The sequence below is a fragment of the Carnobacterium sp. genome (genome assembly GCF_040274945.1).
GTDB lineage: Bacteria > Bacillota > Bacilli > Lactobacillales > Carnobacteriaceae > Carnobacterium_B.
Genome location: NZ_JBEMAR010000013.1, coordinates 1 through 41,679, shown reverse-complemented (window position 1 = coordinate 41,679; position 41,679 = coordinate 1). Strand labels below are relative to the sequence as shown.

The 41,679-nt window shown below is 34.5% G+C and carries 39 protein-coding genes, 1 pseudogene and 1 other annotated feature; of the genes and pseudogenes, 14 read left to right on the top strand and 26 right to left on the bottom strand.

All coding sequences use genetic code 11. The features are described from left to right. Positions 1 to 309: 309 nt before the first annotated feature. Positions 310 to 834: a GNAT family N-acetyltransferase gene (locus ABS916_RS12465; protein WP_350452209.1), complete on the bottom strand. Its 525-nt coding sequence runs from the start codon at positions 832 to 834 to the stop codon at positions 310 to 312. Between the two features lie 324 nt (positions 835 to 1,158). On the opposite strand from ABS916_RS12465, the gene ABS916_RS12460 reads away from it, so the two are divergent. Next, the gene (locus ABS916_RS12460) at positions 1,159 to 2,151 is read left to right on the top strand and encodes a hypothetical protein (protein ID WP_350452208.1); all 993 of its coding nucleotides are present in this window, start codon (positions 1,159 to 1,161) and stop codon (positions 2,149 to 2,151) included. 66 nt (positions 2,152 to 2,217) lie between these two features. Here the strand turns inward: ABS916_RS12460 and ABS916_RS12455 are convergent, their stop codons facing one another. From ABS916_RS12455 to ABS916_RS12445, 3 genes are all read right to left on the bottom strand, one after another. Then, on the bottom strand, positions 2,218 to 2,733 hold the full coding sequence (locus ABS916_RS12455) for an HD domain-containing protein (RefSeq protein WP_350452207.1): 516 nt from the start codon (positions 2,731 to 2,733) through the stop codon (positions 2,218 to 2,220). 144 nt (positions 2,734 to 2,877) lie between these two features. Further along, complete coding sequence (locus tag ABS916_RS12450) at positions 2,878 to 3,645, bottom strand: TrmH family RNA methyltransferase (protein ID WP_350452206.1); 768 nt, start codon at positions 3,643 to 3,645, stop codon at positions 2,878 to 2,880. 130 nt (positions 3,646 to 3,775) lie between these two features. Continuing rightward, positions 3,776 to 5,119: a murein hydrolase activator EnvC family protein gene (locus ABS916_RS12445; RefSeq protein WP_350452205.1), complete on the bottom strand. Its 1,344-nt coding sequence runs from the start codon at positions 5,117 to 5,119 to the stop codon at positions 3,776 to 3,778. Positions 5,120 to 5,622: 503 nt separating this feature from the next. Here ABS916_RS12445 and ABS916_RS12440 point away from each other — a divergent pair. Then, a pseudogene (locus tag ABS916_RS12440) lies at positions 5,623 to 5,790 on the top strand (DUF6544 family protein). Positions 5,791 to 6,067: 277 nt separating this feature from the next. Here ABS916_RS12440 and ABS916_RS12435 read toward each other — a convergent pair. Next, positions 6,068 to 7,018, bottom strand: a complete 951-nt coding sequence (locus tag ABS916_RS12435; protein WP_350452204.1) for an NADP-dependent oxidoreductase — start codon at positions 7,016 to 7,018, stop codon at positions 6,068 to 6,070. A 218-nt stretch (positions 7,019 to 7,236) separates the two neighbouring features. Between ABS916_RS12435 and ABS916_RS12430 the strand changes: the two genes are divergently transcribed. Continuing rightward, entirely contained in the window at positions 7,237 to 8,421 is a 1,185-nt protein-coding gene (locus tag ABS916_RS12430; RefSeq protein ID WP_350452203.1) for an MFS transporter, read from the top strand. A gap of 70 nt (positions 8,422 to 8,491) precedes the next feature. Here ABS916_RS12430 and ABS916_RS12425 read toward each other — a convergent pair whose 3' ends face one another. After that, entirely contained in the window at positions 8,492 to 9,355 is an 864-nt protein-coding gene (locus tag ABS916_RS12425) for a pyridoxamine kinase (protein ID WP_350452202.1), read from the bottom strand. A gap of 158 nt (positions 9,356 to 9,513) precedes the next feature. On the opposite strand from ABS916_RS12425, the gene ABS916_RS12420 reads away from it, so the two are divergent. Beyond that, entirely contained in the window at positions 9,514 to 9,996 is a 483-nt protein-coding gene (locus tag ABS916_RS12420; protein ID WP_350452201.1) for an ECF transporter S component, read from the top strand. A gap of 127 nt (positions 9,997 to 10,123) precedes the next feature. Here ABS916_RS12420 and ABS916_RS12415 read toward each other — a convergent pair whose 3' ends face one another. After that, positions 10,124 to 10,978, bottom strand: a complete 855-nt coding sequence (locus tag ABS916_RS12415; protein ID WP_350452200.1) for a DUF368 domain-containing protein — start codon at positions 10,976 to 10,978, stop codon at positions 10,124 to 10,126. A gap of 491 nt (positions 10,979 to 11,469) precedes the next feature. On the opposite strand from ABS916_RS12415, the gene ABS916_RS12410 reads away from it, so the two are divergent. The 4 genes from ABS916_RS12410 to ABS916_RS12395 all read left to right on the top strand — a co-directional run bounded on the left by ABS916_RS12410 (position 11,470) and on the right by ABS916_RS12395 (position 15,200). After that, the gene (locus tag ABS916_RS12410) at positions 11,470 to 12,285 is read left to right on the top strand and encodes an aldo/keto reductase (protein WP_350452199.1); all 816 of its coding nucleotides are present in this window, start codon (positions 11,470 to 11,472) and stop codon (positions 12,283 to 12,285) included. Between the two features lie 157 nt (positions 12,286 to 12,442). Continuing rightward, positions 12,443 to 12,847 (top strand): hypothetical protein, encoded by a 405-nt coding sequence (locus ABS916_RS12405; protein ID WP_350452198.1) that lies wholly within the window; start codon positions 12,443 to 12,445, stop codon positions 12,845 to 12,847. A gap of 261 nt (positions 12,848 to 13,108) precedes the next feature. Next, positions 13,109 to 14,338, top strand: a complete 1,230-nt coding sequence (locus ABS916_RS12400) for an MFS transporter (RefSeq protein WP_350452197.1) — start codon at positions 13,109 to 13,111, stop codon at positions 14,336 to 14,338. 349 nt (positions 14,339 to 14,687) lie between these two features. Beyond that, positions 14,688 to 15,200: a lipopolysaccharide assembly protein LapA domain-containing protein gene (locus ABS916_RS12395; RefSeq protein WP_350452196.1), complete on the top strand. Its 513-nt coding sequence runs from the start codon at positions 14,688 to 14,690 to the stop codon at positions 15,198 to 15,200. Between the two features lie 88 nt (positions 15,201 to 15,288). On the opposite strand, the gene ABS916_RS12390 is transcribed toward ABS916_RS12395, so the two are convergent. From ABS916_RS12390 to ABS916_RS12385, 3 genes are read right to left on the bottom strand one after another with little or no spacing between them, the layout of a single operon-like run. After that, a complete protein-coding gene (locus ABS916_RS12390; protein ID WP_350452195.1) occupies positions 15,289 to 16,188 on the bottom strand; it encodes a YsnF/AvaK domain-containing protein in 900 nt (299 codons plus the stop codon). A gap of 42 nt (positions 16,189 to 16,230) precedes the next feature. Next, complete coding sequence (locus tag ABS916_RS12890) at positions 16,231 to 16,425, bottom strand: LURP-one-related/scramblase family protein (RefSeq protein WP_502880611.1); 195 nt, start codon at positions 16,423 to 16,425, stop codon at positions 16,231 to 16,233. Between the two features lie 8 nt (positions 16,426 to 16,433). Continuing rightward, positions 16,434 to 16,709, bottom strand: a complete 276-nt coding sequence (locus ABS916_RS12385; RefSeq protein WP_350452194.1) for an LURP-one-related family protein — start codon at positions 16,707 to 16,709, stop codon at positions 16,434 to 16,436. A 210-nt stretch (positions 16,710 to 16,919) separates the two neighbouring features. On the opposite strand from ABS916_RS12385, the gene rpoN reads away from it, so the two are divergent. Further along, a complete protein-coding gene (rpoN, locus tag ABS916_RS12380) occupies positions 16,920 to 18,272 on the top strand; it encodes an RNA polymerase factor sigma-54 (protein WP_350452193.1) in 1,353 nt (450 codons plus the stop codon). 121 nt (positions 18,273 to 18,393) lie between these two features. Here the strand turns inward: rpoN and ABS916_RS12375 are convergent, their stop codons facing one another. From ABS916_RS12375 to ABS916_RS12355, 5 genes are all read right to left on the bottom strand, one after another. Next, positions 18,394 to 20,193: a DUF4153 domain-containing protein gene (locus ABS916_RS12375; RefSeq protein WP_350452192.1), complete on the bottom strand. Its 1,800-nt coding sequence runs from the start codon at positions 20,191 to 20,193 to the stop codon at positions 18,394 to 18,396. A 152-nt stretch (positions 20,194 to 20,345) separates the two neighbouring features. Continuing rightward, positions 20,346 to 21,146, bottom strand: a complete 801-nt coding sequence (locus tag ABS916_RS12370) for a formate/nitrite transporter family protein (RefSeq protein ID WP_350452191.1) — start codon at positions 21,144 to 21,146, stop codon at positions 20,346 to 20,348. A 224-nt stretch (positions 21,147 to 21,370) separates the two neighbouring features. Further along, complete coding sequence (locus ABS916_RS12365) at positions 21,371 to 22,015, bottom strand: class I SAM-dependent methyltransferase (RefSeq protein WP_350452190.1); 645 nt, start codon at positions 22,013 to 22,015, stop codon at positions 21,371 to 21,373. Positions 22,016 to 22,020: 5 nt separating this feature from the next. Further along, the gene (locus tag ABS916_RS12360; protein WP_350452189.1) at positions 22,021 to 23,178 is read right to left on the bottom strand and encodes a cystathionine gamma-synthase; all 1,158 of its coding nucleotides are present in this window, start codon (positions 23,176 to 23,178) and stop codon (positions 22,021 to 22,023) included. Between the two features lie 13 nt (positions 23,179 to 23,191). Continuing rightward, positions 23,192 to 24,106, bottom strand: coding sequence for a PLP-dependent cysteine synthase family protein (locus tag ABS916_RS12355; RefSeq protein ID WP_350452188.1), 915 nt, complete (start codon positions 24,104 to 24,106; stop codon positions 23,192 to 23,194). Between the two features lie 549 nt (positions 24,107 to 24,655). On the opposite strand from ABS916_RS12355, the gene ABS916_RS12350 reads away from it, so the two are divergent. Then, entirely contained in the window at positions 24,656 to 25,087 is a 432-nt protein-coding gene (locus ABS916_RS12350) for a GNAT family N-acetyltransferase (RefSeq protein ID WP_350452187.1), read from the top strand. Positions 25,088 to 25,134: 47 nt separating this feature from the next. Here ABS916_RS12350 and ABS916_RS12345 read toward each other — a convergent pair whose 3' ends face one another. The 5 genes from ABS916_RS12345 to ABS916_RS12325 form a co-directional block, all read right to left on the bottom strand. Continuing rightward, positions 25,135 to 25,701: a DsbA family protein gene (locus ABS916_RS12345; protein ID WP_350452186.1), complete on the bottom strand. Its 567-nt coding sequence runs from the start codon at positions 25,699 to 25,701 to the stop codon at positions 25,135 to 25,137. Between the two features lie 133 nt (positions 25,702 to 25,834). Further along, a complete protein-coding gene (locus tag ABS916_RS12340; protein ID WP_502880610.1) occupies positions 25,835 to 27,097 on the bottom strand; it encodes a chloride channel protein in 1,263 nt (420 codons plus the stop codon). A 122-nt stretch (positions 27,098 to 27,219) separates the two neighbouring features. Further along, on the bottom strand, positions 27,220 to 27,933 hold the full coding sequence (locus ABS916_RS12335) for a DUF975 family protein (protein WP_350452185.1): 714 nt from the start codon (positions 27,931 to 27,933) through the stop codon (positions 27,220 to 27,222). A 109-nt stretch (positions 27,934 to 28,042) separates the two neighbouring features. After that, positions 28,043 to 29,056, bottom strand: coding sequence for a glycosyltransferase family 2 protein (locus ABS916_RS12330; RefSeq protein ID WP_350452184.1), 1,014 nt, complete (start codon positions 29,054 to 29,056; stop codon positions 28,043 to 28,045). A gap of 88 nt (positions 29,057 to 29,144) precedes the next feature. Next, positions 29,145 to 29,930 (bottom strand): SDR family oxidoreductase, encoded by a 786-nt coding sequence (locus tag ABS916_RS12325; protein WP_350452183.1) that lies wholly within the window; start codon positions 29,928 to 29,930, stop codon positions 29,145 to 29,147. A 239-nt stretch (positions 29,931 to 30,169) separates the two neighbouring features. Here ABS916_RS12325 and ABS916_RS12320 point away from each other — a divergent pair, with 239 nt between their 5' ends. Both ABS916_RS12320 and ABS916_RS12315 read left to right on the top strand, forming a co-directional pair. Continuing rightward, complete coding sequence (locus tag ABS916_RS12320; protein ID WP_350452182.1) at positions 30,170 to 31,396, top strand: carboxylate--amine ligase; 1,227 nt, start codon at positions 30,170 to 30,172, stop codon at positions 31,394 to 31,396. A gap of 23 nt (positions 31,397 to 31,419) precedes the next feature. After that, positions 31,420 to 32,124, top strand: coding sequence for an amino acid racemase (locus ABS916_RS12315; protein ID WP_350452181.1), 705 nt, complete (start codon positions 31,420 to 31,422; stop codon positions 32,122 to 32,124). A 42-nt stretch (positions 32,125 to 32,166) separates the two neighbouring features. Here ABS916_RS12315 and pepV read toward each other — a convergent pair whose 3' ends face one another. Then, a complete protein-coding gene (gene pepV, locus ABS916_RS12310) occupies positions 32,167 to 33,567 on the bottom strand; it encodes a dipeptidase PepV (RefSeq protein WP_350452180.1) in 1,401 nt (466 codons plus the stop codon). Between the two features lie 187 nt (positions 33,568 to 33,754). On the opposite strand from pepV, the gene ABS916_RS12305 reads away from it, so the two are divergent. Together ABS916_RS12305 and ABS916_RS12300 are read left to right on the top strand one after the other, a co-directional pair. Then, entirely contained in the window at positions 33,755 to 34,591 is an 837-nt protein-coding gene (locus ABS916_RS12305) for an NAD(P)H-hydrate dehydratase (RefSeq protein WP_350452179.1), read from the top strand. A 169-nt stretch (positions 34,592 to 34,760) separates the two neighbouring features. Further along, positions 34,761 to 35,369 carry a general stress protein gene (locus tag ABS916_RS12300; protein WP_350452178.1) on the top strand — a complete coding sequence of 203 codons (609 nt, stop codon included), beginning with the start codon at positions 34,761 to 34,763 and terminating at the stop codon, positions 35,367 to 35,369. A gap of 51 nt (positions 35,370 to 35,420) precedes the next feature. Here the strand turns inward: ABS916_RS12300 and ABS916_RS12295 are convergent, their stop codons facing one another. From ABS916_RS12295 to ABS916_RS12275, 5 genes are all read right to left on the bottom strand, one after another. Beyond that, positions 35,421 to 36,140: a pseudouridine synthase gene (locus tag ABS916_RS12295; RefSeq protein ID WP_350452177.1), complete on the bottom strand. Its 720-nt coding sequence runs from the start codon at positions 36,138 to 36,140 to the stop codon at positions 35,421 to 35,423. A gap of 72 nt (positions 36,141 to 36,212) precedes the next feature. Further along, on the bottom strand, positions 36,213 to 37,889 hold the full coding sequence (locus tag ABS916_RS12290) for a putative polysaccharide biosynthesis protein (protein WP_350452176.1): 1,677 nt from the start codon (positions 37,887 to 37,889) through the stop codon (positions 36,213 to 36,215). Between the two features lie 211 nt (positions 37,890 to 38,100). Next, positions 38,101 to 40,518 carry a leucine--tRNA ligase gene (gene leuS, locus ABS916_RS12285; protein ID WP_350452175.1) on the bottom strand — a complete coding sequence of 806 codons (2,418 nt, stop codon included), beginning with the start codon at positions 40,516 to 40,518 and terminating at the stop codon, positions 38,101 to 38,103. Between the two features lie 68 nt (positions 40,519 to 40,586). After that, positions 40,587 to 40,826, bottom strand: a binding site (T-box leader). Positions 40,827 to 40,913: 87 nt separating this feature from the next. Next, entirely contained in the window at positions 40,914 to 41,243 is a 330-nt protein-coding gene (locus tag ABS916_RS12280; RefSeq protein ID WP_350452174.1) for a heavy metal-binding domain-containing protein, read from the bottom strand. Between the two features lie 107 nt (positions 41,244 to 41,350). Beyond that, on the bottom strand, positions 41,351 to 41,679 hold a 329-nt coding region (locus ABS916_RS12275), incomplete at its 5' end, for a LysM peptidoglycan-binding domain-containing protein (RefSeq protein ID WP_350452173.1).

Below are 41,679 nucleotides of genomic sequence, written 5' to 3'. Positions count from 1 at the left end.
GTTGGTTTGTTTCAACCTGTCTCAGCGACATGTATTAATATAACAGGGATTCAGAATGCCGTCAATGTTTTTTTTACAAAAAAAACACATTTCTATTAACCACAAACATTAATTCGTTGTTAATAAACTCTCAACTCTTTTTTTAAAGTAAACACGAACTAATTAAGTCTTTTCTCATAGAATCATCCGCCAGAAAGAAAGAATATTTATTCAATTAAATAAAAATCTATCCATTATTTAAAGTTCAATTAAAAAAAGTAGAACCGAACCCTTTTCAAGGCTATCTAGTTCTACTTTTTATCAATTTTTTTAATTGATTCTCAATCCATAATACAAATGATCGTGTAACGCTCCGTTAAATTCAGCTATCTTTGGCATTCTTCCCCATTGTTGAAAACCAAATTTCCCAAGAATGTATTCACTTGCTCCGTTGCCTTCTACAATCATTGCAATAACATTTTGATAACCGATCTCTTTAGCTTGTTGTAGCGCATAATCAACTAACTTTGATCCAATTCCACGTTTACGGTAATCACCATTTACATAATAACTAATTTCAGTGACCTGATCTACCGCTCTTCTTCCTACTCGGTATCCACTTAAATGACTGTATCCGGCAACCTTTCCATCAACTTCATAAACGAACAGCGGATATTTTTCTGTTTGATGAGACTCAAACCATGATTTTCTTTCTTCTACTGTAAATGGATCAAGATCACAGGTGATGCCTCCTGTGAGTATTGCCTTATTATAGATATCTACCATTTCTGGCAAGTCTGCTAAACTGGCTTCTCTAATAAGTGCTTTTTGTTTGGTAAACGTTACCTCTATCATTTAAGCTTCCTCCAATCCTATCTAAAAATTCATTTTTTTCAGCATTCATTGAAACGTTTGCATTCCCTATCTCATTAACTTTATAAGACTTAATTTTTCTGTTTCAATTTATACGACAAGCATTATTATATACTGTGATTTATACTTCGACAATCTTTTTTTTGAAAATTTTATGTGTTGTTTTTGTGTCTTTTTAAAAAGTCTTCCTTTTACTTTAATACATGCGTTTCTTTGCGTATAAAAAGGTATCTTTGCTTTACAATTTTATTTACATTCACTAAACTTAAAGTATGTAAATAACGGGATTTTGGAGGTGAAAACAAGATGCAACGAATCTTATTTTGGATTTTCACTAGCTCATTATTATTTTTAGGCTATTTTTCATATGACATCGTCACAATGCAAGGGGTTATTAACGATACTGTTGAAAAAACTAGCAGTGACGTCCTCATTGAAGAGGGCGACGCTTATCTTAATGAAGTAAAAGAACTTATTGGCGATCCTTTAGACTTCACATCTGGAGCTCCTACAAAAGCTGGTAATAATATGGAACAAAGTCAAAGTGCATTAATTCAAAAATCAACTATTGTTACTTACCAAGTTATTAATGATGTTCTTTCCAATGGAATCATTAATACCGTTAATACTGATCAAAGCGAATATGCGAGAAATACGATTGCTCATAATCAACTATGGGATACCTTTAAAACTATTATACCGGCAGATTTACGCACAAACATTTATTCTTTCTCCGTTTTCTCAGATGGAGCTAGTAATCTTTTAGGTTACGTTGAACCGTTAGACTACAATGGAGATACTTGGCAACTTGGAGTTGACTTTGTCGATAGCACAGATGAAAAAAATTTTTATTACACTTTAATTCATGAATATGGCCATCTTCTAACTTTAAATAATAAGCAAATGGTCAGCAATTACGATTGGAAAACCTCTAGTCAAATAGAAACTACTTACTCTTCTTTCTATGGAGAAAGCACTCCTGAGTCGTATATAAATTTATATTACCAAGAATTTTGGATTGATTATTACAAAGAGTGGCAACATCTCAATGTCCAAGCTGATCCAGAAGCTCAACAATCATTTTACCTTGAACATGCTGATGATTTTTTGACAAGTTATGCTGTTACCCATCCTGAAGAAGATATTGCTGAATCATGGACCTTTTTTATTCTCTCTCCTAGACAAAGCAATGACACCGTTGCTCAAAAGAAACAAAACTTTTTTTATCAATTTCCAGAATTAGTTGAAATACGAACTGAAATTCTAAAGAATCTTCTAACTGAAGCAAAAAAAGACTAAGCCTCAATTAAGGTTTAGTCTTTTTATTATTAAGTTAAAAACGTCTATTACAACTTATCTCTATTTTTATTGTGCTGCAGCTGGTCTCAAACGAGCCCACGCATTCTTTACAGAGGTTCTCATTTTTCCAGTCAATGGAACAGCTACTTCTTTTACTGCACAATATTTATCAACAAACGTTACAATGTAACTTTCTTTATACTTTGGAAGAGCTACAGTAGCTAGCCACATGTGTTTAATAATAATATCGCACTCTAATTCACTTAGTTCTGTTAATTTTTTTGCGTTTTCGCAAGCCATACGAGGATGGACATATGCGTGAGTACCCTCATCAAATTTCGTTGTTCTCCAATCATAATAAAACAAATCATGAAGCAAACCTGCACGAGCTGTAGCTCTAGCATCCAAATTATGTTTTTTAGCAATACAGTAACTGATATAAGATACGCTAATTGAATGATCTAGTCTTGTAGTAAAATGATGTTGAGTATAGTCATTTAGTTTCTTTACTTCTTCACATTCCAATAAATCCTCGATAAGTGCAACGTATTCTAAATCTTGCTTCCATTTTGGTTCGGTCATTAAACAACTTCCTTTTCGTAATAATATATAATGTGTTCTAACTGGTTCCCATCATACAATGTATGCTTAGGCTTTTAAAGCAGAACACTTCAAATTTAAAGAAATATTAGGAAAGTTCATTTTTTTGACATAGTTTTGTAACACTTAACTTTTATTCTTGGTTAACGAAAACATGACTATTCCAGCAGCTACTGCAACATTTAGAGACTCCGCTTGTCCTACAATCGGAATATAAAGATTCTTTGTTGTACGTTTTAATAATTCATCCGACATTCCATTGCCTTCATTTCCCATAACCAGTCCATATACAGCTTGAGGGTCAATTTTTCGATAAGAAACGGCATCTTCATTTAATTCAGTACCAAAAACTGGAAACTCATGTTCAAAAAACAAATCAAACCATTCATTTAAATCTCCTTGGTAAACCGGCAAATGAAAATGACTCCCTTGCATAGAACGCAACACTTTACTATTGTAAAGATCGACAGATCCTTTTCCTAATACGACTCCCCCAAAACCGGCAGCATCTGCTGTGCGAACCATTGTTCCGACATTTCCTGGGTCTTGAACATTGTCTAAGAATAAAAAGGGCTTCGCAAGAATTGGTTTATCTAATTGCTCTATTTTTTTTACAACTGCAAAAATACCTTGAGAAGTTTCAGTCTCACTTAAAAGTTTTGCGATTTCCGCAGAAATTTCAACTTGTTTTGCTTCATCAAATTCAGGAATATCTCCTACAGCTACTTCTTCACTTATCATTATTTCTAAAATTATCGCATGATTTTTTAAAGCTTCTTCTATTAAATGGAAACCTTCAATTAAATAAGCACCAGCTTTTTGACGCCCTCTTCTTGATTGAAGTTTTTTCCAATTTTTTACGCGTTCATTTTTTGTGGATAAAATTAGTTCCATTCGTAATCCTCCGCCCATTTCATCTATTGCTTATTCATTCTACTAAAAAAGTCCTCTCTTTGAAAGAGAGGACTTAGGCTATTTGTTTTAAATTCTTAATTTACATGCCACTATTTTGAAAACTTTCTTCTTATAGATAGCCTGCTGGATCAACACGAGAACCATTAACATAAACTTCAAAGTGTAAATGAACCCCTGTAGAAGAACCAGTCGTACCCATTGTTCCAATTTGTTGTCCTTGTGATACTTGTTGTCCGGCTGTTACTAATAAACTTCCGGATACCATGTGAGCGTATAATGTTTGTACGCCATTTCCATGATCAATTTTCACATAATAACCCCATTCACTATGGTAACCAGCAAAAACAACTGTTCCGCTTTGTGCTGCTACGATTGGACCGCCGCCACCAAAGTCAATACCACCATGTAATTTATTTACACCAGTAATCGGGTGAATACGGTAGCCATAAGAAGAAGTAGTATATCCTCCACTTGGATTAATAAACCCTGAACTGCTTGAAGATGATGGAGTGCTTGCTTGTTTCTCATTGCTTGATGGAGCTTGATTGCTTGATTGACTTGAAGAACTTGTTGTTTGTTTAGTTTCCGCTGCTTTAGCTTCTGCTTGTGCTGCTTTAGCTTCTGCCTCAGCTTCTGCTTTTTTAGCAGCCGCTTGTGCTTTTTCTTCTTCAGCTATAATGCGTTGACGTTCTTCTTGTAATTCGCTAGACAAGACACTTGTTTGAGTCGCAATAACAGCTTGTTCTTTAACAAAGTCATTCTTTTCAGATTCTGTCATATCGTATTTAGTTGCTACTTGAACAATTTTGTCATCTAATTCTGCCTTTTGAGCAACTAAGTTATTTTTATTTACTTCAATTTCTGCTTTTAATGATTCAATTGCAACTTTTTCATCTTGTGCTGCTTTTTCATTCTTTTCTACTTCTTTTTTATCATTCTCTTGTTGAGTAACAATATCTTTGTTTGCAGAAACCAATTGGTTTACTACACCCACACGCCCGATTAAATCTGACAAACTATCTGCAGATAATACTAAATCGACCATATTAGAAGTACTACCATCTGTTTGCACATTTCTAGCTTGATGTTCTAATTTTTCTTCACGTCTAGCAATTAGATCTTTTAATTTTTCAATCTCTACTTTTAATTTTTCAATTTTAGCTTTTGAGTCAGCTAATTTTTGCTCTTGTACTTTCAGTTCTAGTACAACAGTATCGATATTCGTTTGTAATTTTTCAACTTCTGATTCAAGATTTGCTTTTTCAGATTCTAAGTTATTTAAGGTTTCTTCTTGAGATTGGATTTTTGAGTTTATGTCTGCTGATTTATTTTCTAATTCTGCTTTTTGATTTTCAAGTTCTGAAACACTCGCTGCTTCTGTAGCAGTCGGCATTACAATTGGAGTTGCAAATAACAATGCTGCAATCATCCCGGTCATCAATTTCTTATTCAAAGCATACCCTCCGTGGTTTTTTATACCCTTTTATTTTCTCACGCCAGTTAGTATATCATAGTAATCACAAGAATATGATATTAATTCTTTAACAAAGTCATCGGTATTATTACATTATCATTTCTGCAACCGATTACATATTGTTTTTCATTTAAGAAACACTAGTTTTGTATATTTAGCCATATTTTGTTCATATTTAACAGAATATTTAAATAGTTTGCATTAGTAACTATAACTGTACGTTTAAAACAAAAAGCTAACATGAGATTAGACAAAATAAGCAAGGGATGTCATTTCAAGAAGAACAATAATTCACTACAGAAAAACCAATCTTTATCTGGAATGCAACCATTAAATCAGCATTTTTAATTCATATTGTAAAAAGGTGATAAGTATTGGAATGGAATAAGGAGTATGCTCTTTAAGTTTCTTTCATGATTTACTGTTGCCATTTCTGTAGTGAAAGAAATCAATAGGGTACCTTGTTAAGATATTTTGCTGAGATGGTATGTTTTCCTACTGCATCTTTAAACAAATATATAACCTGGAATGAGAATGATGGTAGCAATGCATAAGCAACAATGACCTACAAATGTGTAACTGTCTCAGGACTATTTTCATTTAATGATATAGGTGAGGTTATTGAATTTGAGACTGAAAGGTATGGATGATTTGATAAAAAGTAAAGACTAGAAGTGTGGTCAGTTTCTTTGCGTGATTATAAAGCCTTTGAAGGAATCATGATACCTTCAAAGGCTTAGGTTACCGAAATTGGCTATAATGTACCACTACTTTATTAGTACACCATCAAAATTATTGTGCTAAAAGATTCTGTACAATCACTTCTTAAAACAGACATGAATATGAAATCATTGAAAGCTAATCATACCTATAAAAAAAGAAGCGACAGAAAAACTGTCGCTTCTTTTTTTATAATTAATCTGTCTATTAAGATTCTTCGTTTCCTACTTTAATCACGATTTTCCCAACTGCATGGTGTGTCTCGCTTAATGCATGGGCATCATAAACCCCTTTTTCAGTTAAAGGGTAAGTTGCTCCGATAATGGACTTCACTTTTCCTTGTTCCATTAATTGGGCCAACTGGCTAAGCTGTTTTCCATCTGGTTCTAACCAAATATTATTGAACGTGATATCAGCTTTCTCAATCAACTCTTTATCTGCGTCTCCAACAATGGATACGATTCGTCCGGTATGCGGTTTAATCACTTTAAAACTATTTTCTAAAACTTCTCCGCCCATCGTATCAAAGATAACGTCTACATCACTTAATAGTTCAGTAAAATCTTCATTTTTATAATCAATGAATTGATCTACTCCTAAACCCAGTAGCAAGTCACGATTTTTTTCACTTGCCGTTGAGATAACGTAAGCACCTTTACTTTTAGCTAATTGAATAGCGTACGTTCCTACTCCACCAGAACCTGCATGTATCAAGACTTTTTCGCCTTCAACAAGTTTGCCGTAATCAAATAATGCTTGCCAAGCAGTTAATCCAGCTAATGGTGCTGCTGCTGCTTCTTCATAAGATATATTTTCAGGAATATACGCTAGTAGGTTATCATCAACTGCAGTATATTCAGCATACGTTCCAAAACGTGTTGTATCGGGACGTGCAAATACTCGATCGCCAATTTTCCAATCGGTTACTTCGCTACCGACCTCTACAATTTCACCTGCTACATCCCAACCTAAAATAATCGGGAATTCCCAAGGCATCTTTTGTTGCAAATAGCCTTCACGTAATTTCCAGTCAATCGGGTTGATGGAAGTTGCTCTTTCTTTTACGATGACTTGATGCTCTTTAGGCTGTGGCATCGGTACTTCTGCTTCTTTCAACTTTTCTTTTCCACCGTATTCTTCGATAATAACTGCTCTCATTATTCTTTCCTCCAAACACTAATATCTTTACATGATTTTCATTAACATACTTCTTACTAATAATAAGTATATCAAAAAAAACAAAGAAATCCTAACAATTTGTTCAGGTTGTAAATTCCATCTAATTTCTTCATTTTTTTAAGTGAATGCATGCTATGATATTTACAGGGATAAAGAAATTCAATTTTGGTTTAATGGGAAAGGAGGAGTAACAACTTATGACAACAATTCGTACGCTAACCATAAAATATGCACTGCTACAAAGCTTATACTGGATGGTATTTTGCTCCATCTATGGATTTGCTTCAGTCTTTTTGCTCTCCCGAAGCTTCGAAAATCAAAACATTGGGCTTATTCTTGCCATCTCCAATATCTTATCCGTTATTTTACAACCTACTTTAGGTGCTGTAGTCGATAAGTTTGAAAAATTAACATTGAAATGGAGCTTAGTTATCCTTACGGTTTTATCTATTGGCCTTCTTGTTTCTTTGCTTCTTTCTACTGGCGCTCCTGCAATTGAAGCATTACTATTCATAGCTGTAGTTTCATTAGTTTTATCCATGCAGCCGTTCATTAATTCTTTTACATTTGAACACATTAATAGTGGGATAGAAATCAATTTTGGTTTAACAAGAGGAGCAGGTTCCTTAGCATTCGCTCTAACTTCGTACACGTTAGGTCAATTGTTAACACGCTTTAGCACAATTATTTTGCCTATTGGCTGTATTTTTTTATTATCAGCTTTTTTGATTCTTATTTTCACCTTTCCCGAAACTACTATTTCTGAAGTACCATCTGCTCCAAATTTAAAGTTGAATAACCCTTTAACCAAAGAAAAAGAAACTTTTTTAAAAAGGTACCCTCGCTTTGCCTACTTTCTAATAGGAGCAGCCTGTTTGTTTCTTTTTCACACTATCGTAAATACTTATTTAGTCCAAATCATTCATTCACTTGGAGGAAACGACAGTGACTTTGGTTTGTCATTAATGATTACAGCTTTGTGTGAACTACCTGCTATGTTAGGATTCAGCTATTTATTGACTAAACGAAAAAGTGGTATTTGGTTGAAAATAGCTGCCGTTTTCTTTGTATTAAGAAGTATTCTTTTCTTCTTATCGGGATCGGTATTTATGATTAATGTCACTCAATTATTCCAAGGATTAGCATTTGCTCTTTACATTCCAGCCTCAACTTATTATGTCAATCAACTAATGGAGAAAACAGATTATGTCAAAGGACAAGCGTTTAACGTAGGTGCTGTTACCCTAGGCAGTGTGGCTGGAAGTTTTATAGGTGGATGGTTGCTAGACAATGCTGGTGTTCCAGAAATGTTAAGTGCTGGAATAGTGGCGGCATTTATTGGTTGTTTATTACTCTTTTATTCAGTAAAAACCGATATTTAAAAAATAGAAAAAAAACAACGAAAAGCTGTAAACATACCGTTTGCAACTTTTCGTTGTTTTTCTCTTACTTTCAATCATGGATAATTTCTTTTTTTAGTTCTTTCATTAAATACATCAAATCTTTTTCAAAAGCAATTCCATACAATGGATCAATTTGTTCTTCAATAGTCCGTTTGACCACTCTTGAAATGTAATTTACCGCTACTTCATTAGCTCTTTTTAAGCTGTGTTTTTGAAATAAAAATCCTGCTACTACGCTTGTATACAAATCTCCTACCCCATCGAAATGCCCCGGATAAACTTTTGAAAAAGTATAATGGATTTTTGAACTTCCTTTGGAAATAAACGCAGCACCTACTTGTCTTTCATTTCCAGTTACACCAGATAAGACGATACTTCGGTTATTTTTGTCCGTTAATTTCTTTATAATGGGTTCTATTTTTTCTTTAGTATGTGGCTTTTCTGGATAGTTTGTTTCCGTTAGTAAGCAAGCTTCAGTTACATTTGGTATCAAGACATCTGCAAATTGACAAAGTTTACGCATCGCTTCAACATGCTCAGTGGTAAAACCTGGGTATAAAGTTCCGTGATCACCCATCACAGGGTCTACTACAATTAGAGCTTCTTCTGTTGAAAATTGTTTGATAATGCTTTCCATCAATTTAATTTGTTCTATAGAGCCTAAATATCCGATGACTATCCCATCAAATTTTATTCCTAACGAACGCCAATGGTTTAATATAGCCGGTATCTCAGCACTTAAATCTAAAAAAGTATACTCTTCAAAACCTTTACCGGTATGTGTAGACAACAATGCTGTAGGCAAGATACTCACCCAATTTTCCAAACAACTTAAAATTGGGACAGCCACATTCATTGAAATACGGCAACTTGCTGAAATATCTTGGATAACTAAAATTCTGGGCTGCTTCATCTTTTTCTCCTTTTCTGCTCGTTTCTTCTCTTTATCTAGTCTAGCATAATTCTTATTATAGAATCTGTACTTTTTAGTTTTTTTAATTAAAAAATTCATGACATTGTTGCTAAAAAAAGATAAGATGACTTTATACATATAAGTAGAGGATGGAGATTATGCGAAAAATTACTACAAAAGAAATTGTAACAGTTGCTCTATTCATGTCTATGACTATAGTAATGACGCTTCTTATTCGAATACCGACATTTCGTGGATACATTAACTTAGGAGATATGGTTTTATTATTTGCTGCATTATTTTTAGGAAAGAAAGCTGGTTTTCTTGTCGGTGGATTAGGAAGCGCGCTTGCAGATATCATTGCAGGTTACGCTTTTTATGCTCCCATTACTTTTATAGTAAAAGGACTTCAAGGATATATTTGTGCTTGGATTTTTCAAAAAACAGGCTATCATAAACCTCTTTTAGCTACTATCCCTGCTGGTATATTTATGGCACTTGGCTATTTTGTTGCTGAAAGCTTTATGTATGGTTTGGCTGGAGCAGCTATTTCTATTCCTGGAAATTTACTTCAAGGAATAGTTGGGGCATTGGGCGCGGTCCTATTGCAAAAAAGTGTAGGTTCTAAAATAAAAAAATAATTAGTTCTAAAAAAAGTGTTGCTGAGTATACTCAGCAACACTTTTTTTTACATGAACAAAAATTAAAAATAACAACTTTGCATTAGAAACGGTCAACTCTTTTTATTTTAAATCAAAAAGTTTAACATCAATTTAATTCAGCCGGTTTATAATTGTCTTCCAATTTTTCCATCAGCAATCCTACAGCTAAACCAATAAAGAATAATACAGCTGCCACTGCTATTCCTCCAGCAGATATGCCAATGTATTGTTCGGGCAACGGAGCTATAATGACTGTTGAAGCTATTACAACACCTAAAATAAAGTGGAAAATAGCAGCATAAGCGATTTCCATTAATTTACTTACCAATTTAGACAGTAACAAAACACATAAAATTGCACCAATTGCGACAGGAATTAAGATAGAAAAGTTCAAATCTTTTATACCTTCTGTCATGGGCTCGTACAAATGCATATACATCAAAAAATTAGATGGACTTAATCCAGGAACTATAAACCCTAAAGCAAAAATCCCGCCGGCCATTACCCATGACAATGTGGATTGTTCAACTACTACATTCATATTAAATTTTGCATAAATTAAACCTACAAAAGCAAGAATCGCAACAACTACAGTAATCACAAGGTGATAAGGCTTGCGCCCATTTTTTCCAGCTTCTTTATATAAAGCAGGCAATGTTCCCAAAATACAACCGATAAAGCACCATAATACCTGAACCTCATTATTTTTCAAAAAATAATCAATCGGATATGCCAGCACAAATATACCAAACAAACCACCAATCCCTACTGGAATAAAGTAACGTACATTTTTAAGGAAATCTTTGCGAATATTTGATAGAAATGCAATCATATTTTCATAAATCCCAAATACAGCCGCTAAAGCTCCTCCACTTACACCCGGTAAGATAGCACCTGAACCAATAAACATTCCTTTCACAAAACGGAAAAACCAATCAATAATACCTTCGTTTTTTTTCATAATAACTAACTCTACCTCCACTCACTTTACAAAAAAGTGATTATTATTCTAATTATGTTGCTTTTAATATTATGACACATTTTTTTTTACTTTTTGTTTAATTTTTAGTTATGTTTCACTAAAATAAACATATAGATGAATCTAACACCATAACAGCTAATAGAAAAACCATACTTTCCTATAATACTTAACTACATACCAATTAACAAGTCCAACAATATCAACTTTTACTGTCCTTTTATTTTTATATAGCATTCTTAATGTATACTTTATAATGTTATTCATGAAGATATCCATATGATAACAAATCCTGACTTAGCAGAAGTGTTCCGGACATTGGGGTATACGTTGCTTAAGGTACCTGCTTCAAGTTCAAAATTATTCTGAACACAATTAAAAAACGGAAAACGGATACACTAATATTTTACTTAGCCTTTAAAAAAGCATACAATAAGAAAGTAACATCTTTAAAAATGAGGAGGAAATGATTTATGATGAAAGAAAATTCTTTTGTGTTTCACAATGGTGTTGAGATTCCAAATATCGGTTTTGGTACTTGGCAGATCCCAAATGAGGAAGCATACGATGCCGTAACAATGGCTCTTAAAAATGGCTATACTCATATTGACACAGCATTAGCTTACCAAAATGAAGAAAATGTTGGAAAAGCAATCAAAGATTTTGATTTACCACGTGAAGAAATCTTTATTACTAGTAAATTACCCGCTCAAATTAAAGGTTACGATGAAACCTTAGAGGCTTTTAATACAACCATTACCAATTTAGGTGTGGATTACTTAGACCTTTATCTTATTCATGCTCCATGGCCTTGGAATGAAAAAGGCGCGGACTATACTGAAGGAAATATCCAATCATGGAAAGCGATGGAAAAATTGTACAATGATGGAAAGATTCGTACTATCGGAGTTTCTAATTTTTCTGAATCAGATATTCAAGCTCTTATTGATGCTTGCGATATCGTGCCAATGGCTAATCAAATTCCGTTCTACGTTGGACATGATCAAGAAGATTTACTTGCCTTTTGTAAAAAACACAACATTGTTGTAGAAGCCTATTCACCATTAGCAACTGGTCAAACATTGAACAGCCCAGAAATCAAAGAAATGGCAGAAAAATATAACGTTACTCCTGCCCAGTTATGTATTCGTTACTGTTTAGAGCGTGAAACATTGCCGCTTCCAAAATCAACACATGAAGAACGAATCATTGAAAACAGTCAATTAGACTTCACTATTTCACCAGAAGATGTAGAAAAATTAAACGCTGTTGAAGATGTGCGCAACTAACTCTTTACCTTATTTTAAAATAGAAAAGCCGTTACCTAGTACATACTAAGTAGCGGCTTTTCTATTTAGGTTTTATTTTTTATATGGTTAGGTCGTGTTTTAAAACAAATGATTATCTTGATTTTTGATCTACGTGGCATAATAAAAGAAATAAAAAGTGGTCATCATGAATATCGAACGGTATGAACTATCTGATGAGCAATGGAATCAAATGGAAATTGGTTTTGAGTTAATCGAATTAGGGCTTATTACCTTTACTCAAATAGAGATTGGTTTTGAGTTAATCGAATTAGGGCTCATTACCTTTACTCAAATGAAAATTGGTTTTGAGTTAATCGAATTAAGGCTTATTACCTCTACTCAAATGGAAATTGGTTTTGAGTTAATCGAACTAGGGCTTATTACCTCTACTCAAATAGAAATTGGTTTTGAGTTAATCGAATTAGGGCTTATTATCTCTACTCAAATGGAGATTAATTTTGAGTTAATCGAACTAGAGCTTATTACCTCTACTCAAATGAGTCTCTACTTTATACCAATCTATCACACCACTGTACGATAAAATTGTAAGATTTTATTTAGCTTCTGTCTATCTAGCGACTATTTTCTATTAACGAACTAGTTTAAAGCCTTCCTCCCTATTTTTATTAACAATTTCTCATTTCCCTATTTTTTTATTCTTAGAATTGTGCTACGCTATTTTTGTCAAGTTATCTGAGAAGAAGAATCAGTGTGTCTCTTTTCTTATGGCTTCATAAAAAAAGAGATAAGGACACGAATTAAATACATATTCTCTGTTCCTTTATTTATTAAGGAGATTATTATGCTATCATCTTTTTCAAAGAATATTCAAACCACATTAGTTACTTCATTTTTTAGCAGTTTAGTTTATGCTTGTACGATTCCCTACCTTATTATTTATTTAGCCGGTATATTCAGCAAGGAAACTATCGGACTATTAGTTATGATAAATGTTGTTACCTCTTTTTTAGCAGGAATTATTGGTGGTTATTTAGCAGATAACTTTCAGCGAAAAAAAATCTTATTGATCTTTCAAAATTTATACGGAGTATCCTTGCTTCTTGTTGCAGTGAATTTTTCAGGTATCTTACCACAAAATTTTTGGCTAATCTTTGGTTACCTTATTTGTGGCATCACTTATAATTTATATTATTCTGCCTTTGATGCGGTACTGCTCGATTCTACTGTTCCGAATGAACGTAAAAAAGTTTATCAACTACAGTATTGGACATTTAACTTATCCATGGCTTTAGGTGCTTCAATCGGAGGCTTCTTGTTTAAGCATTATCTGGTCTATTTGTTTTTTGGTGCCGCTCTTTTGCAATTTATCGTTTCTGCTTTTCTACAAAAAAACCTTAATTATAAAAATAATGTTTCTCTGACTAAAGGGAAAACAATTATTCATGGTCTTTTTAACAATTACTATATTGCTGCTAAAGACAAACGATGGGTCATGTTAATTTTAGGAATAGCTCTTTATAGTGCTGCAGAATTTTCATTGCAAAACTACACTGGCATTCGTTTATCAAAAGAGTTTAAACCAATCACACTTTTATCTGTTTCTATCGACGGAGTGAGAATGCTTAGTATTTTACAAGTGATCAATACTATTATGGTCGTTTGTTTCACTTTCCTTGTTTCGCGATTAACTGAGAAGAAAAAAGAACGTACTGTTGTACTCATTGGATTACTGATTTATGTAACTGGATATGGCTTAATGGCTTCTGCCAATAGTATTTACCTATTGATTCCATTAACTATTTTGGCCACGTTTGGTGAGCTAGCTTCTGCCCCTATCCTAAGTGCCCGTCAAGTCAGTTTGATACCTGAAGATAAACAAGCTTCTTATTTAAGTTTTGCCTCTCTTTCCTTTCAAGGATCCCAGCTTTTAGCTGCTTTAGGCATAACATTAGGGGGATATTTAGCTGCCGGACTAATTAGTGGTTACATTATTATTTTAGGAATAGCCGGAGTTTATTTTGTCATTTATAGCTTATACGATAATAAAAAAGAGGTTGTAAAATATAATTAATAACCTAATTTAATTTTCTAACATTCGATTTTCACTATTTTCTTTCAAGTTATTTCTAAAAATACTGGTAAACTAATTTTTTACTCATTAAATTTAATCAAAAAGTTTACGAACTGTTAAATAAAACAGATTCGTAAACTTTTTTGTTTGAGTACTATTATTTCATTATTTACCTTGCAACGTTTATAATTGATTTATAATACAAATCTATCTTTTTAGATTGTTTGGTACGTTAATCCGTCTCTTTGGCCAATCGTCAATTACTCTGTGTTTTGTTTCAAAAAGACTTACTTATATCTTTACGCTGTATTATTCAAATTTAGATAATTTAGGAAGGAGAATGAAATGTATGATAATAATCGCGATTATTTTATTGGTTTTGGCTGCTATAGTAGCATTCTTAAATATGCAAATGGCTACTTTAAACCTTTACTTTATGTCTTTTGATTTACCTTTATGGTTACTTTTCATCGGCTTTTTATTACTCGGTATGTTGATTGCTGCACTATTTGCATTATCTAAAGGGGCGCGCAATAGACAAGTAATCAAAAATAAAAATGATGAATTAGAAAATGCTGAAGCTTCTAGAGATGAGGCCGTTAATAGAGTTAAAAAAGAATCTGAAGCACAATTGGAGTTACAAAAGAAAGAGGCTGAAATTCAAAGTCTTAATACTCGATTAGCTTCTTTAGAAGAAAATCAAACAACTCAGCACAGTGGACCAACTTCAACTGTACACACTACCGAAACAACTGGTACAAAAACTAGCCCTTCTACTAGCAAAGACATTCATGTTGAAGAATATCAAATAGATGGCACGAATACAGCTAAACCAAAAGATGACAGTTCTCATCATTCTTAACCTTCACTAGGATTATAGTTTAGTAAACCATAAAGAAGTCCCAAATAAGACATTATCTTATTTGGGACTTCTTTATTTGAAAACTATTTTACTCAATGTTTTTTTTTACATGAGGATTGCCTTTTGTGTCGACAGTGACGTCTTCTTTTTTTACTGTTCTATTAACTTGTTTTGTATCTGTTACTTCCTCTTTATTCAATGATACTTCTTCTTTAACCACTGGGTGCTTCGTTACTTCAATTTCTTCTTCTGTGACAGGTATAACCACTTCTTTATTTTTTAGTGTATTATCTGAATGGTCGTCCTTTAAGTTATGTTGCTCAATAACTATTTCTTCGTGTCTAACAGGAACTTGAATCGTTTTAGTTCCTTCTACTACACGTTTTCTAGCTCGAACCTCGCCTGTTTGAACTTCCTTAGTTGTGACATCTAATTGCTCTTCTTTCAATTGAATCGTTTCACTTTCTGATTTTTGATTTTGTTCGTCATTTTCTGAAACTGAACGATCAGAAGGTTCAGCTGAATCTAAAACCGTTTCAGGATTAACTAATGGATCTGCTTCTAACATAGAAATCGGATCTAATGGAATAACTCTATCTGTCGGACGTGATTCATTACTACTAATTTTTTTTGGTTCACCCTTTACAATAACAATGATATTGCCATTTGCAATATCTTGTTGATAAGCGTCCAAAAGATCGTCATTTGATTGAGAGGAACCGGGTTCATTAGAGTCATTTGAAGAAAATGATTCTTTTATTTTTTTCCAAATGGAGCGATCATCCCTTTCTTTTTCCTTATCCTCAGTGTCTATATCCGTTTCATTAGTTGTTCCTACTATATCTGTAGTATTGGAAATGGAATTTTTAGATTCTGTGCTAGATATTAAAGTGATATCTTCTTTTTGATAGCCTTCTTCTTGCAATTTATTGACTGCATTTACTGCCTCTTGAGGACTTGCGTAGCTTCCTACAACATATCTTTCCATTCTTTTCCCTCCTTAATGATTATCTAAAAAGTTAGTGTACCTTTAGGTTTCATCTTGATCATCTATTTGTAAACACCAAATCGCAATAACAATGCCTAAAGCTAATGGAGCATCTTTCTCATCTTTAGTCTCTAAAACAAAAGTATCCCCGTAAGAAAACCATTTTTTCTTAAAAGAAGCAACTTCGGTAAATCCTTCTTTTATTTCATAATCGTCTTTTTCAACATTTCCTTTGATTTTCCAATTTATTTTTTCAATATCGTAATCTGGACCAAATAGTTTTTTTTCTCTTTTACTTCAGCAATCTTTTCATTTTGTTGATAGATGATGTATTTAGGTGAAAAACCTATTTTTTTCTCTTCAATAGATACTATTATTTCATTAGTTTGATTGTAAACGTGCACTTTATTCCCTATGGATACCCGTTCACTTTTAACAATATAAACTTTTTCATCTTTTTCATTTCGTACAATTAATTGGTCACGCCACGAAAACCGTTTTTCCTTAATATATAGTTTCATTAGTCAAACACCTGCTTTCATCTACTCGTATTCTAGTTACTCTAATTATAACCATCCATTCCATTGCAAGCTACTCATAAGCAAGATGTGAACATTTATTTACACTATTGTCTCTAGATTTCTCCTTTATTTTAGATGACGTTCTCATTTAAAGTTCGATATGCTATGATAACCTTATCAAAACTTATTAATACTAGAGGTGAAAACGTTTTGAATTTCGAACAAAATTACACTCAACTACAAAAACAGCAATTGACCATGACACCTCAATTGCAACAATCTATTCAGATGCTGCAATACAATCGAAAAGATTTAGTTGATTTTTTAAAACAAAAATCACTAGAAAATCCTTTCATTTCTATTTCTGTAAAATCAGCTCCCAAAACTCAGGGAACTTCGACAGAAAAATACAATAGTAACCAGTCAAGAACAAATCAATCAACTAGTGGATCAATCTGGGATACATTGGCAACTACAGCATCTACCACTTCTCTTTATTCTGCAGTCATCGAACAAATTCATTTGTCTTTCAGAGATACCGCCTTGCGTGATTTAATTATTTGGCTGGCTCAGTATATTGACCATAATGGTTATTTAACTCTGTCAATGGATGATGCGATTACCCTTACTCAAGCAGAACCGTTAAAATTATTAGATGCATTGACACTTTTACAGCAATTGGAACCTGCTGGTGTAGGTGCCAGAAACTTGCAAGAATGCTTGATGCTTCAAACAGAACGAAATGGTCAAGCGCCCAATCTTGCTTATTTAATCCTTGAAGAAGAGTTTGAAGCTTTTGCTAATCGAAAATGGGATCACATTGCAAAGCGTTATGCTATTTCATTGAGTGAAGTTCAAGAGGTTTCTGATTTTGTCAAAACTCTTACACCACACCCTGGAGCCATTTTTTCAAATGCTCCTACGCAATACGTTCGTCCAGATTTATCCGTTAAAATAACGGATAATCAAGAGATTATTGTGCACTCTGTTAAGACTGGACTTCCTGTTATTGTTTTCCAAAAAGAATATTATGAAGAATTAAGTGTGTTGCAGGATAAAGAAGTTTCAACATTCATTAATGAAAAACAATCTGAATATGAATGGCTCAAAAAGACGCTTATTCAACGAGAAGAGACGATTCTCAGAATTGGTATTGCCATTGTAAATGCTCAGAAAGAGTTTTTTTTATCAGAAGATCGTCCAATTCAATCCTTAACATTAAAAACAATTGCTGAAGAACTTGATATTCATGAATCAACGGTCAGCCGTTCCATTAATGGGAAGTACATCACAACAGAATTCGGTGTATTTGAATTAAAAAAATTCTTTACAAACGCTTTGGTGACAACTTCTAAAGAAGGTAATGGTTCTATCTCTTCTGACCAAATAAAGAAAAAAATTGAACTCTTCATTCAAGATGAAGATCCTAGAAAACCATTATCAGATCAAAAACTTGTGGATCTTTTAAAAAAGGACGGTATTGAAATATCACGAAGAACAGTCACAAAATACCGCGAAGCTCTTTTTATCTCGAGTTCTCCAAAACGCAAGCGCTTTGACTAATCATGTATTACCTTTGGTTAAATGTGCTATTAAAAATCCTAGCTTTTTTCGTTCAGCCCTAGGTAACTAACAAAAAAAACGTGATCGATTCCTAAAGGATTGATCACGTTTTTTTATTCGTTTATTTAATCTCAACAAATAGATAAAATTCAGCATCATACTGATTATCGTAAATATTAATAGATGTAAAGACTAAATTCATTTCAGCTTGTTCATTCTCAGTTTTCACTGTTGCTTCATCAATCGTGAGCATATTCTCTGTTTCAGTAGTCGAAGCAACTTCCTCCATTGTCTCTTGAAGATCAATGCTCATAATGGTCTCATCACTTTCATTCCTTAAAATAAGACTTTCTTTTCCATTTACCTCTTCGGTATATACTGTATAACTCTTATCATCCACTGCAAACTCAATTCTTGGTTGTATGCTGAAATCATAATAAGAAAATATAACCATCTTGTCGTACTCTTCAATTGAGATCACAGGACTATCTCCTAAATCTAATGTAGCATAATAAGAATCTTGCACAGGTTGTTCATTTAAAAAACCGTTTACGTCATAGATAGGTTGAAAACCAAATACCTCTTCAAATTGATAGGATGGTAGCTGGTTATAAGGTGCTAGCCACTCGATATCTTCATTGTAGTCCATACTTGTTAAGTAATAGACAGTTTGACTGATTTTGATTTTATCCTCTTCAGGAATATCAGCATTCGGAATAATGGAATTTCCTTCCAACATCTGATTCTGTTCAAGTGTTCTTTCTAATAAATTCGTTTGTGACACACGGCTAACAGTGAATGCATCAATTGGAGGTACAATTGAAACCAACGAAAGTACCATCAACACTACTGCAACCCAGCCATTTTTTCGAATAGGTAAAATGCTAAACAGAACTCCCGCTATGGTAGCAAATATGCCAAACAAGATGACATAATAGCGCCCATAAGTTAAGCCAGTTTCTTGAATTCTTAAAACGGATGCCATTGTTTGGAACAAAACAATGGGAATCAACACTTTCGGGAAAATTTTTCTGAAAAGAATGGCTGATTTTGTCTCTATATTACTTGCTAAAATATATACTACAATAACCGTAATCGAATAAGAAACCAACATGGGCTCTAGCAAATTATTGGTCCAAAAATCTCCCGTAATATTTTGTAAAAGATAGACCAATAAAATAACTGTAAAAATTGTTGTTAACGGAATGATGATATATGAAATCAATAGTTCAAGCATCTTAGGAACTGAAACGTCACTTTTTAGTTCTTTCAGTTTGGTCGTTCGTTCTTCAGGTGTTAGAACTGATTCCTCTTTTTTACTTAAATATAAAGGTGTATAAGATAGAAAAAAGATAGGCGCAAACAATGAAAGCACTAGGTTAAACGCATGCAAATTCACTTTATAATTTACTGAGAATAGTAACTGATCAACTGCCAATAGAATAAACCCAATACCTGCAGATAAAACAAGTGTGAATAAGAGTGTTGTAAAAAAAGCTTTAAAAGCGGATAAATAACTTTCATTAAACGTAATTTCATTCTTTACAGTTGGAACCCATATAAATGCAATCGTTAGTATAAAAAAGATAATACCTGTTTTAACAGTCCTCTCAAAATCATAATCAGCTGCAGAACCAATTGTAAAATAATAAGCAATCGCCAAAATAATTGCACCAAACATCAATAGGATGCGTTGAAAATTTTTTTCAAAAAACCGTTCGTAGATTTGTTGTGCTACCGCACTTAAAAATATCCCAACTAGAAAACTATACATATACCTTATATAATTATTTGTTTCTTGCTGAATTAAAAATGTATTTAACCCTGCAAAAGCAAGTAAAAATACAACTGTTAACGGATATCTTCTGCTCGCTTGAATGATTCCTTGGAATTTATCCTGAATCTTCTGTATCAATTTCATCTTTCACCACTCCTTTTCATTCTGGACTCTTAAACCTTATCTTACTCTTATTATGTAGTTAATCTTTATCTTCTGTCAATCATTAGTCCTACTCATTTAAGTATACAAAAAAAACTGATACTAAGTATCAGTTTTTCCTGTAGTGCTATTCTTTAATCAACATACTCTGTTTGATCCTTATTCAACCACGAGTACAGTAATCCAATCACTAATGCTCCACCAACATAATTACCTAGTAAAGCTAAGAGCCAATTTAGTGCTACAGCTCCTATGGTCATACCTGGAACCGTTCCGCCAGAAGCAAAGAAAGCCAATGAGAAAGATGAAAAATTGGCAATAACGTGTTCAAATCCTAAATAAGCAAAAATGAAGATAATAAAGATCATGGCAATAATTTTCCCAGCATCATCTTTCATTCGTAAGGTACAAAATACAGCTGTGTTAACAATAACATTTGCAAATATACCTTCTGAAAAGACCTGTAAAGGCGTTTTAGCTAATTTTCCAGCCACTGCTGTGAAAAGATAATGGTCGCTCGGAAGAGCATGGAACTTATATGTGAAAGATATAACTAAGCTAGCAATAATTCCACCAATCAAATTGAATAAAATACAATAAAATAATATTGTTAATGCTTTTTTAGGTTTTAACCACTTCCGTTGGATCGCAACTGTCATATACATCATATTTGAAGTGCCTAATTCTGCATTCATATAAATAATCATGACCAGTGACCAACTAAACATAAATGCGTAAAGCATTTTACCTAGGCCAGGTACAATCTCTTCACCAGCTTGACCAATCATCACAGCAACTGCTGTTCCAAGCGTTAAGAATAAACAGGCTAACATTGCACGTACAAAATAGCGTGTCTTACTATTATCAAATAAATTTTGCTTTTTCATAATACTTTTTTCAATATTGTACATTAAACCAGTATTTTGAGTTTCCATTTTTTTACCACCTTTAGTTTGTTATCTTTTTAACAATATAATTATTATACTCTATTTAAAATCATTTAAAAGAAAAAATGCGCTTTCACAAACTTTTTTTTTTAGATAAACGTCAAACTTTATTCACGACTCCTATTTGCTGATCAAAATACTTACTGATAAGGGTCCTAAAACCAAAATAAAACGACACTAAATAAATCAGTGTCGTTTTATTTCTTCATTAACTAAGCTTGTTTCTCACCTTCAACTATCCAAACGTATTCATTCATTTGCTCAATAGATACGTTAAATCCTGCTAGATTGAACAGATTTAATAAAGTTGGAATAAGAGTATAATATTCTCGTTCTAAATCATTTGCTAATGTATAAAATTGGTGTTCTTTAGCTTGTACGATTTTTTGTTCGAGGGCTTCTTGTGATTCAAACATCGTGTCTGCAAAGACAACTTTGCCTCCCTTTTCAAGTTGGTCAGCGTACTTCTTCAAGGCCATTCCTTTTTCTGTATCTGTCAGATGATGGAACACATAAGAACTAACAATGGTATCCACTTGTCTTGTCGGTTTTGGGTAATTTTGTAAATCCCCGTCATAAATCATGACTTCACTTGGCAACTTATTTTTAGCTAATTCACGCATTTCTTTAGAAGGTTCTATTGGGAAAACCCATTTGCCTGAAGAGAGTAACTGCTGGGTTAGATTTCCAGTTCCAATTCCAAATTCTAAAACATTCATTCCACTTCTTTGAACAATCTCTTTCAAAATGTTACTGTATCCTTCAAAAACAGCTTTGTATTCAGGGTCATTCCCTTCAACAAAATCATCATAGTCACTTGACCAGTCTGTAAAAATATCTAAAAATTCACGTCCCATACTATTTATTCTCCTTTGTTGTTCGATACAAATGCTAATGCTTGATCCAAGTCATCAATAAGATCCCCTACATCTTCTAAACCAACGGACAAACGAACCAATTCATCTTTTATTCCTGACTTTAAGCGAACTTCTTTTGGAATAGATCCATGTGTCATTAAAGCAGGTATTTCAATCAAACTTTCAACTGCTCCCAAACTTTCAGCTAGAGTGATGATCATTAGTTTTTCGACAAACTCTTTAGCAGAAAATCCTTCTTTTAATTCGAATGAAATCATTCCACCAAAACCAGTCATTTGTTTTTTTGCAATCTCATGTCCCTGATGATTCTCTAATCCCGGGTAATAGACTTTTTCAATACTCGAATGATTGATTAGGTACCGCACTATTTCTTGAGCATTTTTTTCATGTTCTTCCATTCTGATGCCTAACGTTTTAATCCCTCTTTGTAAAATCCAGCTATCTTGCGGCCCTAAAATTCCTCCGATTGCATTTTGTAAAAAGCCAATTTTATCAGCTAGTTCTTCATTATTTGTCGTAACTAATCCTGCAACAATATCGCTATGTCCACCTAAATATTTAGAGGCACTATGAACAACAATATCTGCTCCAAGTGTAAGTGGACGTTGATGGTAAGGTGTAGCAAAGGTGTTGTCAACAATAGTTATCAGGTTAGCCTCTTTTGCAATTTTAGATACAGCCTCAATATCGGTTATTTTTAGCAACGGATTCGTTGGTGTCTCTAAAAATATCGCTTTAGTTTCTGGACGAATTGCTGGTTCAATCGTGCTCAGATCACTTGTATCTACCGTCGTAAATGTTATTCCAAGATGGACGAGTACTTTATTCATTAAACGATACGTTCCTCCATAAACATCATCTCCCACAATGATATGGTCTCCTTTAGAAAATAATGACAGCACCGTATGTGTTCCTGCTGATCCTGATCCAAAAGCAAAACCTCTAACGCCTTCTTCTAAATCCTTAATTAATTCTTCTACTGCAAAACGAGTAGGATTTCCTGTTCTTGAATATTCATACCCTTTGTGTTTGCCCACTTTTTCTTGTTTATAGGTTGATGTTTGGTGAATGGGTACATTTACCGAACCTGTTGCTTCATCATGACTGATACCACCGTGGATTAATTTCGTTTTCATTTTCATCTTTAACACTCTCCTATTGATATATTTTTTTACTTAGATAACGCTCACTGCTGTCTGGGAAAATTGTAATGATCGTGCTTCCTTCAGGTAACACTTGGGCTTCTCTTAAACAGGCAGCAAACGCTGCGCCGCTTGAACTTCCAACAAACAACCCATTTGTTGCGGCTAATTGTTTAACATAGTAAAAGGCTTCCTCATCAGAAATCGTATAAACATGATCAATTAATGATTTATCTAAAAACTTAGGTATGAATTCCATTCCTATCCCTTCCGTTTTATGTCCATGAGCTGCTCCACCACCTAAAATCGAGCCTTCAGGTTCAACTATGGTTGTACGAATTACCGAATTATTTTCTTTTAAATAAGATGCTGTTCCAATAAAAGTTCCTCCGCTACCTGCCCCAGCTACAAAAGAGTGGATTGCATGTCCGGCCATGTCTTTTATAATTTCTGGTCCAAGAGTTTCATAATAGGTTAATGGATTCGCTTGATTTTCAAACTGCATCGGGATATAGCTATTTTTGATTTCTGCCGCCAACGACTGAGCTTTTTCTATTGCTCCAATCATACCTTTTTCAGTAGGTGTAAAAATCAGTTCCGCTCCCAAAGCTTTCATTAATTCTTGTTTCTCATGACTAAATTTCTCTGGAACTGTAAAGACGACTTTTAGTCCAAATTCTTGAGCTGCTAAAGCTAAACCAATGCCTGTATTTCCAGCAGTGGGTTCAATAAGCGTTGTATCTTTATTTATCAGCCCTTTATCAAAAGCTGTTTTTACTAATTTGACCCCTAAGCGATCTTTGATACTTCCACCAGGATTGAACATTTCTAACTTTGCGAATATTTTACTGTTGTTTGGTAGGTCAAAACCCTGAATTTCTAACAATGGAGTGTTTCCTATCAAGTCTTGGGTTTTTCTAAATAACATGTCTTTCCTCCTTATCTTCATTCTCAATTTCTAAAAAATGGGACAAAAAAAGTGCATGAGTTTTACACTCATGCACAAATCATCTAATTTAATGTAGTTTCTTCTAGTGAAAGCCATTTCAACACACCTACTCATGAACTGTTTCCTAACAGCAATCCATAGGGTATAACAAATGGTTGTGTTCACAAAAAAGAAGAAGCTTGATTAAAAAATGAAACTTGTCGACATGAGTGGTCTATACAACATAAACAACAACACACGTCTAAACAGTTCATCTTTTTCATTGGGCTTCTTCCTTTCTTAGTTTATTTTTTAATTCAACATAAGTAAAATCTTACATCGGTATAGACTCATACTATCAATCCAATTTTTATTTGTCAACTAAAACTAAAATTAAATACCACTAGACCACGTTCACTCTTCTGCAATAGCCTTGTTTCAAAAACTCTTCATTGCAATACAGAGGTTTTTTTGAGAAAATACACAAGGAAGAAAAGTTGCAGCGATTAGCAACACTTCCTATAATCCAAAGCGACAGGAGCAACCTTTATGTGGACATACAAAACGTTTGATGAATTAACCAAAGAAGAATTGTATTTATTTTTAAAAGAGCGCAGTGCAGTTTTTGTTTTTGAGCAACAATCTCCTTACCACGACATTGATGGCAGAGATCCTGATAGTATACATATTTCTTATATTGAGGATGGAGAACTGCTAGCTTATTCCCGCATCTTCGTTACTGATAATGGAAATATTCGTATAGGACGTGTTCTCGTTACAGAAAAAAATCGTGGAAAAGGCTTTGCCCGTACATTATTCCGTAACACACTAACCTACTGCAATGAGCAATACCCAGAAAAAGCAATTGAATTAAATTCTGAAGAATACATTAAAGATTTCTATGCTTCATTTGGCTTTAAAGAAATCGCTGATCCATACTTAGACTCAGGTGTTATCCATGTTACTATGCTACTAGAATAAAATAAGGCTGAACTACTCTTAATTAGAGTAGTTCAGCCTCATTTTTTTTAGACTAACTGATACAAATCTTCTGCTGTGAAAAATTTTTCTATTAAAGTTGCTTTTTTTTCTTCACCTGTTGTTACTAGTAAGCACGTTGGTGTATCTTTTGCTCCCATAGCACTTGAAACATCTTGATCAAGATCAAATAAATGTTGAACAAAAGGAGAATGGAAATCAAATAAGAACATTTCCATATCTAAATCAGCCTGTTCAGCTGACTCAATCAGTAGTTTTTTTGAAAGGCTTCTTTTTTGAATAATCATTTTTCGTTGAATAGCGAATAAAAATTCTCTGCCTTTTTTCTTTCCTTGGATAGTAGCTGCGATAAAAGCCAATGATAAGTGAAAACTTTCATTGTATAGCTTATTCCATACAGCCATTTCAGTTGATAAGTCATTTTTTTTCATATACCGGTAAAGAGTCTGGGTGTTGTGATAAGGATAAATTGTTATTTGTGTGTTTTCTTCATAAGCATTTACAAACTTAAGCACTTCTTCTTCCATTTTCAATGAAGCTTTACTGATTGGGTTAATAAATAAGAAAATTTCAATTTGCTTAGTTCTGTCTACCATAAAATGATTCACCTCAATTCCATATCAACTTATAACTACATCTTAACAGTAAACAGCTTTCACCAAAAATCATTTGCTCAATACTGCATAGAGAATGAGTTTTTGGGATTCTCTTTCCAAGGATTTGATGATTTTATTCCTCTTCAAAAAGATCTCCTTTGCGTAAATAGACTTGCTGAGTTTCATAAATACCTTGATTGCCTGAAAAGAGATAACTAACTACACATGTCAAAAAGAGATAAGGCAATGCTTTTGAACCAAAAAGTTCCAGTCCCATCACAAAACAGGCAACGGGTGTATTACTAGCCGCTGCAAAAACACCAATAAACCCAAGTCCTGCTAAGAAAGGAACCGAAATATGGAAAAGATGAGCGAGTGTACTGCCTAAAGTGGCCCCAATCGTAAATAAAGGTGTCACTTCTCCTCCTTGAAATCCAGATCCCAGTGTAATAGCTGTAAAGATTAATTTACCCAAGGAATCAAACGGACCACTTTCCCCTAGAAAAGCTTGATCAATTAAAGGCAGACTTAGACCTAGAAATTCTCTAGTGCCTACAAGGAACACCAGAAGAATAACGATGACTCCTCCGATAAAGCTTTTTATGACCGGATTGTTGAACCAGTTAGTCATAATGACTTTTGTTATCCGTGTAGTCCAACTAAATAAACGCCCAGCAAACCCAAAAAGAATGGCTGCAATGACTATTTTGATGATAAGACTAGGAGTTGCCTCTGGTACAATTCCCATACTATAATGCGTATGCGCAGCACCAAAAAAAGTCGTCACCCAATTTCCGACCAATGCTGCCCATAAGCTCGGAAATAATGCCTCTTGGCGGACAAATCCAATAGCTAATACTTCCATTGCAAATAATGTTCCAGCTATAGGTGTTCCAAAAACAGAACTGAATCCCGCACTCATTCCGGCAATTAACAAAATACGTCTCTCATTTTTTTTCATATGAAATACGCGCCCTACCGCATCGGCCAGTGATCCTCCAATTTGGACTGCAGTACCTTCTCGTCCAGCAGACCCACCAAATAAATGGGTAACCAATGTTCCAAAAAGAGTAAGTGGAATCAGTCTTTTAGGAATCAATTCTACTTCCTTTTTAGTACCGCGAGCTTCTTGTATAATCAAGTTATTGCCTCGTATGGCATTGCCGCCAACTTTCCAATACAACCAACTAATAGCTGCTCCACCCAGCGGCAATAAATAAAGCAGCCAAGGAAGTGTCATACGAGAGTTTGTTACAAATGTTAAACTGATAAGAAAAAATGCGGATAAACTCCCTACTCCTATCCCTACTAGGCTGCTATACCATAGCCATTTAAAAAAATAGTTCCCTATTAGTACAATCTCTGTAGTTTTCATTTTTTTTAGTATAAGTCCCATAAAATCCCTCTTTAGTTTCTCATTAAATTCACTTGTTTATTTTACCACTAGTCCGTAGTAGTTTCCCATTTTGTTTAAAAAAAGATGGACAGCCAACTCTGGCGGTCCATCTTTTTTTAAACTTAATTAGATTGAATCAAATCTTCATAAAAGGCAACTTTTGTCGCATTTTGATAAGGAAGCAGCCATAATAACCCTATACCTAAGGATAAAATGGATAATATACCCCAACCTAAAAAACTTAGATCTAGTAAGAATAGACGCCATTTATTACCTTTCATCAAGTTTTTACTTTCTGTAATACAGTCTAGCGAAGAAATTTTTTCATTTGGTGATAGATTAGAGCGATCTTTGTAAATTAAGTAAGCTTGAGAATAAGCGTATGATTTTATGATTCCAGGAATAATAAATAACAGACTCCATAAAGTAGTAAAAATTGTAGATATAATGTAAATCAACAGTACTCTAAGAAAATATTTTTTCGTAAATACTTGTAGCCCCATTTTTATTGGTTGAATCTCCATATTGGGATTTCTAAACCAATCTAAAAATGTAAACGAAATACCCACTGTAAAAAGAGTCGTTAAAATTCCGCCGCCAATATTGCTTGTTCCATTTCCAGTTCCATCGTCAGACATCATAGAATCATTTACCCAATAGTTAGAACCAGCATCTGAATAATTAACTAATGCAACCACTAAAGCTGCAAAGACTAACGTAATGAGGACTGAAATTATTGTTGGAATAATATTCAATAGGATCGCATCTTTCCATCTTCCTTTAAGCAGTGCTTTCGTATCATATTTTAATTCTTTTCTTGTTTTATAATTTTGCATTTCTTACAGCCTCCTCAGGCAGATGATTTCCTATAGTTTACCAAAAATGAATAGCAATTGTTATTTCTTTTGAAATTTTAGTCAATGTAACTATCAAATTTTCTTCTCCTTACAAAGACTTATCTTCTGTTTCAGATGAATTCCCTATAATCCGCTTTTTTAGAGCAGCCTTATAATTCTCTTTATAGAAACTGCTATCACCCTGCAACAATTTTATCCCTACTTTGTAATAAAGGGGAATTTTTTTATCGTTAGTTATGTCTTCTTGATATAGCCGAATATCTTGTTGAAGCTTCCGTTTAAAAGCTTCCGTATGAATATTTTCAGGAGCTTGACTTAATTTATACCCTACAGAAATCATACTTTCCATCAGTTTTTGCAAACCTAAATGTTTTAACTCTGGAAAATCCATTTTTAGTAATGCGTATAATTGTTCCGTTTCGGTCAGAATATCGTAGTATTTTGGTGAAAACCCACTGCTGACGATCGTATTCGGACTTCTCACATAATGATAACCAATTTCGCTTGTTACGACTGTCTTACTAGAATTTTTAGCTAATTGATAAGTTGTCACGATATCCTCAAAAATTTTTCCTTCTGGAAAAGTTATTTTTTGAAACAAACTATGATGATAAATCTTATTCCATGTATAAAAAGCTACCCCAGAAGAATTAAAAATCAGTTCAATTAGTTCATTTTTGTCAACTATAACTCTATTTTTCTTTTTATTTTTCTTTTTAGGTAGACTGATACTGCCGTATACTTTATCAAAATTCATGATATACAAAGTCAAGTCTTTGTGTTGAACACTCGCTTTATGAAAGTTAAAAAAAGCCTCATCATCAAATCGATCATCGCTATCAATAAAGGCAAGAAAGTCACCTGAAGCTACTTCTATACCTTTATTTCTAGCTGCTGATAATCCTTTATTCTCTTGATGAATAACCTTAATACGCTTATCCGTTTTCGCTAACAACTCACATATTTCTGGGGAACTGTCTGAAGAACCATCATTAATTAAGATCAGCTCAAATTCAGGATACCTTTGCTGCAATACGCTTTTTACAGCATCTCCTAGGGTTGAACTTGTATTGTATACCGGCATGATGACACTTATCAGCATTGTATTCCCTCCTTGAAAACGTTCAACTGGCTTAAATCTGTCCAGGCTACTCCGAGTATGATTCGATCGTTTAAACGTAGACTCTTTGCTAAATCGCTTTTACGCTTCCACCGTCAATCATTAAAGATGATCCAGTAACGTACGTATTTACATCTGATACAAGAAAAGTAACAAATTTTGCAAATTCTTCTGGTGTTCCATAACGGCCAAGTGGAATAGCTTCTTGAGCTTTTTTTGTAATTTCTTTCATAGATACATTTTTATTTTTAGCTGTAATTTCATCTAGAGTTGTTATACGATCCGTTGCAATTCGCCCTGGCGCAACCGTATTGATTAAAATATTATATGGACCTAACTCTTCTGCTAACGTCTTACTAAGACCGACAATTCCTAAACGAAAAGTATTCGAAAGAATTAAATTTGAAATCGGTTGTTTAATTGAAGAAGAAGCAATATTAATAATTTTCCCACCGTTTTCTTTTAAATCTGGCAAAACTGCTCGAATTGTTCGAATATAGCTCAATAAATTTAGTTGAAAAGCATTTTCCCAATCTTCATCTGAAAAATCTTCAAAAGAACCAGAAGGCGGTCCCCCGGCATTATTAATTAAAATATCAATTTTGCCAAATGTTTTGTGTGTTTCTTTTATGAGTTGTTGAATGTCTTCGTTTTTAGTAATATCAGCGGGAGAAAAGGCAACCTTGCCTTTTCCAAGGGCCATCAACTCTTTTTGAACCGATTGTAGCTTTTCATAATTTCGACTAGCTATCATGACATTGGTTCCTTCTTTTACTAGCTCTGCTGCTATTGCTTTGCCTAATCCTTGACTAGATGCCAACACTAATGCTGTTTTGCCTACCAAATTTAAATCCATTAAAACTCCTCCTGTTCTTTCATTCATCGATTGTGCACTCTTATGTCATTTTTTCATAATCCAGCAAAAAAGTAAACTCTTACCTTTTCGATTCCTTCGCATATCTTTCGCTTTTATCAAATAATTATGCTATAATTTTCACATTTAAGAAAACGTTTTCGCAAAATAGTCCTCTATTTTCGTTTAATACCCTCAAGTTTCCTATCTCTTATCTTTTTCCTTGAAAGGACTGTTTGCTTATGCCAACCACTATTGAATCACAGCCTTTTATTCCCATTATTCTAGGAGGCAATCTAGGTGCCTATAGCACAGCACGGTCATTTTATGAAGCTTACAAGACAACTTCCCTTGTCCTATGCACGATGATTACTGGACCTATAGATCATTCGATCTTTATTGACCCTATAATTGAGCCTAACATGGTACAACCGGAAGTACTAGTTAAATTATTAAACGATATTGAAGATCGCTACCCCAATACAAAAAAAATTATTTTAGCCAGCACAGACAATTATGTGGAATTGATCATCAATCATAAAACGCTCTTCCCTATTAGTTGGGTCATCCCTTATGTGGATAAAGAACTCTTTTATCCTGCAACAAATAAAGCAAACTTTTATAAAATTTGTGAACAAGAAGGGGTTCCATACCCTAAGATCTTAGTAATATCTGATTATGAAGCACAATTGCCATTTGGTTTTCCTATTATTATCAAACCTACTAATAGTATGAAATACCATTCAATCGATTTTCCAGGTAAAGAAAAAGTTTATATTTGTAAAAATCAAGCGACTTACAAAAAAATCATCCAAAACATGAAAGATAATGGATACGATGATGAAATTATCTTGCAAGAGTACATTGCAGGAGATGATTCCTTTGTTGGAGTTGCTACCGCCTATTCTTCTCATAGCACAGGTGAAGTGAAAGTTGTTTCTTTTGGACAAACCCTACTTGAAGACCACACTCCATCAGCTATTGGAAATCATCTTGCAATTTTAACAAAAAATGACGATCAAATTGTTCGAGACGTAAAAAAACTGGTCAAAGCTACCGGATGGACTGGATTTTCTAATTATGATGTCAAATACGATACGCGTGATCACACGTATAAATTTTTCGAACTGAATGCCCGCCTTGGACGCAGTAACTATTATGTGACTGCTGCTGGGAAAAATACCGCTACATATTATGTGAGAGATTTTATTGAAAATAGTCCTATTGAATATTCTGTAGCAGATAAACAAGTTTTGTATTCAGCAGTACCGAAAAAATTATTACTAGATAACCTTCAATCAAAAGAACTAAAGAAAATCGTCAAACAATTGTATAAAGCCAAAAAAGTTTACCATCCTTTAGTTAGTCAAGAAGAACCCAGTATGAAGCGAAAACTATATGTAACTATTGCTACGCTAAACTATTTTAAGAAATTTAAAGCTTACCCTCAACTTTATGATCCTATCTAAATAACAGAAAGGTCGTCTTAGCCATGAAGAATTTCTTTGCTATTTTAGGCGGTATGGGTACCTTGGCCACCACTAATTTCTTAGTCGAATTAAACAAGAGGCACACTCCTACGAAGGATCAAGAGTTTTTCAATTATATGTTGTTCAATCATGCTGAAATTCCTGATCGAACATCGTATATTCTTGACCATTCAGCCCCTAGTCCTTTACCCGCATTACTAGCAGATATAGAACAATTGAATGTCTTAAAACCAGACTTTATTGTTATGCCCTGTAACACTGCCCATTATTTTATTAATGATTTGGTAAATGCAACCTCTATTCCTATCATCAACATGATAAAAGAAACAGTAGCAACGATCCCACCAAATACTACAAAAAAAATTGGTTTAGCAGTGACTCAAGGAACATTAGAAAGCCAATTATACGAACGTGAACTTCTCTTTAATGGGTATGAGGTTATCCTGCCAGATACTACATTGCAACATAAGATTAATGAATTAGTTTATACTTATATAAAAGAGCAATCTATTATCAATCTCTTGCTCTATGAAGAAATTCTTGAAGAATTTCAGCAGATGGGAAGCGATGTTACACTGCTTGGATGCACCGAACTCTCCTTAGCTAATAATCAAGACTCGTTAAAAAAATTCCCAGTCATTGATGCTGAAAAAATCCTCTTAGAACGAACTTATCAACTTGCCCAACAATTAAAAATGAAAGTTTAAAAAAACAAGATCCCTCATAAGAGATCTTGTTTTTTTTATAATTTATTTAATCAATTCATAGATTGCTTCTGCGTATATACTCATTGCATTCATTAAGTCATCAATAGCCATAAATTCATTGGCTTGGTGCATTGTATCAATGCTGTTAGGGAACATTGCTCCATAAGCTACCCCACGCTCTAGCAAGCGTCCATACGTCCCACCACCAATTGTTTGTTCATGAGCTTCTAAACCAGTTTGTCTTTGATAAACATCTAACAATGTTTTCACTAGTGGATCTTCAGCAGATACATAATGCGGCATTTGCTCTTTACCTCGACTAAGCGTTACTCCGAATTCTGCAAGCTTGCTTTCCATTTTGATTTCGATTCCTTCAGGTGTTACACCTTTAGGGAAACGAAGATTCACTGCAATCACTCCACCATCTTCAGGTGTGAACGTAAATACGCCTGGATTCATTGTAAGATCTCCCATAACGTCATCGACATAGTTCAATCCTAATTTTTTAGCTTTTGTATCTTCGTGTAAATAATCTGTTGTCAATTGTAAGAAATTTTTAGCATCTCCACCAAATGAATAGCGGTTTAAGAATACAGCTAGATAAGTTCCAGCATTAACACCTAGATGTGGTGCCATGCCATGAGCGGCTTTTCCTCCTACTTCAATCGTAACTTGATTACCAACTACTTTTATCGTTCCAGTAATTGGAGAAACTTCAACAAAATCATAAAAGTCTTTTTCAATTTGTTCAGCTTCTTGAGTTGTAAAAATAGCAGTAGCATCTTGTGGTACCATATTTTCACGCAAACCAGCATCAAAACTGATCAACTCATTTTTTCCGCCCTTGTTATTCCCTTTTGTATTTACATAGACAGTCAAGATTCCTTTTTCACCGTTAATGATAGGAAATTCTGCATCTGGTGAAAAACCAAAGTCTGGAATCGGTTCATGAGCTAAGTAATGATCCATACACATCCAGCCGCTTTCTTCATCTGTCCCAATAATAAAGCGAATTTTTTTAGATACTGGAAGCTCTAAATCTTTAATCATTTTCAACGCATAATAAGCAGCCACACCAGGCCCCTTGTCGTCACTAGATCCACGAGCATAGATACGGTTATCTTTGATTACAGGACTGAATGGGTCAGTTTCCCACCCTGTTCCAACTGGGACCACATCCACGTGAGCAAAAACGCCCATTGTTTCGTCTCCACTACCGTATTCAATATGTCCAGCTAAGTTTCCAACGTTTTTAGTAACAAAGCCATCTCTTTCTCCTAAAGCTAAGAATGCTTCTAACGCTTTTTTTGGTCCCGGGCCTACTGGTGCATCAGCTGTAGCTTTTGTATCATCGCGGACGCTATCAATTTTAAGTAATTCTATTAAGTCTGCTAAAAAAACTTCTTTTCGATCAGCAGCTTCTTTTTTCCAATCAATTGCCATTTATACAACACTCCTTAATATTTTATCAACACATCTATCATATCACTTTTCGTTTCTAAGACCAACGACTAGTCCTAATTTTTACTCCACTATCACTACAAAGAAAGATTCGTGCAAAAAATACCTATTCGTTCTATAATCAATTGGAACATACTACAAATTATTTGTCGTCAATGGAGGGTCTTAAGTGAAAGAAATAAATAGAGAAACAATTCAAGGTATGATCCCAAAAAGAAGTAAAGATAGCTACAAGGCTGATTATGGGCGTGTACTTGTGATAGGCGGAAATGAAGATATGGGTGGAGCGATCATCCTCACGGCTAGCGCTGCTGTTTATAGCGGTGCTGGACTAGTCACAGTGGCCACAGCTAAAGTGAACCATGCTGCTTTACACGCTCGACTTCCCGAAGCGATGGTAATTGACATGTACAATAAAGATCGTTTGCTTAAACAATTATCGACAGCTACAGTGATCGTCATTGGACCTGGAATGGGTCTCTCTGCTGAGTCACTAGCTCTTTTGAAGTCTGTTTTAGAGACTGTCACAAAAGAACAACGGTTGATTATTGACGGCAGCGCCATCACTTTAATGGCTAAAAATAATTTAAAAACACCTGTAGCTAAAACAACGTACACACCTCATTTAGGAGAATGGCAAAAAATTTCTCGCTTAAAACCTGCTGAGCAAAATGAGACTTTAAATATCCAAGCTAGAAAAGAACTAAAAGCAAATGTAGTTTTGAAACAATCTCGAACTGAAATTTATTTTTTAGATGAAGTTTGGAAAAATAGTGTTGGAAATCCTGCAATGGCAACTGGTGGCATGGGAGATACATTAGCCGGTATGATAGCAGGTTGTAGTGCTCAATTTAATAATTATCGTTTTGCAATTATTACCGCTGTTTTTCTACACAGTAAACTTGGAGATGATTTAGCTACAAAACAATATGTTGTGCTTCCTTCACAAATTATCGAGTCTATTCCTTTTGCAATGAAAGAATTTTCCACGAAATTTATTTTTTAAGGATGTTGATCGATCTAGTTAATTTCTTGCCGAATAGGTATTTTCTTCATTCTTTTTATTCCGATTGGTTAGCCTTACCTTATTAATTGTATTCTCTTTTCTTTACAAGTATACTCACTATAACTAAATACCAATTAAATCATTTATAGGAGAAAGAGGAGTGGTGTATATGGTAAAAAGCGTTATTGGAAGTTACTCATCTGAAGCAGCATTGCAAAAAGTCGAACAACTCTTATCTGAAGGCAGCTTGAAGGAATCTATTACGCTAGTGACCAATGATAAAATTGGTCAATCCATTCGCAATCAAACCGATATAGATGTATTGGTTCAACCTTCTAAATCAACTACTGAAAACTCATTAGGAGATAAAATAAAAGCAGTTTTCTCTTCAGGTTCTGATGATGATACAAAACTTTATTCCTTAAAACATCGTGAAGATAGTTTTGCGGATTATAAAGATGCTATTGAACAAGGCGAAATAGTTGTTCTTCTAGACGATGACACTTCTCTTGCTGACAATAGCACCACGCCTTATCCTATTGATACAGATACAATGGAAGAAGATACAGCAGGTATTTACCCAACGGATATCTACCTTGAAGATGAGCCTTCCGATTTAGCCCGAGGTGAACGTCAACCGCGGTCCATTAAAAATCAACATTTAGAATTTGATTATGATGAAACTGATTTAGATCCCGGCATCAATACTGATGGCGACTTAGAAATTGAAGATGATTTTCCGCCTACAGAATCACCCGATAGATCTGATTTTTATTAACGAATTAAAAAAAGAGGAAGCTGAGATAAAATCTCAGTTTCCTCTTTTTGCTTATGCATCAATTAACGACTCTAATTCTTCTTTTGTCAGGGGTCTGTATTTGCCTAAATCTATCGTTTCATCTAGCTGTAGCTTGCCCATAGACAACCGTTTCAAATAATTAACCGACTTGTCTACTGCTTCAAACATACGCTTTACTTGATGAAATTTCCCTTCATGTATCGTGACTTGAATAAGAGATTGTTCTTTTTCAAGATCTGTAGATAGGATCTCTAACTTAGCTGATTGACAGATAAACCCGTCATTCAGCGTTATACCATCCTTAAAAGCCTGAATGTCTTGTTCATTCACTAGACCTTCTATAATCGCTTCATAACACTTATCCACATGTTTTTTTGGCGAAAGCAAGTTATGCGCTAACGTTCCATCATTAGTTACTAACAATAATCCTTCTGTATCTTTATCTAATCTTCCTACAGGAAATGGATCAAATACTTGATCTTGTGGCTGTAGCAAATCAATCACTGTTTCATGTAAATTATCTGTTGTTGCACTGACAACTCCTTGTGGTTTATGCATCATGAAGTATACAAATTCTTGGTAATAAACAGCTTCTCCTGAAACGAAAATAACATCTTTATCTGGGTCCACTTGCGTTTTACCATCTTTCTCAATCGTTCCATTTACAGTTACTTCTTTTGATTTCAATACATTTTTCACTGTTTTTCTTGTGCCAAAGCCCATATTGGCTAGTAATTTATCTAATCGCATTTACGCTCCTCCAATTTCATATGATTCAAATAAAGAACCAGTTGAAGCCTTTTGGGTTCCAACTAGTTCCTTTTATTTAATGTGTAGCTTGGTTCTCATATTCGCAACACGAGCTCCTAATAAACGATCCGCTAAACGAGTCTTTAAAGAGGCATACATGTAAACAAGTCCACCAAATCCAGCTGATATGGCTATCACAAAAAGTGCACTAGTCCGATTTTTTGGATCAATCACTAAGTAAAGAACTTCTTTAACTGCAAAAGTGACAACTGCCATCGCTAAAGTAATGATCAGCATCAATAAAACACGTCTTAAAATCAATCCGATGTCAAAACGAGTAACCTTGTACATTTTTCTTAGCATCAATAAGACTGTAACGCCAAAGCCAAATATATTAGAAAGGAACATTCCATTCGTACCAGCTATTGCCAGCATTGGATATTGCATGCCTAATTTTACAACTAATCCTATTACAAGAGCCCAAAGTGCGGGTCTAGTTTGATTTGCAGCCTGCATGGTTGACCCCATAAGAACAAATAAACCTAAAAATAAACTCATAAAAGAAGCAACTTGTAATACTGTAGTGCCAAAATCACTATGCCCATAGAAAACCGTGTATAAAGGTTCGGCTACTATCATCATTCCAATGGAAGCAGGCAACATGATAAAGAAAAACAACTGTAAACTATCACTAATTTGACGGGCGATTTTTTTCAAATCATTTTTAGCGATCAACTCAGAAATCAGAGGCACAGTGGTAATGGCCATAGATCCTCCAAAGGAAATGACGATCATGATCAATTTATTGACATTACCTGAAGCCACTCCGTAATTATTTACAATTTGTTTTGGCGATAATTCAGAAATAGACGTCATAATTTGTTGGAAAGTAAATTGATCGATCATTTGAAAAAGAGTAATGCCTGAACCGATAATAATAAACGGAACAGCTGTACGAATAATCGATTTAAAAATTTCGGTTGTGGAGATAGAAACTTTATTCAAGCTCTGGGCTGCTCTTTCATCCAACTCAGGTTTTTTACGCCAGATAATGTAAAACAAGTACCCAATACTAAATACAGCTCCGATAACGGCTGCAAATGTGGAAGCTGACACTGCATTTACTACTGAACCATTCCATACTTGGCGGATCAAGTAAACAGCTACAAGCATAAAAATAACACGCGCTAATTGTTCAATAAATTGTGAAATAGCTGAATACTTCATGACATGATGCCCTTGGATGTACCCACGTGTCACACTCATACAAGGAATAATCAACAAGGCCCAGCTTAGCGAGCGGATAACTTGCGTTGCATTATCAACAGATATATTGGGACTGCTTGCTGCTATAAATGGTGCCGCAACATACATGATCAATGCCGACACAACACCTGTAACAGCCATGATTTGTAATCCTTTTTTGTAAATATTCCGACTTATTTCATATTCATTCAAGCTATTGTAATAAGAAACTTGTTTAGCAATTGCCGATGGAACACCAGCTGTTGCAATGTTTAAAAATAATGCATAAGGCGTATACCCAATCGTATAAAGAGCATTCGCAGATTCTGCTATATCTTGATTCCCCATCCAAGCCATCCAAGGAATAATGTAGAGAGCTCCTAATAATCTGGATAAAATACTTCCACCTGTCATCCAAGCTGATCCATTAATCATTTTATCTTTTGAACTTATTTCTTTTATTGGTTGTTCAATTTTATTATCACTGACTGTGTCTTTTGACATGACTCAAAAACCTACTCTCATCCTTTTGTATATCAAGCTTTATTTTACTTCTTAAGTAAGTGGGTTGCAATGCTTAATGATCCTCTAAAACAGAACTTTAAAGAAAAATTAAAGTCTTTTCAGATTAAATAAGTAAAAAGGAGACAAGACCAAAGTCTCATCTCCTTTCTTACACGTGTAATAACACTTGAGTGTCATCCATAAGAAATAGTTAGTTTGCTACAATATTTACCAATCTTCCAGGAACAACAATAACTTTACGGATTGTTTTTCCTTCGATTGCTTCTTTGATCTTTTCATTATTCATAGCTAATGTTTCTAAATCTTCTTTAGAAATTTCTTTTGAAGCTTGAGCTTTTGCTTTTAACTTTCCATTTACTTGGAAAACAACTTCGATTTCATCTTCAACTAAGAATTTTTCATCAAACGTTGGCCAAGCAACATAAGAAATACTTTTACCACTATGAGTCAAATTAGCCCATAGTTCTTCTCCCATATGCGGAGCAATTGGTGCCAGCATTTGAACAAAAGCTTTGATGTAATCTACTGGTAAAGCAGTTGCTTTATATGCTTCATTAACAAAAACCATCATTTGAGAAATAGCCGTATTGAAACGTAAATGTTCAAAATCCTCCGTTACTTTTTTAACAGTCTGATGATAAACCACATCTAAAGATCCATCATTGAATGTCGTGATGCGGTCACGGACTTTACCATTTTCATCCATGATCAACCGCCATACGCGATCCAGGAATTTACGACTTCCTTCAAGTCCATTTTCACTCCAAGCAATCGAAGCATCTAATGGTCCCATAAACATTTCATACATACGCAATGTATCTGCCCCAAATTTTTCGACAACATCATCAGGGTTTACAACATTTCCTTTTGATTTAGACATTTTTTCATTGTTTCCACCTAATATCATTCCTTGATTGTATAACTTTTGGAATGGTTCTTTTGTTGGAACTACGCCGATATCATAAAGGAATTTATGCCAGAAACGTGCGTACAATAAGTGCAATACCGCATGCTCAGCTCCACCAATATAGATATCAACTGGAAGCCACTGTTTCAACTTCTCAGGATCAGCCAACATTTCTTTATTTTTAGGATCGATAAAACGCAAGAAGTACCATGAACTTCCAGCCCATTGCGGCATTGTATTTGTATCGCGACGACCTTTCATTCCTGTTTCAGGGTCTACTACATTTACCCATTCAGTAATATTTGCTAATGGAGATTCTCCTGTTCCACTTGGCTTGATCTCATCTGTTTTAGGTAATATCAGTGGCAATTCAGATTCAGGTAATGTTGTTGATGTGCCATCTTCCCAATGTATAACAGGAATAGGTTCACCCCAATAACGTTGACGAGCAAATAGCCAGTCACGCAAACGATAAGTCGTTTCTTTTTTTCCAACACCTTTTTCTTCTAGCCATTTATTCATTTTATCGATTGCATCTTCTTTGCCAAGACCATCCAAAAAGCCCGAGTTGATGTGCGGACCATCTTCTGTAAATGCAGCATTTGCTACATCTCCGCCTTCAAGCACTGGGATGATTTCCAGTCCAAACGCTTTAGCAAATTCGTAATCACGTTCATCATGTGCTGGAACGGCCATAATCGCACCTGTTCCATATGAAGCCAAGACATAATCTGCAATCCAAATCGGAATTTCTTTCCCGTTTACTGGATTAACTGCATAGGCACCTGTAAACACGCCTGTTTTGTCTTTGTTTAGGTCTGTACGATCTAAATCGCTTTTTAAGCTAACTTTTTCAATATAGGCGTTAACTTCTGCTTCTTGTGCCGGCGTAGTAATTTGTTTAACTAAATCTAATTCTGGAGCCATTACACTGTAAGTTGCTCCAAATAGTGTATCAGGGCGTGTCGTAAAGACAGTAAACTTATGATCTGTTCCTTTAACTTTAAAGTCAACATTTGCTCCAATCGATTTTCCAATCCAATTGCGTTGCATATCTTTGATGCTTTCAGGCCAATCCACTAACTCTAAATCATCCAATAAACGGTCAGCGTAAACTGTAATTTTCAGCATCCACTGTTTCATTGGTTTACGGTAAACTGGGTGTCCTCCCCGTTCACTTTTTCCATCAATCACTTCTTCATTAGCTAGTACCGTTCCTAAAGCCGGACACCAGTTAACAGCTACCTCTGCTTCATAAGCTAAACCTTTTTCATACAATTTAGTAAAGATCCATTGTGTCCATTTGTAATAATCAGGATCTGTTGTATTTATCTCGCGCTCCCAATCATAGCTGAATCCCAATGAATTGATTTGACGACGGAACGTTTCGATATTATGAGCTGTAAATTCAGCTGGGTCATTTCCAGTATCCAATGCGTATTGCTCAGCTGGAAGCCCAAATGCATCCCATCCCATTGGGTGCAATACATTAAATCCTTGAGCTCGTTTCATACGAGAAAGAATATCGGTAGCAGTATACCCTTCTGGATGCCCTACATGTAATCCTTGTCCTGATGGGTAAGGGAACATATCCAATGCATAGAAATTATTCTTATCAGCATCTTCTGTTGTACGGAATGTATTATTAGATGCCCAAAATTTTTGCCATTTTTTTTCAATCGTTTTATGATTAAAACTCATATTTATCCCTCTTTCATCTCTTTTTTAAAACAAAAAGTCGCCCTATGAATGCAGATTACTATCTGTACTCATAGGACGACTAAACAATTAATTATCGTGGTACCACCTATGTTTTCTACAATCATTTTCTTGCTAACAGAATGATTGCAGACTCCTCATACCCTTAACGCAGGTGCTACGGCTTTGTCTACTCTAATTTCAACAAAGCAACTCTAAAGGCGAGTTCGAAAGTCATTTTTATGCATTCCCACCAACCATGCACTCTCTCAAAAAAAATCGTTTTTACTATTCCTTTTCACTGTTTTTTTCTATTGATTTCATTTTAACAAAAAATTGCTCTCGGAGCAATAAGAAAAGCAATCTGTCCAATTCAACTTCTGTTAGATTTTCTTTATTTAAGTAAAACTTTTCAATTTTACTGCTGTTCCACTACAAGTTACCATAATCATTCCATTATCTGATCCTAAGGTTTCATAATCCATTTTCACTCCAACAATAGCATCTGCCCCAAACCCTTCAGCTCTGAACTCCATTTCCTCTAAAGCTTTGCTACGAGCTTCTAACAATTCATTCTCGTATCCCTGAGCACGTCCGCCAAACATATTGCGCAGCCCAGCACCCATATCTTTAATTAAGTTGATACCAGAAATAACTTCTCCAAATACAATTCCTTCATAAGACGAAATTTCAAACCCTTCAATTCCTGTTGTCGTAGCAACAATCATTGTTTTCACTCCCTTTTATTTATCATACAACTCAATTTTGCTGATGAGATAAAATTTTATTGGAAAACAGAAACGGAGACCCAACTTTTGTTGAGTCTCCGTTATCATTATTTGATAATCAAAGATTGATCAACAAATATAACATCTGATTTTAAATAGTTCGCTGTTTTTAAATCTAAAATAGACATGCCATATTTTTGAGCAATATCCCATAGAGTGTCTCCACTTACAACTTTATGCGTTTTTGATGTAGTTGGTTTAGTTATTGCGGCAGTACTAGAAGCCGTACCATTTTTTACTACCAAAGTTTGACCAATACTGATTGCATCCGTTGAGAGATTGTTCCATGATTTCAAATTCGCAACAGTTACACCGTATTTTGAACTGATTCCAGTCAATGTGTCACCTGATTTTACAGTGTATGACGTGTTGCTTG

Coding starts and splice junctions, on each gene's coding strand:
- ABS916_RS12465 (WP_350452209.1), bottom strand. CDS start 834: ATGATAGAGGTAACGTTTACCAAACAAAAAGCACTTATTAGAGAAGCC.
- ABS916_RS12460 (WP_350452208.1), top strand. CDS start 1,159: ATGCAACGAATCTTATTTTGGATTTTCACTAGCTCATTATTATTTTTA.
- ABS916_RS12455 (WP_350452207.1), bottom strand. CDS start 2,733: ATGACCGAACCAAAATGGAAGCAAGATTTAGAATACGTTGCACTTATC.
- ABS916_RS12450 (WP_350452206.1), bottom strand. CDS start 3,645: ATGGAACTAATTTTATCCACAAAAAATGAACGCGTAAAAAATTGGAAA.
- ABS916_RS12435 (WP_350452204.1), bottom strand. CDS start 7,018: ATGAGAGCAGTTATTATCGAAGAATACGGTGGAAAAGAAAAGTTGAAA.
- ABS916_RS12430 (WP_350452203.1), top strand. CDS start 7,237: ATGACAACAATTCGTACGCTAACCATAAAATATGCACTGCTACAAAGC.
- ABS916_RS12425 (WP_350452202.1), bottom strand. CDS start 9,355: ATGAAGCAGCCCAGAATTTTAGTTATCCAAGATATTTCAGCAAGTTGC.
- ABS916_RS12420 (WP_350452201.1), top strand. CDS start 9,514: ATGCGAAAAATTACTACAAAAGAAATTGTAACAGTTGCTCTATTCATG.
- ABS916_RS12415 (WP_350452200.1), bottom strand. CDS start 10,978: ATGAAAAAAAACGAAGGTATTATTGATTGGTTTTTCCGTTTTGTGAAA.
- ABS916_RS12410 (WP_350452199.1), top strand. CDS start 11,470: ATGATGAAAGAAAATTCTTTTGTGTTTCACAATGGTGTTGAGATTCCA.
- ABS916_RS12400 (WP_350452197.1), top strand. CDS start 13,109: ATGCTATCATCTTTTTCAAAGAATATTCAAACCACATTAGTTACTTCA.
- ABS916_RS12395 (WP_350452196.1), top strand. CDS start 14,688: ATGATAATAATCGCGATTATTTTATTGGTTTTGGCTGCTATAGTAGCA.
- ABS916_RS12390 (WP_350452195.1), bottom strand. CDS start 16,188: ATGGAAAGATATGTTGTAGGAAGCTACGCAAGTCCTCAAGAGGCAGTA.
- ABS916_RS12385 (WP_350452194.1), bottom strand. CDS start 16,709: ATGAAACTATATATTAAGGAAAAACGGTTTTCGTGGCGTGACCAATTA.
- ABS916_RS12375 (WP_350452192.1), bottom strand. CDS start 20,193: ATGAAATTGATACAGAAGATTCAGGATAAATTCCAAGGAATCATTCAA.
- ABS916_RS12370 (WP_350452191.1), bottom strand. CDS start 21,146: ATGGAAACTCAAAATACTGGTTTAATGTACAATATTGAAAAAAGTATT.
- ABS916_RS12365 (WP_350452190.1), bottom strand. CDS start 22,015: ATGGGACGTGAATTTTTAGATATTTTTACAGACTGGTCAAGTGACTAT.
- ABS916_RS12360 (WP_350452189.1), bottom strand. CDS start 23,178: ATGAAAATGAAAACGAAATTAATCCACGGTGGTATCAGTCATGATGAA.
- ABS916_RS12355 (WP_350452188.1), bottom strand. CDS start 24,106: ATGTTATTTAGAAAAACCCAAGACTTGATAGGAAACACTCCATTGTTA.
- ABS916_RS12350 (WP_350452187.1), top strand. CDS start 24,656: ATGTGGACATACAAAACGTTTGATGAATTAACCAAAGAAGAATTGTAT.
- ABS916_RS12345 (WP_350452186.1), bottom strand. CDS start 25,701: ATGGTAGACAGAACTAAGCAAATTGAAATTTTCTTATTTATTAACCCA.
- ABS916_RS12340 (WP_502880610.1), bottom strand. CDS start 27,097: ATGGGACTTATACTAAAAAAAATGAAAACTACAGAGATTGTACTAATA.
- ABS916_RS12335 (WP_350452185.1), bottom strand. CDS start 27,933: ATGCAAAATTATAAAACAAGAAAAGAATTAAAATATGATACGAAAGCA.
- ABS916_RS12330 (WP_350452184.1), bottom strand. CDS start 29,056: ATGCTGATAAGTGTCATCATGCCGGTATACAATACAAGTTCAACCCTA.
- ABS916_RS12325 (WP_350452183.1), bottom strand. CDS start 29,930: ATGGATTTAAATTTGGTAGGCAAAACAGCATTAGTGTTGGCATCTAGT.
- ABS916_RS12320 (WP_350452182.1), top strand. CDS start 30,170: ATGCCAACCACTATTGAATCACAGCCTTTTATTCCCATTATTCTAGGA.
- ABS916_RS12315 (WP_350452181.1), top strand. CDS start 31,420: ATGAAGAATTTCTTTGCTATTTTAGGCGGTATGGGTACCTTGGCCACC.
- pepV (WP_350452180.1), bottom strand. CDS start 33,567: ATGGCAATTGATTGGAAAAAAGAAGCTGCTGATCGAAAAGAAGTTTTT.
- ABS916_RS12300 (WP_350452178.1), top strand. CDS start 34,761: ATGGTAAAAAGCGTTATTGGAAGTTACTCATCTGAAGCAGCATTGCAA.
- ABS916_RS12295 (WP_350452177.1), bottom strand. CDS start 36,140: ATGCGATTAGATAAATTACTAGCCAATATGGGCTTTGGCACAAGAAAA.
- ABS916_RS12290 (WP_350452176.1), bottom strand. CDS start 37,889: ATGTCAAAAGACACAGTCAGTGATAATAAAATTGAACAACCAATAAAA.
- leuS (WP_350452175.1), bottom strand. CDS start 40,518: ATGAGTTTTAATCATAAAACGATTGAAAAAAAATGGCAAAAATTTTGG.
- ABS916_RS12280 (WP_350452174.1), bottom strand. CDS start 41,243: ATGATTGTTGCTACGACAACAGGAATTGAAGGGTTTGAAATTTCGTCT.